61 protein-coding genes (2 of these 61 running past the window's edge) are annotated in these 57671 nt (G+C 41.5%); 47 read left to right on the forward strand and 14 right to left on the reverse strand.

Going from position 1 to position 57671, the window contains the following annotated elements; genetic code table 11:
- From pdhA to AC623_RS05385, 6 genes are all read left to right on the forward strand, one after another.
- Positions 1–492 carry the 3' end of a pyruvate dehydrogenase (acetyl-transferring) E1 component subunit alpha gene (gene pdhA, locus AC623_RS05360; RefSeq protein ID WP_049661290.1) on the forward strand. It extends 621 nt beyond the left edge of the window, so only the last 492 of its 1113 coding nucleotides appear in the window; the start codon falls outside the window, past its left edge; the stop codon is at positions 490–492.
- A 3-nt stretch (positions 493–495) separates the two neighbouring features.
- On the forward strand, positions 496–1473 hold the full coding sequence (locus AC623_RS05365; protein WP_049661292.1) for an alpha-ketoacid dehydrogenase subunit beta: 978 nt from the start codon (positions 496–498) through the stop codon (positions 1471–1473).
- Between the two features lie 115 nt (positions 1474–1588).
- The gene (locus AC623_RS05370) at positions 1589–2944 is read left to right on the forward strand and encodes a dihydrolipoamide acetyltransferase family protein (protein ID WP_049661294.1); all 1356 of its coding nucleotides are present in this window, start codon (positions 1589–1591) and stop codon (positions 2942–2944) included.
- Positions 2945–2948: 4 nt separating this feature from the next.
- Entirely contained in the window at positions 2949–4358 is a 1410-nt protein-coding gene (gene lpdA / locus AC623_RS05375; RefSeq protein WP_049661295.1) for a dihydrolipoyl dehydrogenase, read from the forward strand.
- A gap of 144 nt (positions 4359–4502) precedes the next feature.
- Positions 4503–4763, forward strand: a complete 261-nt coding sequence (locus AC623_RS05380) for a hypothetical protein (RefSeq protein WP_049661296.1) — start codon at positions 4503–4505, stop codon at positions 4761–4763.
- Between the two features lie 42 nt (positions 4764–4805).
- Positions 4806–5603 carry a polysaccharide deacetylase family protein gene (locus AC623_RS05385; RefSeq protein WP_049661299.1) on the forward strand — a complete coding sequence of 266 codons (798 nt, stop codon included), beginning with the start codon at positions 4806–4808 and terminating at the stop codon, positions 5601–5603.
- 76 nt (positions 5604–5679) lie between these two features.
- On the opposite strand, the gene AC623_RS05390 is transcribed toward AC623_RS05385, so the two are convergent.
- Entirely contained in the window at positions 5680–6534 is an 855-nt protein-coding gene (locus AC623_RS05390; protein WP_049661300.1) for a protein-glutamine gamma-glutamyltransferase, read from the reverse strand.
- Positions 6535–6850: 316 nt separating this feature from the next.
- On the opposite strand from AC623_RS05390, the gene AC623_RS20920 reads away from it, so the two are divergent.
- Positions 6851–6976, forward strand: coding sequence for a GapA-binding peptide SR1P (locus tag AC623_RS20920; RefSeq protein WP_442853526.1), 126 nt, complete (start codon positions 6851–6853; stop codon positions 6974–6976).
- A gap of 63 nt (positions 6977–7039) precedes the next feature.
- On the opposite strand, the gene AC623_RS05395 is transcribed toward AC623_RS20920, so the two are convergent.
- A complete protein-coding gene (locus tag AC623_RS05395) occupies positions 7040–8509 on the reverse strand; it encodes an aminotransferase class I/II-fold pyridoxal phosphate-dependent enzyme (protein ID WP_049661301.1) in 1470 nt (489 codons plus the stop codon).
- A 138-nt stretch (positions 8510–8647) separates the two neighbouring features.
- Here AC623_RS05395 and AC623_RS05400 point away from each other — a divergent pair, with 138 nt between their 5' ends.
- Complete coding sequence (locus AC623_RS05400; RefSeq protein WP_049661304.1) at positions 8648–8920, forward strand: UPF0223 family protein; 273 nt, start codon at positions 8648–8650, stop codon at positions 8918–8920.
- Positions 8921–8992: 72 nt separating this feature from the next.
- On the opposite strand, the gene AC623_RS05405 is transcribed toward AC623_RS05400, so the two are convergent.
- A complete protein-coding gene (locus AC623_RS05405; protein ID WP_049661306.1) occupies positions 8993–9613 on the reverse strand; it encodes a YktB family protein in 621 nt (206 codons plus the stop codon).
- A 162-nt stretch (positions 9614–9775) separates the two neighbouring features.
- Between AC623_RS05405 and AC623_RS05410 the strand changes: the two genes are divergently transcribed.
- Together AC623_RS05410 and AC623_RS05415 are read left to right on the forward strand one after the other, a co-directional pair.
- Entirely contained in the window at positions 9776–9967 is a 192-nt protein-coding gene (locus AC623_RS05410; protein WP_049661308.1) for a hypothetical protein, read from the forward strand.
- 162 nt (positions 9968–10129) lie between these two features.
- On the forward strand, positions 10130–10924 hold the full coding sequence (locus AC623_RS05415) for an inositol monophosphatase family protein (protein WP_049661309.1): 795 nt from the start codon (positions 10130–10132) through the stop codon (positions 10922–10924).
- Positions 10925–11128: 204 nt separating this feature from the next.
- On the opposite strand, the gene AC623_RS05420 is transcribed toward AC623_RS05415, so the two are convergent.
- Entirely contained in the window at positions 11129–11314 is a 186-nt protein-coding gene (locus tag AC623_RS05420; RefSeq protein ID WP_049661311.1) for a YlaF family protein, read from the reverse strand.
- A 156-nt stretch (positions 11315–11470) separates the two neighbouring features.
- Here AC623_RS05420 and typA point away from each other — a divergent pair, with 156 nt between their 5' ends.
- Complete coding sequence (typA, locus tag AC623_RS05425) at positions 11471–13306, forward strand: translational GTPase TypA (RefSeq protein ID WP_049661312.1); 1836 nt, start codon at positions 11471–11473, stop codon at positions 13304–13306.
- Between the two features lie 21 nt (positions 13307–13327).
- Positions 13328–13639: a YlaH-like family protein gene (locus AC623_RS05430; protein ID WP_077247321.1), complete on the forward strand. Its 312-nt coding sequence runs from the start codon at positions 13328–13330 to the stop codon at positions 13637–13639.
- Positions 13640–13732: 93 nt separating this feature from the next.
- Here AC623_RS05430 and AC623_RS05435 read toward each other — a convergent pair whose 3' ends face one another.
- The gene (locus AC623_RS05435; RefSeq protein ID WP_049666286.1) at positions 13733–13933 is read right to left on the reverse strand and encodes a YlaI family protein; all 201 of its coding nucleotides are present in this window, start codon (positions 13931–13933) and stop codon (positions 13733–13735) included.
- Between the two features lie 136 nt (positions 13934–14069).
- Here AC623_RS05435 and AC623_RS05440 point away from each other — a divergent pair, with 136 nt between their 5' ends.
- Positions 14070–14528 (forward strand): pyridoxamine 5'-phosphate oxidase family protein, encoded by a 459-nt coding sequence (locus tag AC623_RS05440; RefSeq protein WP_049661315.1) that lies wholly within the window; start codon positions 14070–14072, stop codon positions 14526–14528.
- 71 nt (positions 14529–14599) lie between these two features.
- Here the strand turns inward: AC623_RS05440 and AC623_RS05445 are convergent, their stop codons facing one another.
- Positions 14600–15202: a YhcN/YlaJ family sporulation lipoprotein gene (locus AC623_RS05445; RefSeq protein WP_049661316.1), complete on the reverse strand. Its 603-nt coding sequence runs from the start codon at positions 15200–15202 to the stop codon at positions 14600–14602.
- Between the two features lie 169 nt (positions 15203–15371).
- Between AC623_RS05445 and AC623_RS05450 the strand changes: the two genes are divergently transcribed.
- Positions 15372–16700 carry a PhoH family protein gene (locus tag AC623_RS05450; RefSeq protein ID WP_049661318.1) on the forward strand — a complete coding sequence of 443 codons (1329 nt, stop codon included), beginning with the start codon at positions 15372–15374 and terminating at the stop codon, positions 16698–16700.
- Between the two features lie 81 nt (positions 16701–16781).
- Here the strand turns inward: AC623_RS05450 and AC623_RS05455 are convergent, their stop codons facing one another.
- A complete protein-coding gene (locus AC623_RS05455) occupies positions 16782–17282 on the reverse strand; it encodes a hypothetical protein (RefSeq protein WP_049661319.1) in 501 nt (166 codons plus the stop codon).
- Positions 17283–17443: 161 nt separating this feature from the next.
- Here AC623_RS05455 and AC623_RS05460 point away from each other — a divergent pair, with 161 nt between their 5' ends.
- The 3 genes from AC623_RS05460 to pyc all read left to right on the forward strand — a co-directional run bounded on the left by AC623_RS05460 (position 17444) and on the right by pyc (position 22497).
- Positions 17444–17725, forward strand: coding sequence for a YlaN family protein (locus AC623_RS05460; protein WP_049661321.1), 282 nt, complete (start codon positions 17444–17446; stop codon positions 17723–17725).
- A 102-nt stretch (positions 17726–17827) separates the two neighbouring features.
- Entirely contained in the window at positions 17828–18979 is a 1152-nt protein-coding gene (locus AC623_RS05465) for an FtsW/RodA/SpoVE family cell cycle protein (protein WP_049661322.1), read from the forward strand.
- Positions 18980–19059: 80 nt separating this feature from the next.
- Complete coding sequence (pyc, locus tag AC623_RS05470; RefSeq protein WP_197090944.1) at positions 19060–22497, forward strand: pyruvate carboxylase; 3438 nt, start codon at positions 19060–19062, stop codon at positions 22495–22497.
- A gap of 30 nt (positions 22498–22527) precedes the next feature.
- Here the strand turns inward: pyc and AC623_RS05475 are convergent, their stop codons facing one another.
- Positions 22528–23454: a COX15/CtaA family protein gene (locus tag AC623_RS05475; protein WP_049661325.1), complete on the reverse strand. Its 927-nt coding sequence runs from the start codon at positions 23452–23454 to the stop codon at positions 22528–22530.
- Between the two features lie 432 nt (positions 23455–23886).
- On the opposite strand from AC623_RS05475, the gene cyoE reads away from it, so the two are divergent.
- The 7 genes from cyoE (at position 23887) to AC623_RS05510 (ending at position 30543) form a co-directional block, all read left to right on the forward strand.
- The gene (gene cyoE / locus AC623_RS05480) at positions 23887–24774 is read left to right on the forward strand and encodes a heme o synthase (RefSeq protein ID WP_197091007.1); all 888 of its coding nucleotides are present in this window, start codon (positions 23887–23889) and stop codon (positions 24772–24774) included.
- Positions 24775–24862: 88 nt separating this feature from the next.
- On the forward strand, positions 24863–25948 hold the full coding sequence (coxB, locus tag AC623_RS05485; RefSeq protein ID WP_049661327.1) for a cytochrome c oxidase subunit II: 1086 nt from the start codon (positions 24863–24865) through the stop codon (positions 25946–25948).
- Positions 25949–25976: 28 nt separating this feature from the next.
- Positions 25977–27854: a cytochrome c oxidase subunit I gene (ctaD, locus tag AC623_RS05490; protein ID WP_049661329.1), complete on the forward strand. Its 1878-nt coding sequence runs from the start codon at positions 25977–25979 to the stop codon at positions 27852–27854.
- On the forward strand, positions 27854–28483 hold the full coding sequence (locus AC623_RS05495; RefSeq protein ID WP_049661331.1) for a cytochrome (ubi)quinol oxidase subunit III: 630 nt from the start codon (positions 27854–27856) through the stop codon (positions 28481–28483). Before ctaD ends, AC623_RS05495 begins: the two co-directional genes overlap by 1 nt.
- A 3-nt stretch (positions 28484–28486) precedes the next feature.
- Positions 28487–28819, forward strand: a complete 333-nt coding sequence (gene ctaF / locus AC623_RS05500; protein WP_049661332.1) for a cytochrome c oxidase subunit IVB — start codon at positions 28487–28489, stop codon at positions 28817–28819.
- Positions 28820–29016: 197 nt separating this feature from the next.
- A complete protein-coding gene (gene ctaG, locus AC623_RS05505; RefSeq protein WP_049661333.1) occupies positions 29017–29928 on the forward strand; it encodes a cytochrome c oxidase assembly factor CtaG in 912 nt (303 codons plus the stop codon).
- Positions 29929–30081: 153 nt separating this feature from the next.
- Entirely contained in the window at positions 30082–30543 is a 462-nt protein-coding gene (locus tag AC623_RS05510; RefSeq protein WP_049661335.1) for a DUF420 domain-containing protein, read from the forward strand.
- Between the two features lie 49 nt (positions 30544–30592).
- Here AC623_RS05510 and AC623_RS05515 read toward each other — a convergent pair whose 3' ends face one another.
- Positions 30593–30952 carry a YugN family protein gene (locus AC623_RS05515; RefSeq protein ID WP_049661337.1) on the reverse strand — a complete coding sequence of 120 codons (360 nt, stop codon included), beginning with the start codon at positions 30950–30952 and terminating at the stop codon, positions 30593–30595.
- Between the two features lie 297 nt (positions 30953–31249).
- On the opposite strand from AC623_RS05515, the gene AC623_RS05520 reads away from it, so the two are divergent.
- A complete protein-coding gene (locus AC623_RS05520) occupies positions 31250–32281 on the forward strand; it encodes a CAP domain-containing protein (protein ID WP_053104190.1) in 1032 nt (343 codons plus the stop codon).
- A 38-nt stretch (positions 32282–32319) separates the two neighbouring features.
- Here the strand turns inward: AC623_RS05520 and AC623_RS05525 are convergent, their stop codons facing one another.
- Positions 32320–32802, reverse strand: coding sequence for a PaaI family thioesterase (locus tag AC623_RS05525; protein ID WP_049661339.1), 483 nt, complete (start codon positions 32800–32802; stop codon positions 32320–32322).
- A gap of 244 nt (positions 32803–33046) precedes the next feature.
- Here AC623_RS05525 and ylbD point away from each other — a divergent pair, with 244 nt between their 5' ends.
- From ylbD to AC623_RS05550, 5 genes are all read left to right on the forward strand, one after another.
- A complete protein-coding gene (gene ylbD, locus AC623_RS05530; RefSeq protein ID WP_049661340.1) occupies positions 33047–33379 on the forward strand; it encodes a spore coat protein YlbD in 333 nt (110 codons plus the stop codon).
- A 33-nt stretch (positions 33380–33412) separates the two neighbouring features.
- Complete coding sequence (locus AC623_RS20925) at positions 33413–33778, forward strand: YlbE-like family protein (RefSeq protein WP_082174336.1); 366 nt, start codon at positions 33413–33415, stop codon at positions 33776–33778.
- A gap of 44 nt (positions 33779–33822) precedes the next feature.
- Positions 33823–34218, forward strand: a complete 396-nt coding sequence (locus AC623_RS05540) for a hypothetical protein (RefSeq protein WP_049661342.1) — start codon at positions 33823–33825, stop codon at positions 34216–34218.
- Positions 34219–34256: 38 nt separating this feature from the next.
- Complete coding sequence (locus AC623_RS05545; protein ID WP_049661343.1) at positions 34257–34721, forward strand: YlbF family regulator; 465 nt, start codon at positions 34257–34259, stop codon at positions 34719–34721.
- Between the two features lie 136 nt (positions 34722–34857).
- On the forward strand, positions 34858–35133 hold the full coding sequence (locus tag AC623_RS05550) for a YlbG family protein (RefSeq protein ID WP_049661345.1): 276 nt from the start codon (positions 34858–34860) through the stop codon (positions 35131–35133).
- Between the two features lie 126 nt (positions 35134–35259).
- On the opposite strand, the gene AC623_RS05555 is transcribed toward AC623_RS05550, so the two are convergent.
- Positions 35260–35652 (reverse strand): DUF7147 family protein, encoded by a 393-nt coding sequence (locus tag AC623_RS05555; protein ID WP_049661347.1) that lies wholly within the window; start codon positions 35650–35652, stop codon positions 35260–35262.
- Positions 35653–35839: 187 nt separating this feature from the next.
- On the opposite strand from AC623_RS05555, the gene AC623_RS05560 reads away from it, so the two are divergent.
- The 4 genes from AC623_RS05560 to AC623_RS05575 all read left to right on the forward strand — a co-directional run bounded on the left by AC623_RS05560 (position 35840) and on the right by AC623_RS05575 (position 39199).
- Complete coding sequence (locus AC623_RS05560; RefSeq protein ID WP_049661348.1) at positions 35840–37249, forward strand: stalk domain-containing protein; 1410 nt, start codon at positions 35840–35842, stop codon at positions 37247–37249.
- 284 nt (positions 37250–37533) lie between these two features.
- Positions 37534–38091, forward strand: coding sequence for a 16S rRNA (guanine(966)-N(2))-methyltransferase RsmD (rsmD, locus tag AC623_RS05565; RefSeq protein ID WP_049661351.1), 558 nt, complete (start codon positions 37534–37536; stop codon positions 38089–38091).
- A 13-nt stretch (positions 38092–38104) separates the two neighbouring features.
- Positions 38105–38587 carry a pantetheine-phosphate adenylyltransferase gene (gene coaD / locus AC623_RS05570; RefSeq protein WP_049661353.1) on the forward strand — a complete coding sequence of 161 codons (483 nt, stop codon included), beginning with the start codon at positions 38105–38107 and terminating at the stop codon, positions 38585–38587.
- A 117-nt stretch (positions 38588–38704) separates the two neighbouring features.
- Entirely contained in the window at positions 38705–39199 is a 495-nt protein-coding gene (locus AC623_RS05575; protein WP_049661355.1) for a DUF4825 domain-containing protein, read from the forward strand.
- A gap of 151 nt (positions 39200–39350) precedes the next feature.
- On the opposite strand, the gene ylbJ is transcribed toward AC623_RS05575, so the two are convergent.
- Positions 39351–40553, reverse strand: coding sequence for a sporulation integral membrane protein YlbJ (ylbJ, locus tag AC623_RS05580; protein ID WP_156186998.1), 1203 nt, complete (start codon positions 40551–40553; stop codon positions 39351–39353).
- A gap of 200 nt (positions 40554–40753) precedes the next feature.
- On the opposite strand from ylbJ, the gene AC623_RS05585 reads away from it, so the two are divergent.
- The gene (locus AC623_RS05585; RefSeq protein WP_049661356.1) at positions 40754–41548 is read left to right on the forward strand and encodes a patatin-like phospholipase family protein; all 795 of its coding nucleotides are present in this window, start codon (positions 40754–40756) and stop codon (positions 41546–41548) included.
- Positions 41538–42575 (forward strand): SepM family pheromone-processing serine protease, encoded by a 1038-nt coding sequence (locus AC623_RS05590; RefSeq protein ID WP_049661357.1) that lies wholly within the window; start codon positions 41538–41540, stop codon positions 42573–42575. Before AC623_RS05585 ends, AC623_RS05590 begins: the two co-directional genes overlap by 11 nt.
- A gap of 101 nt (positions 42576–42676) precedes the next feature.
- Here AC623_RS05590 and AC623_RS05595 read toward each other — a convergent pair whose 3' ends face one another.
- Positions 42677–43888, reverse strand: a complete 1212-nt coding sequence (locus AC623_RS05595) for a nucleotidyltransferase (RefSeq protein WP_049661359.1) — start codon at positions 43886–43888, stop codon at positions 42677–42679.
- Positions 43889–44640: 752 nt separating this feature from the next.
- Between AC623_RS05595 and AC623_RS05600 the strand changes: the two genes are divergently transcribed.
- The 3 genes from AC623_RS05600 (at position 44641) to AC623_RS05610 (ending at position 46285) form a co-directional block, all read left to right on the forward strand.
- Positions 44641–45168 (forward strand): YceD family protein, encoded by a 528-nt coding sequence (locus AC623_RS05600; RefSeq protein WP_049661361.1) that lies wholly within the window; start codon positions 44641–44643, stop codon positions 45166–45168.
- Positions 45169–45227: 59 nt separating this feature from the next.
- On the forward strand, positions 45228–45401 hold the full coding sequence (gene rpmF / locus AC623_RS05605; RefSeq protein ID WP_041099796.1) for a 50S ribosomal protein L32: 174 nt from the start codon (positions 45228–45230) through the stop codon (positions 45399–45401).
- A gap of 119 nt (positions 45402–45520) precedes the next feature.
- The gene (locus AC623_RS05610) at positions 45521–46285 is read left to right on the forward strand and encodes an enoyl-CoA hydratase/isomerase family protein (RefSeq protein ID WP_049661363.1); all 765 of its coding nucleotides are present in this window, start codon (positions 45521–45523) and stop codon (positions 46283–46285) included.
- A 56-nt stretch (positions 46286–46341) separates the two neighbouring features.
- Here the strand turns inward: AC623_RS05610 and AC623_RS05615 are convergent, their stop codons facing one another.
- Positions 46342–46800 (reverse strand): GNAT family N-acetyltransferase, encoded by a 459-nt coding sequence (locus tag AC623_RS05615; RefSeq protein ID WP_049661364.1) that lies wholly within the window; start codon positions 46798–46800, stop codon positions 46342–46344.
- A gap of 171 nt (positions 46801–46971) precedes the next feature.
- Here AC623_RS05615 and AC623_RS05620 point away from each other — a divergent pair, with 171 nt between their 5' ends.
- The 8 genes from AC623_RS05620 to AC623_RS05655 form a co-directional block, all read left to right on the forward strand.
- Complete coding sequence (locus tag AC623_RS05620) at positions 46972–47868, forward strand: 2-dehydropantoate 2-reductase (RefSeq protein ID WP_049661366.1); 897 nt, start codon at positions 46972–46974, stop codon at positions 47866–47868.
- A 77-nt stretch (positions 47869–47945) separates the two neighbouring features.
- Positions 47946–49574 carry a bacillithiol biosynthesis cysteine-adding enzyme BshC gene (gene bshC / locus AC623_RS05625; RefSeq protein WP_049661367.1) on the forward strand — a complete coding sequence of 543 codons (1629 nt, stop codon included), beginning with the start codon at positions 47946–47948 and terminating at the stop codon, positions 49572–49574.
- 381 nt (positions 49575–49955) lie between these two features.
- Positions 49956–50387, forward strand: a complete 432-nt coding sequence (mraZ, locus tag AC623_RS05630; protein WP_049661369.1) for a division/cell wall cluster transcriptional repressor MraZ — start codon at positions 49956–49958, stop codon at positions 50385–50387.
- 22 nt (positions 50388–50409) lie between these two features.
- Complete coding sequence (rsmH, locus tag AC623_RS05635) at positions 50410–51348, forward strand: 16S rRNA (cytosine(1402)-N(4))-methyltransferase RsmH (RefSeq protein ID WP_049661370.1); 939 nt, start codon at positions 50410–50412, stop codon at positions 51346–51348.
- Positions 51349–51362: 14 nt separating this feature from the next.
- Positions 51363–51719 carry a cell division protein FtsL gene (ftsL, locus tag AC623_RS05640; RefSeq protein WP_049661373.1) on the forward strand — a complete coding sequence of 119 codons (357 nt, stop codon included), beginning with the start codon at positions 51363–51365 and terminating at the stop codon, positions 51717–51719.
- Entirely contained in the window at positions 51716–53965 is a 2250-nt protein-coding gene (locus tag AC623_RS05645; protein ID WP_049661375.1) for a penicillin-binding protein, read from the forward strand. The genes ftsL and AC623_RS05645 overlap by 4 nt, the downstream gene beginning before the upstream one ends.
- 602 nt (positions 53966–54567) lie before the next feature.
- Entirely contained in the window at positions 54568–56412 is a 1845-nt protein-coding gene (locus tag AC623_RS05650; protein ID WP_442853559.1) for a stage V sporulation protein D, read from the forward strand.
- A 262-nt stretch (positions 56413–56674) separates the two neighbouring features.
- Positions 56675–57671, forward strand: the 5' portion of a protein-coding gene (locus AC623_RS05655; RefSeq protein ID WP_049666295.1) for a UDP-N-acetylmuramoyl-L-alanyl-D-glutamate--2,6-diaminopimelate ligase. It continues 482 nt past the right edge of the window; 997 of the gene's 1479 nt are visible here — the first part of the coding sequence; the start codon lies at positions 56675–56677; the stop codon falls past the right edge of the window.

The following is a 57671-nucleotide window of genomic DNA, read 5'->3' on the forward strand; positions in this document are numbered from 1 at the left end:
ATTTCAACACCGCGTGAAAAACAAACAGCGGCCAAAACAATTGCTCAAAAAGGAGTAGCAGCTGGCCTGCCGAGTGTATTAGTAGACGGAATGGATCCGTTAGCTGTATATGCGGTTACTCATCAAGCTCGTGAGCGTGCTCTAAATGGAGAAGGTCCAACTCTAATTGAAACAATGTGTTACCGTTATGGTCCGCATACGATGGCAGGAGACGATCCAACGCGTTATCGTACAAGCGACATGGACAATGAATGGGAAAAGAAAGATCCGCTTGTTCGTTTCCGTAAGTACCTTGAGGGTAAAGGGTTATGGAATGAAGAGAAGGAAACAGCTGTCATTGAACGGGCAAAAGAAGAGATTAAACAGGCAATTAAAAAAGCAGACGAAACACCGAAGCAAAAGGTGACGGATTTAATGGCTCATATGTACGAAGAAATGCCTGCGAATTTAAAAGAGCAATATGAAATTTACAAAGAGAAGGAGTCGAAGTAAGCCATGGCGCAAATGACAATGATCCAAGCTATTACGGACGCTCTGCGCACAGAACTAAAGAACGATGAAAATGTATTGGTCTTTGGGGAAGACGTTGGAGTGAATGGGGGGGTTTTCCGGGCGACGGAAGGTCTCCAAAAAGAATTTGGTGAAGACCGTGTATTTGATACACCGCTTGCTGAATCCGGAATCGGCGGGCTTGCTGTGGGACTTGCTCTCGAAGGATTCCGTCCGGTTCCTGAAATTCAATTTTTTGGTTTCGTGTATGAAGTAATGGATTCTATCAGTGGTCAATTAGCCCGTCTCCGTTATCGTTCGGGCGGCAGCTATTCTGCACCGGTAACGATCCGCTCTCCGTTTGGCGGTGGTGTGTATACACCAGAACTGCATGCGGACAGCTTAGAAGGACTTGTTGCTCAGCAGCCAGGCTTGAAAGTCGTTATCCCATCTTCACCATATGATGCAAAAGGATTGTTAATCTCTGCAATTCGTGACAATGACCCAGTTATTTTCCTTGAGCATATGAAATTATATCGTTCTTTCCGTCAAGAAGTGCCGGAAGAAGAATATACGATCCCTCTTGGAAAAGCAGAAGTAAAACGTGAAGGAACAGACCTTTCTATCATTACTTATGGTGCAATGGTTCATGAGTCCATTAAGGCGGCAGAAGAGTTGGAGAAAGAAGGCCACTCCGTAGAAGTGATTGACCTTCGTACAATTCAACCATTAGATATAGACACGATTATTGCTTCCGTAGAAAAAACAGGACGTGCGATTGTTGTTCAGGAAGCTCAAAAGCAAGCGGGAATCGCGGCTAACGTGGTAGCAGAAATTAATGAGCGCGCTATTTTGAGCCTGGATGCCCCGGTATTGCGTGTAGCGGCTCCAGATACAGTGTACCCATTCTCGCAAGCAGAGCCTGTTTGGCTTCCAAACTTTAAGGACGTTATTGAAACAGCGAAAAAAGTACTCGAGTTTTAATAATAAGCAGAGTATAAGGCAGGCGGTCTCAGGCTTATGTTGAATAGGTCTGAGATCTCTCCTAATATACGGCTTGTTTAAGAAGATGAACTTTTACATTAGGAGGGTGAAGACTTTGGCATTTGAATTTAGATTACCGGATATCGGTGAAGGTATTCATGAAGGCGAAATCGTAAAATGGTTCGTAAAGCCAGGCGACAAAATTGAAGAGGATGATATCCTCTGTGAAGTGCAAAATGATAAAGCAGTTGTCGAAATTCCTTCTCCTGTTACAGGAACGGTAGAAGAGGTTTTAGTGAGCGAAGGAACAGTGGCTGTCGTAGGAGATGTGCTTGTTAGAATTGATGCTCCAGGCTATGAAGATCTACAGTTTAAAGGGCATGGAGACGGCGAAGAGAAAACTGAGGCGCAAGTACAATCAACAGCCGAAGCAGGCCAGGACGTCAAAAAAGAAGAGGCGCCTATGCAGAAGGCGGAAGGAGCAACAGGAGCAGGTGAACAGCCGGCGGTTCAAGAAACGAACGTTGATCCAAACCGCCGTATTATAGCTATGCCGTCTGTTCGTAAATATGCGCGTGATAATGGAGTGGATATTCGTCAAGTAGCTGGTTCAGGGAAGAATGGCCGCGTACTAAAAGAAGACGTTGACAGCTTTATGGCAGGAGGTCAGAAAGCAGAAGAGCCAGCGGCTAAACAGGAAGAAACAGCTGTGGAGCCAGCAGCACAGAAAGCAGAAAGTGCAGCCGCACCTGTTATTCCAGAAGGGGAATTCCCAGAAACTCGCGAAAAAATGAGCGGTATCCGCAAAGCCATCGCTAAGGCTATGGTAAATTCTAAGCATACAGCACCGCACGTTACGTTGATGGATGAAGTAGAGGTAACTAAACTTTGGGCACATCGTAAAAAATTCAAAGCTGTCGCTGAAGAAAAAGGTATTAAGTTAACTTTCCTTCCTTATGTGGTAAAAGCATTAACAAGTGCCCTTCGCGAATATCCAGCTTTAAACACATCACTTGACGATAATACGGACGAAATTATTCATAAGCATTACTACAATATTGGGATCGCTGCAGATACAGACAAGGGTCTTCTCGTTCCAGTTGTAAAAAATGCGGACCGCAAATCAATGTTTGCCATCTCAAATGAAATTAATGAATTGGCAAATAAAGCACGCGATGGCAAGCTTTCTCCAGCGGAAATGAAGGGCGCATCTTGCACGATTACAAACATCGGCTCTGCTGGCGGTCAATGGTTCACACCGGTTATTAACCATCCGGAAGTAGCTATTTTGGGCATTGGTCGAATTGCAGAAAAACCAATCGTAAAAAATGGTGAAATTATAGCCGCACCTGTGTTAGCATTATCATTGAGCTTTGACCATCGAATGATCGACGGTGCTACAGCTCAAAATGCGCTTAACCACATTAAGCGTTTATTAAATGATCCAGAACTTTTATTAATGGAGGCGTAATGCAATGGTAGTAGGAGATTTCGCAATCGAAACAGATACGATTGTCGTTGGAGCAGGACCAGGTGGATATGTAGCAGCAATCCGTGCTGCGCAGCTTGGACAAAAAGTAACCATCGTTGAAAAAGGAGAACTAGGCGGTGTCTGCTTAAACGTTGGTTGTATTCCTTCTAAGGCATTAATTACAGCTGCTCATCGTTATGAGCAAGCTAAACATTCAGATGATATCGGAATTGTAGCTGAAAACGTTACAGTTAACTTTGACAAAGTTCAAGAATGGAAAGCTAGTGTTGTGAACAAGCTTACTGGCGGAGTAGAAGGACTTTTAAAAGGAAACAAAGTGGAAATTGTTCGTGGTGAAGCTTACTTTGTTGATGCGAATACACTTCGTGTAATGGATGAAAATTCTGCACAAACATATAAATTTAAAAATGCAATTGTCGCAACAGGGTCTCATCCAATCGAAATTCCTAACTTTAAATTTTCTGAGCGGGTTATCAACTCAACAGGCGCTTTAGCACTGAAAGAAGTTCCAGCTAAAATGGTAGTAGTTGGCGGCGGATATATTGGCGCTGAGTTATCTACAGCTTATGCAAACTTCGGAACAGAAGTAACGATTCTTGAAGGTGCCAGCGAAATCTTAAATGGTTTTGAAAAGCAAATGTCTGCTCTTGTTAAACGTAACTTGAAGAAAAAAGGCGTGAAAATTGTTACGAAGGCAATGGCAAAAGCTGCTGAGGAAACAGAAAACGGCGTAACGGTTACTTATGAAGTAGACGGCAAAGAAGAAAAAGTCGAAGCGGATTATGTACTTGTTACGGTTGGCCGTAAGCCAAATACACAAGAATTAGGCCTTGAGCAGGCTGGCGTGAAAATCACAGACCGCGGCTTAATTGAAATTGATAAACAGTGCCGTACAAGCGTATCTAACATTTATGCTATTGGAGATATTGTACAAGGTCCTCCATTGGCTCATAAAGCTTCTTATGAAGGAAAAGTAGCAGCAGAAGCTATAGCAGGCGAGCGTTCTGAAATTGATTACATGGCCATCCCAGCTGTGTGCTTCACTGAGCCTGAATTAGCAGTTGTCGGCTACACAGAGGCAGAAGCGAAAGAAGAGGGAATCGAAGTAATCGCAGCGAAATTCCCGTTTGCAGCTAACGGCCGTGCATTAGCACTTAACAGCACAGACGGCTTTGTTAAGCTTGTTACACGCAAGGAAGACGGATTGCTTGTTGGTGCGCAAATTGCTGGATCTGGCGCATCTGACATGATTGCTGAACTTGGACTTGCTATTGAAGCAGGCATGACAGCAGAGGATATTGCGATGACCATCCATGCCCATCCAACATTAGGTGAAATTGCTATGGAAGCTGCTGAAGTAGCTCTTGGCACACCTATCCATATTGTAAAATAATAACTAAAATAGAACTGCCCAAAGAGGGCAGTTCTATTTTTTTGAGAGTGTAGATAAAGTCTATTTTTTAGCTGGATTTGGTTAAGAATCATCCTCCGCAGCCATAAACTAAAGTAGCAAACAAAAAGAATGGGCGGAGGAGCTATGAGTTATTATATTGTGTTTATCTTTCACTTAATGATTTGGAGCTTTTATACACTGGCAGCCTGGCTGTCAAATGGGGATTCAAAAACGTTTCGAGGACTTTTATTTATTGTTTTTTTCTACCTTTGCATGACAGCGGCTGAAAAAATACTGCATTCACAGCGAAAAGGTTTTTTTATGACAGTTTCTACTTTGATCTTTTATTGGACAGGCAAGCTGGCTGTTGATCAGCTGTTTCATATCTTTTCTACTTCCTTTTGAGCTTTGTTACACTGGAAGAAACAAGTGGAAAGAAGGGAAAGGATGAGAAAACTAACCATTTTATGTACGCTCTTGCTTTTGATCGGATGCAGTAATCAAGGCGTTCAGGAACAAAAAGAAGAGACAGCTCCTCCAGAGGAAAAGAAAGCATTAAATCAACAGACGGATAAGGGGGAAGGCGACAGGCTGGCTGATAAAGAAAGAAAGGCTCCTCTTTATCGAGTGAACCAGAAGAATTGGTCGATGGAACCCATTGGAAAAGCCAACCCTGCAGCAGTGTTGCTCACGATTGATGATGCGCCTGAAAGGTATGCGTTAGAAATGGCCAAAATACTTAAAAAAGAAAAAGCTTCCGCTATTTTCTTCGTCAATGGAAAGTTTTTAGAGGAAGATAACAACAAAAGAATGTTAGAGGAAATAGCTCAAATGGGGTTTGAGATCGGCAATCACACTTATTCTCACAAAGATTTAAAGAGCTTGCCAGAGGCGGAGCAGAAGGAAGAAATTTTAAAGGTAAATAAAATAGTGGAAAAAATCACAGGGAAGCGTCCTGTCTTTTTCCGCGCTCCGTTTGGACATTACACAGATTTTTCTAAACAGGTTATTTTAGAAGAAAAAATGATCCCTATGAATTGGACATACGGGTACGATTGGGAGAAGGAATATCAGAAGAAGGAAAGCTTATCCGATGTAATGGTGAATACACCCTTCCTCATCAACGGCGCCAATTTATTAATGCACGACAGACAATGGACAAAAGAAGCTTTAAGTGATATCGTGAGCGGAATTCGTGGGAAAGGGTATGAAATTATTGACCCGAAGACGATTCAAACAAAATGAAGGGAAGCGCAGTCGGCCTTGACGGTGACACTCTATCTCCAAATAACTAAACCCATTCTCCATACGGAGAATGGGTTTAACTGTGCATTTGAGTGTAAACCTTATATAAATAAAAAACATACTGCTTAAATGAAATGGAACTCTTATTATGGCGTATGACAAAGTGGCGCGGCTTATAAGTCAAGTAACTTCTTGTTAAGACCGAGAGTTTTGCCAAATGTTTAAAATCTAGTCGTGCAGCTGAATTTTTTAGATAGGCTGATTGATAACCTCCGGGCTTTCTTCTTCTATTTAAATGTACAATGATTTGTTGGGCGGTCTCTATTCCTATTCCGTGTCCGAAATAGGTCCCGTCTTCAAGAACAACCGCATTTTCTCCTCTCCACCAGGAGGTGGCAGGATCAAAGTCAGGATTATCAAAATAAACAACATCTCCGGGCAAGAAATAATTTGTCTCAACCGTGTGAATGCCGAGATCAGGATCAAAATGCCAGCTGTATAAATAGAGGTTTTGGAATAAGCGATTAAACACATATTTACCGAGACTATTTAGAACGGCATGATAGTAGATAATCATTTTTGCAGTTGCACATTCAAATGCGTACATAGAGCTATTCTCAAAAATATCTTCGATCGCCTCGGACGGGGGGACATTAGGTTTCAGCCGGAAGCCGCCGATTCTCGTTAATTGCCAGTATTGCGGGTTGCAACGGGACTTTTCAAACGTTTCAAATCGCGCATTTCCTTCGTTCATCATTCGTGCACTGGCTATAATATTTTTTCGTAACGTAACCTCAAAGATTAACTCCTCAATAGAGTCGTAGGAATACACAACGGGAGTTTTATTCATACGTTGAACAATGATGTCTTCGACTCTGCCGATTGGCCACATACTGCTTTGTTGAAAAGGGACTCCTGCTAGCTGTATCATACTCTCCCTCATTTCGGATATAAGTAATTTTATATACTCTTAACTAATGTATTTTCATTCTGTTTGAATATGTATTTGGACAAAACAACTAAAGTGTATTCTCATTTATTCGGAGTTAAGAAATGATAGTAAGCCTTACATTTTATCCTAGTGATATTCCTCGAAATTTTACAATGGTTGTTTTCTTCTTTAAGAAAGATAACTCAAATTTTTATAAAAAGGGTAAATGTGTCATACAATAAGAGCTTGAAAATCTAATTATGTTATATTATTATATTATTAAATAATAAAAACGTTTACAAATCATTGGAAAGGGATGTGTAATGTGGGCACAATTATTTGTAAATCATGTATGAACACAATCGAGTATTTTGAGGACGAAAAAGTTTCTGTTGCTTATTCATATTGCGGCTGTGAAGAAGAAACTGAGTTGGACGACTGATTAAATAAACATATGACAGATACAAGAAACCCGGAAGCGGCTGCTTCCGGGTTTCTTGTTAGATTATATAATCGCTTTTCGTTCTTTGATCACTCTTAATGTCTTCAATTCAAAGTCTTCTGGGCCTTGGACCGGCAATCCGGCTTCTTGATTTTTCTGAATGTATAGGAGGTTCTCTTCGGTAACAATTTCTCCAGGAATAAAAATTGGAATGCCTGGCGGATATACCATGACGAATTCAGCAATAATTCGGCCTGTTGATTCTTCGAATGGCACAATTTCTGTATCAGCGTAAAAAGCATCTCGCGGTGATAACGCCAATAGTGGAATATCCGGGAGGAGCACTTCGTTATGAAGTTTTGCTTCCGTTCCTTCGAACACATCTGCCATGTGGGCAAGAGCGCGGATTAAAAGGTCAGCCTCTCTTTCGGTATCTCCTGGTGTCACAATACAGAGAATGTTATATAAGTCTGAAAGCTCTACTTCAATATTATAATTTTCTCTTAGCCAATTTTCTGCTTCATGCCCTGTCATGCCTAATTGTTTTACAGAAATAATTAGTTTAGTCGGATCGTAGTCATACGTCGCTTTCGAACCGAGTATTTCTGAGCCTACACAGCAGAGGTTCGGAATTTCATTAATTTGTTCACGCATAGAACGGGCAAGTGAAATAGCTTCCCCGATTAATTTCTCTCCCTCGATGGCAAGACGTCTTCTTGCTGCGTCAAGAGAAGCAAGTAATAGGTAAGAGGTAGAAGTTGTTGTTAACATACTTAAAATAGTTTGCACGCGCTTTGGTGAAATTAGTCCCTCTTTCATATTTAAAACGGAACTTTGAGTTAAAGAGCCGCCAAGCTTATGCACACTCGTTGCTGCCATGTCTGCTCCTGCTTGCATTGCAGACATTGGCAGTTCATCGTGAAAGTGAATATGAACACCATGTGCTTCATCAACAAGAACAGGTACATTAAATGAATGAGCGATTTCAACAATTTGTTTTAAATCGCCGGAAATACCAAAATAGGTTGGATTAATAACGAGCAATCCTTTAGCATCTGGATGTTCGTTTAATGCCCGGCTAACGGCATCCGTCGTAATGCCATGGGAAATCCCAAGTTCTGGGTCGATTTCAGGGTGGATAAAAATTGGTACTGCACCAGAAAAGACAATGGCTGTCATGACAGACTTGTGGACGTTTCGGGGCACAATAATTTTATCTCCAGGTCCGCAGACCGTCATAACCATCGCCATGATGGCTCCACTTGTGCCTTGAACAGAGAAAAATGTATGATCTGCTCCAAATGCCTCTGCCGCCAAATCTTGAGCCTGCTGGATCATACCTTGAGGATGATGGAGGTCATCGAGCGGCAATATATTAATTAAATCGATAGAAAGAGCATTTTCTCCAATGAATTGGCGAAACTCAGGGTCCATTCCGCTGCCTTTTTTGTGGCCTGGAATATGAAATTGTACCGGATTTTTTGCTGCATGGGCCTTTAAGCCGGTGAACAATGGTGTATCAAATTGTGACAATTTACATTTCACCTCATTTATTATAACGTATCTATTTGTGCAAGAGCTTTAGAAACACAAGAAATTATAGCATGTTCATAAAGCTTTGCCTAGCATACGAAGTAATATGCAATCAGAATGAAAAGAGGAGGACAACGGATGGAATACTCATACCCTTTTTCGCCAGACTGGTCAACAGAAGAAGTTATTGATGTCATTAAATTTTTTGAAGCGATTGAGCGAGCATATGAAGCTGGAGTCAATAAGGAGGAATTAATGGCCATTTACCGGCGATTCAAAGAAATTGTGCCGAGCAAATCAGAGGAAAAGCGGCTATGCAATGAATTTGAAGAAGTAAGTGGATACTCTTCTTATCGTGCGATACAGCAGATGAAGTCTGCCGCTGTTGGTGAAAAAATAAAAATGAAATAAAACAGCAGGACAACAGAAAAGAGCCAAACAAAATAGCCCTTCCAAAAGTATATTTTGGAAGGGCTATTTTGTTTAAGACAATTTATATAGGGGTATTAATTTTACAAACGCATCATAAATAAACGCCACTAAATCGGGACCATTTAGCTGGATGGCTTTTTCTCTCGGTAAGTGGATACCACAAAGAATTTCCGACTTTTTTACGGATTGGAGGCGCTGGAACAAATGAAGTAATTGCTCATCAGACAAATCTTTCATCTTGGTCGCTTCCGGTTTTCTATGATCATCGGACCAAAGGAACTCGCTGGGAATGTTTTTTCGTAAATAAGGTATCTTTTCCTCGAAGAGAGAACCAATAGCCGCTTTATTCGGAGCTTCATCTATTACGGCATACCAAATAAACAAATGCGATTCCCATAATCCGATTTGAAAGTGAGAGTGTTTTTTGTACCCGCGTTTGTTATCAGCAAAGGCAACCCATGTATCATTTGGCGGATTCACTGTCCGGCGGGCATGCTTAGCTACATGTGGAAACATTTCATTTCCTGCTAAAACGCTTAGCTCCCCGGCGAAATGATCCCCTAAAAATTCTAATTTCGGCCGAATCAATGCTTTCAAAGCGGTCATCCTTTCATCTAAACCGTCGATTCGGAAAACATCGAAATCAGCTTGAGTAAAGCCATTAAAGTTCATAAAGTATCCTCCCAATTCTTACTTGAGGATAGTTTATCATAAAAAAATATGTAAATAGAAATACTATGCAGTAGAAACAAATAAAGCAAACTAGCCCCATTCAATGAGAGATTAAGGTTTCCCATAATTCCAAAATCAGAAAAATAAAAGGAGTGCTCACGAATGAAACAAGTAATGAATGGAATGTATACACAAACGCCATCAAAGGAGAAATTGGCTGTTATCCGTTTAGAATTGGATTATGAATTAGCGGTACTTTATGAAGCAATGAAGGAAAAGAATGATGACCAGATGAAGAGATCGAAAGAAAGGCTCAATATTCTGCGTGAACAAATGCTGAAAATGGAAGCGTAATGAAGAATGATAAGAAAGGGATAGACACGAACGATGAATAAAGAACGGGCTCGCTGTCGATATTGAGCGGGGCCGTTTTTATTTTGCAAAAAGAGATAGATATACTATAATTTGATGTAGATGGATGGACGTTACATAATTTTCCACGGTGGAGGAATAGTTATGGCAAATTGGACGGAAATAGATCAGCAAGTAAAGACGTGGATTATGGAAGCAGGAGCTTCTATTCGTGAATCTTTTAAACACTCCCTAAGCATTCACACAAAATCAAATCCCAATGATTTAGTAACGAATATTGATGAAGAAACAGAGCGGTTTTTTATTTCTAATATTCGAGCGGCATATCCTGGCCATAGTATATTAGGAGAAGAAGGGCAGGGAGATGACCTTACTTCACTTAAAGGAATTGTATGGATGATTGATCCTATCGATGGAACGATGAATTTTGTTCATCAGCAGCGCCATTTTGCTATTTCGATTGGCATTTATGAAAATGGAGTCGGGCGCCTAGGCTATGTTTATGACGTGACTCATGATGAATTATACTATGCTGAACGGGGGAAAGGGGCGTACATGAACGGGGTGAGGCTACCTTCCTTAACCGAGGTTAGGCTAGAAAAAGCACTCGTTGCGGTTAATGCTACATGGCTGGTAAAAAACAAATATTTTGATGAAAAGAAGCTAGTCGACTTAGCGATAAGAGCAAGAGGTACCCGTTCATACGGCTCGGCTGCAATCGAGCTTGCTTATGTGGCATCAGGCCGGTTAGATTGTTATTTATCCATGAGGCTGTCTCCGTGGGATTTCGCTGCTGGAAAGATTTTAGTAGAAGAAGTGGGAGGCATTATGACGAATTTAGCAGGAGAAGAATTGGATCTGCTGAAAACGAACAGCATTTTTGCTGGGGCTCCTGTCCTTCATGGCCAAATATTAAACGATTTTTTAGTAAGAAAGTGAAAATGAAAAAGGATGCGAACACATTCGCATCCTTTTTTGATTCAGGCTGTTGACAAGCACTCACTTTCTGGCTTGCTCGCCTGACCATGTTGCTTAGGGCTGTTGGTTCTTCTGCTCTTCGTTGGGTTTGGAGCCTAGATTTCAATCAGCCTAAGGGCATTGTAAACATATATGGAAAAACAATCGTCATATTGTGAGTTTGATCTATAGCTTTCCGGCTCTTCTCATTTTTGCTTTTGTAGAGAAACCGAATCCCATAACAGCAATAAGAGCTACAATACATAAAATAAGGCCTAATATACTTTGCTCTCCTATAGCAATTCCCATGCCAATCATGCAGGCTGCAGCAGCAACAGCAAAGAGTACAAAAATCCACTTAATTTCTTTCACAACAAGAGCCTCCTTTTTTTCTATTGTACAAGATTTTTAAAGACAGAGAAACCTTTAATATCAATTAGAATTTCAATCCAACTTATGATATAATAATCCAGTTACAAAAGCGACTTTTATGGATTTGAGGTTTTTTATTAGTCAGGAGGAACTAATTTGAATACAAGAAATGATTTAAGAAACATTGCGATCATCGCTCACGTTGACCACGGGAAAACGACTCTCGTTGATCAGCTGCTCAAACAATCAGGGAGCTTCAGAAGCAATGAGCATGTAGAGGAACGGGCGATGGATTCAGGTGATATCGAAAGAGAACGTGGTATTACCATCTTAGCCAAAAATACAGCCATTCAATATAAAGATACAAAAATCAACATTCTTGACACGCCAGGACATGCGGATTTTGGCGGTGAAGTAGAGCGTATTATGAAAATGGTTGACGGGGTTTTACTTGTTGTAGATGCTTACGAAGGATGTATGCCGCAAACAAGGTTCGTGTTGAAAAAAGCCCTTGAACAAAATCTGCGTCCAATCGTTGTGGTGAACAAGATTGACCGTGATTTCGCGCGTCCAGAAGAAGTAGTAGATGAGGTGCTTGAGCTTTTTATCGAGCTTGATGCGAATGATGAACAGCTTGAATTTCCGGTTATTTACGCTTCTGGTATTAACGGAACAGCCAGTGCAACTCCTGACAAGCAGGATGAGAATATGGAATCTTTGTTTGATGCTATCGTTGAGCATATTCCTGCACCAATTGATAATAGCAGCGAACCGCTTCAATTCCAAGTCGCCCTGCTTGATTATAATGACTACGTTGGCCGTATCGGGATCGGACGTGTATTCCGCGGCACGATCAAAGTCGGCGAACAAGTAGCGTTAATGAAAGTAGATGGAACAGTTAAACAATTTCGTGTAACGAAGCTATTTGGTTTCATGGGACTAAAGAGAATTGAGATTCAAGAAGCGAGCGCGGGGGACTTAATTGCCGTTTCTGGAATGGAGGACATTAACGTTGGTGAAACGGTATGTCCAGTTGATTATCAAGAGGCCCTTCCGATTCTCCATATTGACGAGCCGACTTTACAAATGACTTTCCTCGTGAATAATAGTCCGTTTGCCGGTCGTGAAGGAAAGTTTGTAACAGCGAGAAAAATCCAAGAGCGTCTTGAAGCTCAGTTAGAAACAGATGTAAGTCTTCGGGTAGAGGATACCGATTCGCCGGATGCCTGGATTGTTTCCGGACGCGGTGAATTGCATTTATCGATTTTGTTAGAAAATATGCGGCGTGAAGGTTTTGAAATTCAAGTTTCTAAACCACAGGTTATTGTGAAAGAAATCGATGGAGTACGTTGTGAACCAGTGGAACGTGTACAAATTGACGTGCCTGAAGAGTACACAGGAGCTATTATTGAATCATTAGGCTCGCGTAAAGGTGAAATGCTTGATATGATTAATAATGGAAACGGCCAAGTACGTTTGATCTTCATGGTTCCTGCCCGTGGATTAATTGGCTACACTACGGAATTCTTGACGATGACCCGTGGTTACGGAATTATTAATCATACATTTGACAGCTACCAACCAATGCAGCCAGGACGTGTAGGCGGCCGCCGTCAAGGTGTGCTTGTGTCTATAGAAACCGGAAAAGCTTCTCAGTACGGAATTATGCAAGTAGAAGACCGTGGAACGATTTTCGTCGAGCCTGGAACAGAAATTTATGGCGGCATGATTGTTGGGGAGCATACGCGTGAAAATGATTTGACAGTGAATATTACAAAAGTGAAACAAGCAACGAACGTGCGATCTGCCACAAAAGATCAAACGACAACGATGAAAAAACCGCGCATTATGTCGCTTGAAGAAGCACTTGAGTATTTAAATGATGATGAATACTGCGAGTTAACACCACAGTCTATTCGTTTACGCAAAAAAATTCTTGATAAAAATGAACGGGAGCGGGCAGCCAAAAAGAAGAAATATGAAGAAATTTAACTTGTAAGGGAGAGATAGGGAGTGGAAGGATTAGAACACGTCAGCCCGCTGCTAGGAGCCTTAATTAAGGGAGTTGGAGGAGCCTATTGGGCGGTAAGAATTTATTGGCTGGCCATTATACTGCTTTGTGTTCTTGTCTACAACCTCGGCTTTGCTAAGAAATTATCTTTAGGAAAAAACATTGTTGTCTATGTATCACTCATTGTCGGGTCGCTGCTTTTGCTTATCCTGTCTTATCAGCTGCCTGTTGTAGAGAGTTTGATTGTAGCCGCGCTTGTACTCGGTGTATATAAATTCAGGCTCAAGATGCATAAGGAAGAGAATCAAAATTAAAAGAACCGCCTAGATGAATGGCACCTCTATTTCATAATAGAGGTGCCGTTTACTTAAGCGGTTCTTTTTAGTTGTTTGTGTTAAAATCTGCAGCTATAAAATTTCCTGCTCCTTGCCTGAACGATAAATATGAAACTTGCCGGTAGCAATTCGCTCTTTTGTTTTTTCAGCGATTCTTTCATTGCAATCAGCGCACATATACGTATGAATTGGTCTGTTTCTTAACCGTTTGGCAATGGGGAGCTGATCATCAATTTTTTCGATTTTTTCGCATAAAATACATTTAGCTCTCACTTCAGCTACCTCCAGCTTTTTTGTCAATTATATCATGGATCATCGGATAGCGTCTCCTCATAGAGAAAAAGGAGAGTTACAAATTCGGCAGGTCTCGTTCGATTATGTATAATAAAGACAGAAGGAGGGGATGAATTTGGCTAACAGAGTAGAGACTTACTTAATACCGGCTTTGTTTGAAGCTTTGCAGGAGGATCGTCTTGTTACGATTGCGACGATTGATGGGGAATCCGGGAACCCTGCTATTCACGCCATTTCTTGGATACGGGCATTGGATGAGAAACTGCTGCGCATTGCCGTCCACAGCCGGTCGCGCATGGTAGAAAACTTGAAGCATAACCCTGCAGTAGCGATTCACTTATTGGCAAATGAATCTGCTTACTCGATATCTGGTATCGGAAGAATCCTCACTGAAAGAGCGGCTGATGTATCTGTACAAACAGCGATCATCGAAATTCATGTAACGGAGATTCGGGATGTGATGTTTTACGGGTCAAAAATTACTTCGGAACCAAAGCATGAAAAAACATATGATGAACAAGCAGCTAAAAATCTGGATCGTCAAGTGTTAGAAGCATTGAGAAAAGGAGGCTGATGTATAGGTAGCCTCCTTTTTAAAAATAGGTATATGGACTTGATCATCTGTTTTTATTTAGATGCTCCATTTTATTTTTGATGATTTGATTGTTCTTCCTGCTGTTTTTCTAAATTATGGGATTCAGATGGGGATAAGTTTTTCTTTGGCTGTTCTGTTGGTTTGGTGCGATCTGGTTCTATTAAATGGCCAGGGAATTCAGGCATGGCCCGGCCAGTAATATCGGCCAATTCGTTAGCAAGACCTTGCAGTGGCCGGCCATTTTCGATATCTTGGCCAACTTCTTTTAGACGAGCATATAAGTCAGGGTCTGCTACGACAATAGACTCTGCTCCGTATGGCTGGTGTTTGAGACCTTCAGCGACTGTATACTTGATTGAACCAACCTCTGAACGATCTAAATCGGCATCTACGTCAATCCCGACGATCGCGTATCGTCCCCAAGCTACAGCTGTTGCGTCGTTCACTCCCGGCATCGTACGTGCCGTAGCTGCAAGTCGGCGGGAAGCTTCTCTCATGGAAATACGTTCTCTGTTACTTGGTTCACTATTATTTACTTGTGCCTTATAAGGCGTTTCATCGTTCGTGTTTCTTGTTGTATTTACCCCTGCGCCTTCTTTTTGAGCGCAGCCAAAAAGAAGAAAGATCGCTAGGAAGGGGAGAATCCGTTTCATGCTTGTCACCTCTTTAATTGATGGATAAGACGGCTCTCTATATTTTGCGATTCTCTTCTAATCTTATTCATGCAGGCATATATTTTTAACAGCCTTTGCTCAATCGTTGAACGCAGCACCATTTATTCTCATATAATAAAAAAAGATGAACAAAGCAGGAGGCGTATCGTTGAGTAAAATTTATGTGCTGGATACCAATGTCTTGTTGCAGGATCCATACGCTATTTTTTCTTTCGAAGAAAATGAAGTTGTCATCCCAGCAGTAGTACTCGAAGAATTGGATTCAAAGAAACGATATATGGATGAAATCGGAAGAAACGCCAGGCTTGTGTCAAAGTTAATCGATAAGATGCGGGAAACCGGAAAGCTGCATGAGGGGGTTAAATTAGAGAACGGAGGAAGTTTAAGAATTGAACTGAATCACCGTTCTTTTCAAAAGCTTCAAGATATATTTGTTGAGAATACGAATGATAACCGTATCTTAGCGGTAGCCAAGAATTTATCTCTTGAGGAAGAAGCGAAAGCGGACGGCCATGCGGTCATTTTGGTAAGCAAGGATACACTTGTACGAGTAAAGGCTGATGCACTCGGATTACAGGCAGAGGACTTCTTAAGCGACCGTGTTATTGAAATGAGTGATATCTATAAAGGCTTTTTGAAAATATATGTATCCAAACAAGCGCTTGACTTGTTTTATCAAAAAGGGGAGCTTCCACTTTCAGAAATTGCCCATCATCCTTTTTATCCGAATCAATTCCTCGTATTAAAAGACGCGCTTGGCAGTTCCGCATCTGCGGTTGGTATAGTAGATACGCGTGGGAAATGCTTGAAAAAGCTTTTATATAATGAAGAGATCATTTGGGGAATTAAGCCAAGAAATGTCCAACAAATGATGGCTATTGAACTTTTAATGAGACCCGATATTCCGCTTGTAACCATGGCAGGAAAAGCAGGGACAGGGAAGACACTCATTGCACTTGCGGCGGGGCTTTTGCAAACAGAAGATTTGCAGCTCTTTAAAAAATTGCTTGTCGCCCGCCCGATTGTTCCGGTCGGAAAAGATCTTGGTTATTTGCCCGGCGAAAAGCAAGAAAAATTGCGTCCGTGGGTCCAGCCAATTTATGATAATTTAGAGTACTTATTTAATACGAAAAAGCCGGGGGAGATTGACCAAATTCTAGCGGGACTTCACTCGGTGGAAGTTGAAGCTCTTACTTATATACGAGGAAGAAGCATTCCTGAACAATATATTATCATTGATGAAGCACAAAATTTAACGAAGCATGAAGTAAAAACGATTCTCACGAGAGTGGGGGAACGGAGCAAGATTGTGTTAATGGGAGATACAGCCCAAATTGATCACCCGTATTTAGATGAATACAATAACGGATTAACATACGCTATTGAAAAATTTAAAGACCAGACTGTTGCGGGGCATATTAAATTGCTGAAAGGCGAGCGGTCAGGGCTTGCTCAGTTAGCGGCTGATATATTGTAATAAGACCTAATTCAAGAAAAAAGCCAGACACCTTGTTTGCGTTAAAGGTGTCTGGCTGTTCGGCTTATGAAAGGGATGAGCCTATTCAACTCGGAATGAGGCAACGTGTTTAATCGGGTTTTCCCGATTTGATCCATCTTTGAAAAGAACGTGGACGGGCCCATCTTCACGAAGAGGCTTACCTTTTTTGGAGAAAGCGAGGATGATTTCGCTAGCTTTCTCTAGGGGCAGTGTGATCTCTTCAGCCATTGTTTCAATCACGAGAGATTGAGCATCTGCGGCGGGCTCGGCATTTTTTAAAAATGGCTCAAAAGGGATGCCAAATGTACCGGTTAGTACTTTTTCCTTTTCATATTTTTTCTCAGATTTAATAGTCGGTGGGAATACAGCTCCCTCACGGATTTCTTTATCCCAAAACTTAGATACATTCTTTGTATATTCCTCGTCTGCATGTAAGCTGTTGTCTTCCTCGATATCAAAGTATGTATCCAAGTCAATGCGACGGTCATCAAAGATCCAAACTCCTGAATCTAAAGTGATGGGAAACTTAACGTTTCCTTTAATAGACATTGTTGTATTCATAGGGGTTCCCCCTTAGTTAATTTGATGTTCCAAATAGATTATAACGCTAGAACCTTCTCTTGTCAGGGGATAAATTCGAAATCCCTTGCAAATTAGTCAAATTAACGATAAAATTTTATAAGATACAGTCAATTTATTGCGCTGAACAGGGGGAGTTAGATATGGCATCTGAATTAAAAGTCAATCACAGGGAAAAAGCCTACTCTCTATTAGAAGCAGATGCGGGAAAGATCTTGCGGCTCATAAAAGTTCAAATGGACAACTTAACGATGCCCCAGTGTCCTCTGTATGAAGAGGTGCTGGACACCCAGATGTTTGGCTTATCCCGTGAAATAGATTTTGCGATTCGTTTAGGATTGGTCGATGAAAAAGATGGAAAGGAACTGATTGATTCGCTTGAACGGGAATTATCAGCTCTCCATGAAGCGTCTACTCGAAAATAAACGGCAAAAAACTCAAACACCTTATATCGATGTTTGAGTTTTTTTTACATAAAATGATCCAAATTTAGCTTGCACTGAGATGTAAGAGATAGGAAGATTAATATGTGGAAAAAAATAATTAGATCATACGACTACTCACTCATAGCAGCTTTCTTTCTGCTTTGCTTGTTTGGGTTGATGATGGTTTACAGTGCCAGCTCTGTAACAGCAGTACAACGCTATGAAGTAGCAAGCGATTACTTTTACAACAAGCAAAAGATTCATATTATGATAGCCTCTTTTTTCTTCATCGCAGCGGCTATCTTTCCGTATAAGGCTTATAAAAATAGTAAATTTTTATTTTTTATGGTAGCAGGTATTGTTGCTCTTTTAGGTATTCTATCTTTTTATGGAACGATTTCAAATAACGCAAGAAGCTGGATTCGTATTGGAGGTTTTTCACTTCAACCGTCAGAATTTGCTAAGCTTGTGATTATTATTTATATGTCAGCTATCTATGCTAAAAAGCAAAAATATATTAACTCATTCAATAAAGGGGTTACGCCGCCGGTTATCTTACTAGTTTTTTTATGTATGATCATCGCTAGTGAGCCGGACTTTGGTACAGCATTTATTATCTTTCTTATTGGCTGTACGATTATTATTTCTTCCGGTATGAAATTTAAAAGTATGTGGAAACTTGTCGTTCTTGGCATGATGGCTGCTTTAATTTTATCGCCGCTTATTCTTTATAAAAAAGACGACATTTTCACGGAAGGAAAGATGAGCCGCATCAATGGCTATCTGGATCCTTTTGAACATCAAGAAGGCGATGGATATCAACTCGTAAATTCCTACCTAGCCATTGGTTCAGGCGGTGTTTTAGGAAGAGGATTAGGACAAAGCGTGCAAAAGTTGGGGTATTTACCAGAGCCGCACACAGATTTTATCATCTCGGTTATTTCAGAAGAACTAGGTGTCTTTGGAGTCACGATTGTAGTAGGAGGCCTATGCTTTATTGTTTTAAGAGGCATTTACATTGCGATCAAGTGTCGAGATCCGTTTGGAACGATGATGGCTGTCGGGATTGCAAGCATGATTGCTATTCAATCAGCTATTAACCTTGGCGGGGTAACAGGGGTAATTCCAATCACGGGGGTTCCATTGCCGTTCATTAGCTATGGAGGATCGTCACTCATTTTGTTAGCTATTTCGCTTGGCATTCTTGTTAACATCTCTATGTTTGCCAAATATGAACAGCTGTACAAAAAGTAATGCTTACTTTAGTCATAAAAAGGTTCAGTTAACTGAACCTTTTTATATATATTTACTCGTACAACAGGGGAGAGATGAAAATGCGAAAAATCAGTAAAGTGCTGGTTGCTAACAGGGGAGAAATTGCCATTCGCGTATTTCGTGCCTGTACGGAGCTCCATATCCGGACAGTAGCGATTTACTCTAAGGAAGATTCAGGGTCCTATCACCGTTACAAAGCGGACGAAGCCTATCTTGTGGGGAAAGGCAAGAAGCCGATTGACGCTTATCTTGATATTGAAAACATTATCGAGATTGCTAAACAGGCAGAAGTTGATGCGATTCACCCAGGGTATGGTTTTTTATCAGAAAATATCGAATTTGCTAAACGCTGTGAGGAAGAAGGCATTATTTTTATCGGTCCTACTTCCCAGCATTTAGATATGTTTGGAGATAAAGTCAAAGCGAGAATCCAGGCGCAGCGGGCGGACATTCCGGTTATTCCAGGGACAGACGGCCCTGTTGACAGCTTAGAAGAAGTGGTAGCATTTGGCCGGGAGCACGGCTTTCCGCTCATGATCAAAGCAGCGCTCGGCGGCGGCGGCCGCGGCATGCGGATTGTCCATAATGTCGAAGAAGTAAAAGAAGCATACGAGCGGGCCAAGTCAGAAGCGAAAGCAGCGTTTGGCAATAGCGAAGTATATGTAGAAAAGTTTGTCCAGAATCCGAAACATATTGAAGTGCAGATTCTTGGTGACCACCAAGGGGATATTGTTCACTTATACGAACGGGACTGTTCTGTACAGCGCCGCCATCAAAAAGTCGTAGAAGTCGCACCATGCGTGTCGTTGCCTGAAGATTTGCGCAATGACATTTGTGAAGCAGCTGTCAAGCTCATGAAAAACGTGGACTACTTAAATGCAGGGACCGTCGAATTCCTTGTAGCGGGCGATCAATTCTATTTTATTGAAGTGAACCCGCGTGTCCAGGTAGAGCATACCATTACGGAAATGATCACGGGCATTGATATTGTCCAATCCCAAATTTTAATTGCAGAAGGCCACTCGTTACATAGCGAAACAGTCGGCATTCCCGCACAAAAAGACATTACGATTCATGGCTATGCGATCCAGTCCCGTGTGACAACGGAGGACCCGCTGAATGACTTCATGCCGGATACGGGCAAAATCATGGCATATCGCTCCGGCGGCGGTTTTGGGGTCCGCTTGGATGCAGGAAACGGCTTCCAAGGATCCATCATTACACCTTACTATGACTCGCTGCTTGTGAAAGTCTCCACACAAGCGCTCACCTTTGAACAGGCCGCTTCGAAGATGCTGCGGAATTTAAAGGAATTTCGGATTCGGGGCATTAAGACGAATATTCCGTTCCTTGAAAATGTCATGCGGCATGAAAACTTTATTACCGGAAATTATGATACTTCATTTATTGATACGACGCCGGAATTATTCGACTTTCCGAAAAGCAAAGACCGCGGAACGAAAATGCTGAATTATATTGGCAATGTCACGATCAATGGCTTCCCGGGCATTGAGAAAAAGAAAAAGCCGCTTTTTGATCCGCCTCCCGTTCCGAATGTGAACCGTTTAGAGGCAGCTGCCTCCGGCACGAAACAAATTTTAGACGAAAGAGGCGCGGATGGTTTGGTGGAGTGGGTGAAATCCCGGTCAGAGGTCCTCTTAACGGATACAACCTTCCGGGATGCCCATCAGTCGCTGCTCGCTACCCGTGTGCGGACTCACGATCTTCTTCAGATCGCCGAGCCGACGGCGAAGCTGCTGCCAGAAGCTTTCTCTTTAGAAATGTGGGGCGGTGCCACGTTTGATGTCTCGTACCGTTTCTTAAAAGAAGATCCGTGGGAGCGGTTAGCAGCCTTACGGGAAAAAGTGCCGAACGTTTTGTTCCAAATGCTCCTTCGAGCATCAAATGCTGTTGGCTATACCAACTATCCGGATAACGTGATCCGGGAGTTCGTAGATCAATCAGCCGCTTCGGGCATTGATGTGTTCCGGATTTTTGACAGCTTAAACTGGATTAAAGGGATGGAAACCGCGATTGATGCCGTTCGCCAAACGGGCAAGATTGCCGAGGCAACGATTTGTTACACCGGGGATATTGATGATCCAGCCCGTCCAAAATACAACATTCAGTATTATAAAGACATGGCGAAAGAACTCGAACAGCAGGGGGCCCACATTCTTGGCATTAAAGATATGGCCGGCTTGTTAAAGCCGCAGGCAGCGTACCGGTTAATTTCGGAATTAAAAGCGACGGTCGATCTGCCGATCCACTTGCATACTCACGATACGAGCGGAAATGGCGTTTACATGTATGCGAAAGCGATTGAAGCCGGGGTGGATATCGTCGATGTAGCGGTCAGCTCCATGGCGGGCTTGACGTCTCAGCCGAGTGCCAGCACCCTTTGTTATGCATTAAAAGGCACGGAGCGCGAGCCATCTGTCCGGGTAGAAGCGCTTGAACAGCTGTCCCGCTATTGGGAAGGCGTCCGTCATTATTATCAAGACTTTGAAAGCGGTATGAAGGCGCCGCATACAGAAATTTATGAGCATGAAATGCCGGGCGGCCAGTACAGCAACCTCCAGCAGCAGGCAAAAGCCGTCGGGCTTGGCGAACGCTGGGAAGAAGTGAAAGACATGTACAGCCGGGTGAACATGATGTTCGGGGATATCGTCAAAGTAACGCCGTCTTCCAAAGTCGTAGGCGACATGGCACTCTTTATGGTGCAAAATGACCTGACGGAAGAAGAAGTGCTGGAAAGAGGCGCTAAAATCGACTTCCCGGATTCCGTTATCGAGCTGTTTGAAGGCTATTTGGGCCAGCCGTACGGCGGGTTTCCGAAACAGCTGCAAAAGGTCATCCTAAAAGGAAAAGAACCGCTCACGGTTCGTCCAGGCGAGCTATTGAAAGAGGTTGATTTCAACGCGCTGCGGGAAGAGCTTCAGCAAGAGATGGAAGGAAAAGTAACGGATCATGATGTCATCGCGTATGCGTTGTATCCAAAAGTATTTATGGACTATGTGAAAACGATTGATCAATTTGGAGACGTTTCCGTGCTGGACACACCGACGTTCCTATACGGGATGAGACTCGGGGAAGAAATTGAAATCGAGATTGAAACCGGAAAAACGTTGATTGTGAAGCTGGTATCGATCGGACAGGCCCAGACAGACGGCACACGGGTGGTCTATTTTGAATTAAACGGCCAGCCTCGTGAAGTGGTCATTAAAGACGAAAGCATCAAGTCTTCCGTGGCCTCGAAAATCAAAGCCGATCCGAAAAATGAAAGCCATCTGGCGGCGACGATGCCAGGGACGGTCATTAAAGTGCTCGTTGAAAAAGGGGAAAAAGTCGTCCAGGGAGATCATTTAATGATCACCGAAGCGATGAAAATGGAAACGACGGTTCAGGCGCCTTTTTCCGGCACGGTGACAAATATCCACGTTCAAAATGGAGAAGCCATCTCTACAGGAGATCTGCTTGTTGAGTTGGAAAGATAAAAAAGAAGCAGGCTTTTGCCTGCTTCTTTTTTATGAGACTTTTGAGATCGAGTTAGCATTTGTTTTGCTTCTAGAAATAAGAAGAATAAAATAACACAGTAAGCCGAAGAGACAAGAAATAAATAGAGCGTGGGCTAACGCTATGTAAAGATTAAGTTTAGTAAAAATAATCGTAGCGCCTGATATAACTTGTAAAGAAACAAGCGAACAAGCTAAAATCCATCCCCAATAAATGACTCGCTGCTGTTTATAATGTTTGACCGCAAGGATAGTAGTATATAAAATCCACAAGAAGATAAGACCAGCGGCGAGACGATGGCCCATTTGAATCCACTGATAGGGGTTCAATGGAAGAAATGGATTGCTGTTCGAGCAAAAAGGCCAATCCACACAAGTTAAACTGGCATTCGTATGCCGTACAAGAGCCCCTGTATAGACGACTAAATAGCTGTAAAGTGTGATACCGATAGTATGCCATTTCATTCGCTTGTCAATAATTAACGAGGAAGCATCGAACTTTTGATCAACTTCGAAAATTAAAAGAGTCAAAAGCAATACTGCCGCAAACGAGATGAGCGAGATGCCAAAATGAAGAGCGAGAACAAAGTCACTTTGTCCCCATTTAACGGCAGCTGCTCCAATCAAAGCCTGTGCTATTAAAAAAAATATAGACATGACAGCTAAGAATTTCGTTTCCCGCTTATGCCCGATCAGCCGCCAGGATAGAATAGATAAGGCAGCTACAAGCAAGCCGGCAACGCCGGAGACAACCCGATGTGATAACTCGATAATCGTTTCTATCGTAATATCATCAGGAATTAACTGCCCGTGGCATAGCGGCCATTCATTTCCACATCCAAGTCCGGAGTCGGTTTTTGTCACTAAAGCACCGCCTAGCAAGACAAGAAGCATGACGAACGTTGTCAAAACCGCTAGCCATTTTAAAGAGCGTTGCATGTTTTTCACCTACTTATTTATAATGCAAAAGGGGATTACAGAAAGAGTTCATCTTCTCGATAATACAGAAAATGAGAAAAAAAGACAACTTGTAAAATTATTTGGAAATGTTATGCTTATACATAGAAGATATGGTTAAGTTGATTTCTTCCAAAGCCTGTCTGAACAAGCTTTTAAGGTTCTCATATTTTCATTATCCTATAAAACTAAATCTATAGGAATAGCACTTGTTCAGTGGACACAAATTCGACATAATTAGTTCATTATGTATTCACAAAAAAACAAGCCGATATGATTTAATATGGATGAACAGTGGTTTTTGAGCGTGAGTACGGCTTGGCAAAGGAGAATAGAACTCCACTATTTATTCAAAAAGACAGACCGCTTGTTTTTATGAGAGGGGGGAAAAAGGTGTCACGTGCCACAACAACGATGGGGAAAACTGAACTTCCAGAAACAACAGCTATGAAGGATTTTCTGGCATTAATCAAAATCGGAATCGTTAATTCCAACTTGATTACTATTTTCACAGGATTATGGCTGGCGATCGTTTTTAACGGCTTGCACTTTCTAACTCAGTTGGATACCATCTTTTACACGCTGATTGGATCGTCTCTAATCATTGCGGGGTCTGCCAGTTTAAATAACTTTATTGACCGGGATATTGACCCGCTTATGGAGAGAACGAAAGGGCGTCCTACAGTCACAGGGAAGATAAGCTATCCAAAAGTAATGACAATTGGTCTCGCTTTCATCATTATTGGAACAGCATTTTTGTTTCTAACAACATTTACAGCTGGTGTCATTGGTTTAATTGGAGTATTTAGCTACGTAGTAGTTTATTCCATGTGGTCTAAACGCCGGCATGTAAGCAATACGGTGGTAGGAAGTATTTCAGGTGCTGTGCCTCCGTTAATCGGCTGGGCTGCTATCGACCCTAGTCTAGACATTGTTGCTTGGATGTTATTTTTAATTATGTTTATTTGGCAGCCTCCACATTTTTATGCGCTGGCTATGAGACGCTGTGAAGAATATAGAACGGCTGGTATTCCAATGCTGCCGGTTGTGAAAGGGTTTGCTTCTACAAAACGTCATATGATTATTTGGGTATTGGCTCTCTTGCCGCTGCCATTTTTTATGACATCACTGGGCACTGCCTTTGTCGTGTTAGCGACAGTTTTAAATATAGGCTGGCTTGCTCTTGGATTATCTGGGTATAAATTGAAAGATGACCTTAAATGGGCAAAGCTAATGTTTATTTATTCATTACAGTATTTAACTGTCCTGTTCGTAGCGATGGTTATTTTTACTGTTATTTAATTCACAGGAATTCTTTCTTGCTAAAGAAATCCATATATAAGCTCATAACGCTGCAGAAATTCACAAGAAAGAGGGGTTTAATTAAGCTATGAAAGATAGGCTAACTAAATGGCGTCTTTTATCAGTCTTTGCTGTGTTGGCACTCGTGTTGTCGGGCTGTGGTGAACCATTCCTTTCCACACTCAAACCTGCCGGCGCAGTGGCTAAACAGCAATATGATCTGATGATTCTAAGCACAATCATCATGGTATTAGTTATTGCTGTAGTTACTGTTATTTTCGTTCTTGCCATTACTCGCTTCCGTCGTAAAAAAGGCGAGGAAAACAAAATTCCTAAGCAAGTGGAAGGAAGCCATTTGCTCGAAATTATTTGGACAGTTATTCCTATTATCCTTTTGCTGATCCTTGCTGTGCCGACTGTTGCGGCTACGTTTGAACAAGCTAATGTAAAGGAAATGGATAAAAAACCAAATAAGGATGGGGTGCGTGATGCACTTGTCGTAAATGTACGTGCCAACCTTTACTGGTGGGAGTTTGAATATCCTGACTATAAGGTCATCACGTCTCAGGAATTAGTCGTTCCAACAGATCAAAAGGTATATTTTAATTTAATTTCATCCGACGTAAAGCATTCATTCTGGATTCCTGCTGCAGGTGGGAAGATGGATACGAACACAGATAACGTAAACAAATTCTGGCTGGAATTTGACGGCGCCAAAGCACAAGAAGCTAACAATTTGTTTTATGGGAAATGTGCTGAGCTTTGCGGACCATCTCATGCTTTAATGGACTTTAAAGTAGAAACAAAATCACAAGATGACTTTAAAAAGTGGTTAAGCGCTATGCAGTCTGCTAAAGCAGCAACTCCAACCGATACAGCTGCTGCACAAGGACAAAAACTATTTGAGCAAAACTGCTTAAGCTGTCACGCAGTAAGTCCAGATGATGCACGTCCAGAACAAGCAAGACTTGCTCCAAACTTAGCAACATTTGGTGAGCGTTCACGCGTTGCTGGTATATTAGACCATAACGAAGAAGAGTTGAAAAACTGGATTCGTGATCCTGAAAAGTATAAACCAGGCAATAAGATGTCAGGTACTTATAAGCAATTGAATGAACAAGAACTTGATCAATTAGCAGCATACTTAATGAGCTTGAAAGTAGAAGAACAATAAGGATTAGAAAAAGAAGGAGGTAAAACCGTTGAGTACCATTGCACAAAAACGAGGTTTCGCAAGTACGATCTGGGACTATTTAACAACAGTCGACCATAAGAAAATTGCGATTCTCTATTTAATCGCGGGTGGAATCTTTTTCCTAATGGGCGGTATAGAAGCAATGATGATCCGGGCTCAGTTGGCTGTGCCAAACAATGACTTTGTCAGCGCGGGTTTATATAATGAATTGCTTACTATGCACGGTACAACAATGATTTTCTTGGCAGCAATGCCTTTGCTGCTTGGTTTTATGAATGCCGTTATGCCGTTGCAAATTGGAGCGCGTGACGTAGCGTTCCCATTTGTTAACGCACTTGGTTTTTGGTTGTTTTTCTTCGGAGGATTATTTTTAAACTTATCGTGGTTCCTAGGTGGTGCGCCTGATGCAGGCTGGACTTCTTATGCCTCGTTATCGCTCGCTTCGGAAGGCCATGGAATTGACTTTTATGCTTTAGGTCTACAGATTTCAGGTTTTGGTACGTTAATGGGAGGGATTAACTTCCTCGTTACAATCATTAACATGCGTGCGCCTGGTATGACGTATATGAGAATGCCTTTGTTCACATGGACAACTTTTGTAGCTTCAGCATTAATTTTATTCGCATTCCCTCCACTTACTGCTTCAATTTTTATGTTATCGTTTGACCGTATGTTCGGCGCTAACTTCTTTAATGTAGCAGCAGGTGGTAATACAATTATCTGGGAGCACTTCTTCTGGATCTTTGGACACCCAGAGGTATATATTTTGATTTTACCGGCTTTCGGTATTTTCTCGGAAATTTTCTCAACATTCTCGAGAAAACGTTTATTCGGGTATTCGTCCATGGTGTTTGCAACAGTATTAATTGGTTTTCTAGGATTCATGGTTTGGGCTCACCATATGTTTACTGTGGGACTTGGCCCAGTAGCGAATGCTATTTTCGCAGTTGCTACAATGGCAATTGCTGTACCTACAGGGATTAAAATCTTTAACTGGCTCCTTACAATCTGGGGAGGAAGCATTAAATTTACCGTACCAATGATTTATGCGGTTGCCTTTATTCCGTCTTTCGTAGCCGGTGGGGTAACTGGTATTATGCAGGCTGTAGCGCCAGCAGACTATCAATATCATGATACTTATTTCATTGTTGCCCATTTCCACTACGTTATCGTTGGCGGAGTAGTATTTGCTTTGTTAGCCGGTGTACATTTCTACTGGCCAAAAATGTTTGGAACAATGTTAAGTGAAAAAATTGGGAAATTTACTTTCATCTTTTTCTTTATTGGTTTCCATTTAACATTCTTTATACAGCATTTCCTTGGTTTAATGGGGATGCCTCGCCGTGTTTGGACTTTCCTTCCAGGTCAAGGACTTGATGCAGGTAACTTAATTAGTTCAATTGGGGCGGCTTTCATGGCGGTAGGAGTTATTCTGTTGCTATTGAACGTAGTTATTACATCTGTTAAGAATGAAAGAGTCGGCAACGATCCATGGGGAGATGGCCGTACACTAGAGTGGGCGATTCCTTCACCACCTCCATTCTACAACTTTAAGCAGCTGCCGCTTGTACGTGGACTCGATGCATACTGGTTAGAGAAGATGGAAGGAAAGACAACGTTGACTCCAGCTGAACCAATCGGTGACATCCACATGCCAAATGGTTCATTCACGCCATTTGTTATTTCTCTTGGTCTATTCATTGCTGCTTTTGGAGCTATGTATCATGTAGATGATAAGGCATGGGCGATTCCAGTCTTAATTGGCGGCTTAGCTATCACGTTTGGCTCCATGATCTATCGTTCACTTAAAGATGACCATGGGTTCCATATTCATAAAGAAGATTTAATGGATGATGATAATGAAGATAAGGGGGTTAAGGCATAATGCAAGCTGAAGAAAAATTCACACCCCAAACATGGCCTGAATCACCTGAAAAAGCAACACTTGAAGGTAAAAATAAATTTTTAGGTTTTTGGTTATTCTTAGGCGGAGAGACGGTATTGTTCGCCTCTCTCTTCGCTACTTACATTGCATTAAAAGATAAGGTGCCAAGCCCGGATCATATGCTGGCAAAAGACTTATTTGAACTTCCGCTAGTATTCGTAATGACAATGCTCTTATTAACAAGTTCGTTAACAAGCGTATTCGCCATGTACCATATGAAAAACTACAGCTTTAAGAAGATGCAGCTTTGGCTGTTAATTACTGTAATTCTTGGTCTTGGTTTCTTAGGCTGTGAACTTTATGAGTTTCATCATTACTACACTGAATACAACCATACGTTTACTAGCAGTGCATTTGGTTCCGCTTTTTACACATTAACGGGTTTCCACGGTGCTCACGTCGCTTTTGGGCTAGTCTGGATCACTTTGTTAATGATTCGAAATGCAGGCCGCGGATTAAACCTTTACAACGCGCCTAAATTCTATTTAGCGAGCCTTTACTGGCACTTTATCGACGTCGTATGGGTATTTATCTTTACGGTAGTATACTTAATGGGAATGGTGGGATAATTGATGGTAAATAATCAATCGAATTCAAACAACCCAAGACTCAATTATGATTACCGCCGCAAGAAAAACGCAGAAGGCATGAGAATTCAAGTAGCGACATTTACTTTAATGATCTTCTTTACGGTCGTTTCTTTTGTAGCAGTAGCCGCAGACTTCTCAAAATGGTTTGTTGTACCATTTATTTTATTGCTTGCAGTAGTACAAGTGGGATTCCAGCTTTATTACTTCATGCATATGAGTGATAAAGGTCATGAAGCACCTTCCTTGTTTTTATGGTCGGGAATTACAGTAGCTTTCGTAACTGTATTAGCTTTCATGACAATTATTTGGTGGTAATAGCCTGTTCATTTTAAATGTACACATTTTATCATTACGCAAAAAAGCCGGTTCTCTTCTAAGAACCGGCTTTTTTGTGTAATGAGAATGATACACTGTATGTTGTCATGAACTTGTCAATTCATATCATTGCTAGAGGAAAAGGGGAACGTTATAATGAAGGCAGGGCATTGAAAATAATATCGAGGTGAAAGAAAATGCCAATTAGCATTTTTGGATTTCAGGCACTATGGAGTCCTTATTTTCTGTCTCTGTTAATAGTGTTGACTGTTTTTTACTTTTTAGGAACGACGAAATGGAGAAGTAAATTTGAAGGCAGTGAACCATTAAAAAAACATCAGGCAGCTTTATTTGTGACAGCCATGGTGGTTTTATATGCAGTGAAAGGCTCGCCAATTGATTTGCTTGGCCACATTATGTTTACCTACCACATGATTCAAATGGCTGTTCTGTACTTAATTGTAGCACCCTTATTCTTAAGAGGGCTTCCTTGGTGGGTGTGGAAAAAAATCATCGATCATCGCACCGTTAAACCAGTGTTTAATTTCTTTACGAAGCCATTAATCGCTTTGGTTTTGTTTAATGGGCTGTTTTCGATTTATCATTTGCCGATCGTTTTTGACTATATTAAAATGAGCATGCTTCTTCACAGTCTTTATACGGTTGGATTGTTCGTTTTTGCCCTTTTTATGTGGTGGCCATTAGTGAATGATATGCCAGAAGGAAGAAAACTGAGCGGACTCAAAAAAGTAGGGTATATTTTTGCCGATGGGGTTTTATTAACACCTGCCTGCGGTTTGATTATATTCGCTTCTACACCAGTATATGCTACCTTCAGCGATGCAAGTACTTGGCTCCAGGCGATGGAATTGTGCGTGCCAACGTCTACGTTACAAGGATTAAATCTAAGCGGTCCCGAACTGTTTTCAAGTATGCCGGTTATGGAAGATCAGCAGCTTGGAGGGGTCATCATGAAAATCATCCAAGAGATCGTCTACGGTTGTATGCTTGCTTTTGTATTTTTTGAATGGGTTCGTAAAGACCAACAAGAGACTGAGGAAATGAGTGCCTCTGCAATGATGCAGCAACAAGCAGATTATACGAAGTAAGACGGAACTGGAAATGAACGTATTACTTTTTGTAGGCAAAGTCTGCTTTGTACACTATTGGGTTGAATGAAGATGTTTGTCAACAACCTGGCTATTCATTTCCTTTTCCTGCACAATATCTAGACGGATTATAAATGGGAGAGAGGAACAAAGATGTCACTACCTATTTTACCCACAATTAGTACATCATTTATTGTATTAAGCGCCATTACTGTTGCGATTGGTTGGGCGCAGATAAAACAAAGAAAAATCGAGCAGCACAAAAAAACGATGCTCCTCGCCGCTGTGTTCGCTGTTATTTTCTTTGTTATTTATGCTAGTCGAACGGTCTTTATTGGCAATACTGCCTTTGGCGGGCCAGAAGATATTAAAATTTATTATACCATCTTCTTAATTTTTCATATTACGCTAGCCACGGTTGGAGCAGTTTTAGGCATTATGACGATTATTTTAGGACTAAAGAATAATTTAGAAAAACATAGAAAATTAGGGCCAGTTACGAGTATTATTTGGTTCTTCACCGCTATTACTGGAGTAGCTGTTTATTTACTTCTTTACGTATTTTATAAAGGCGGAGAAACTACCTCTGTTATTAAAGCGATTCTTGGCTTTTAATGATAAGAACGAAAAAGCGCATGAGCTGCTCATGCGCTTTTTTCAATAATTAAAATGTAAATTGTTCTACTTCGTTTTTAAGGTCCGCTAAAAGCTTTTCGCATGTCTCCACTAACGAGGATGGGAAGTTCTCATCTTCTCCATATTCTACACCATGTGGGTAATAATATTTGCCTAATATAGGAGTCATCAATTGGATAGTAGCGTCTGAAGAGCCTACATCGCCTTCAACAGCATATCCGAAAACGCGTAAATAGTATGTACCTTCTTTTAGATCAAATTTGCGGTCAAATGTTACCCGCTCATAATCCCATTGTCCAGCAAGAACCAACTTGTGTGTCTTACAAATATAGTTCAGACGGCCAAAGTCAATTCGTAAATTTTCTAGACCCGTATTTTCAAATTTCATGAAAAATCCCTCCTGAATATCTTAGCGTAACTCTAATATCATTCCGCGCCTTTTGTCTATCACTCCATAATAATAATAGTCGAAAAAAGCATTTCTTGCAATGAGTTGAAGAGAAACAAACAAATCTTTTCCATTATAGTAACTTCTTGAATAACTATAAAAATGAGAGAATCTTTTTACGTGATGTGATACGAGGCAGGCATAGTGTTATAATGTGATTAATATAAGGCAACAGTGTCTGTATATGGGGGTAAAGGGGGGAGTTTTCTGCGATCAGTTATCAGAATCCTGGTGGTTATGTCCATCATTTTAATAGGGGGAATATATTTCAACCAGGCAAGAGAAGAAAATGATATTTTACACAATTCTGCTACATCCAATCCTGCAAAAGATGATATGAATGTAGAAAAAGACCTAGAGGATATGAATAAACCAGTTCCGACTGCCGAAAAGCCAAAAACCGGTGCTGGGCTTTATATTGGCAAGGAAGCAGGGTTGCTTAGAAAGGCGATGGGTGAGCCGATTCGAAAGGATCCATCTGCTTATGGATACGAGTGGTGGATTTACAAAGGTGATCAGCAGTATGTCCAATTTGGCGTGGAAAATAACCGAGTCGTCACGGCGTATGCAGCAGGTGAAACGGACGTTTCTCCATTTAAAATTGAACAGCCAGCTAAAGAGCTTTTTCAAACGTACGATCTTGGCATGGATATACTCGTTAAGAATGACTCCGGTACGTATCGGTTTGAATTATCGGAAGAAGATTTTAATATGAGACCGGTTGTCAGGGTCGGAGACGTATATGCGCAATTATATATTGATAAATTCTCTGGTACATTGTCCAGCGTTCGCTATTTAACGAAAGACTATTTAATTAAACAACGGCCATATGAGATGGTGTACCGTGGCGAACTGCCAGCTGATCCAGAGCTATCTGATTCTGTATGGCAGCAAATTGAAGAGGGAAGCGAGAAGCAAATAGTTGATCTCACAAACATTATAAGAGAAAAGCATAACGTAGGAACGCTAGCATGGGATTCAGAAACGGCACAAGTAGCAAAGCAGCATAGTAAAGAGATGTATGAGAAGCAATATTTTGCTCACGAATCCCCTTCCGCCGGCGACTTGGGAGACCGGCTGACAAAGGCTGGGATTACGTATCAGCTTGCCGGGGAAAATATAGCCGCTAATTATACAGATGGACCGGCTGCTGTCGAAGGCTGGCTAAATTCTGAAAGTCACCGTGAAGCCTTATTGGAAAAAGAGTTCACTTTCTTAGGTGTAGGCGTTTATCAAAAATATTACACACAAAATTTCATCGCCAAGTAAACTGAAAGCAGCCGTTTTGACAAACAGCTGCTTTTTAATTATTTTCTTTTTATGAGGAAAAAAGTGCCGGTAGCGTGGGCTACTTTCTTTCCATCCTCTCTTAACGCTTCTCCTTCAACGACGATCGTTTTTGAGCCTTTATGTATTACTCGGGCTTTTACCGTTAGTTGGTCACCTTTTCCAGGTGCAATATAATGAATATTTAGATTGGACGTAACGGTTGCATAGCCTTCAGGGGTAGCCGTGTATGCCGCTGAGCCCATGGCTGAGTCTAGTGCTGTAGCTGTTACGCCTCCGTGTACAATGTGGAGAGAATTGTTCGTTAAATCGGTAATAGGCATGTGAACTTCACATTCGTTTTCCCCAGTAATTCTATTTAGTTGTAATAACCGCCCAATGTAAGTCCCTTTTCCCTCGACTTTCTCCAAATAGCCTTCTAACATTTGCTCTAACACTTTTAGTTCTGTCTCATCTGCCTGTTGAATACTTTTTTCTATTAATGAATAGATTCTATCCTTCATGTAAAGATCCTTCCCTTCCTCTCCTCGCTAAGTCTTTCATCTAGGTTGTCTTGCTTTTTTGTTCAGGTATGAAGGCCAGCTGATCGGGCCAATCTTTAAAAACTTTTCCTCATGCTGAACAAGTAGTTTTCATTTTTCTTATCATACCATTTTTTAAGAGCGGAAACATTTTTTCACTTTTCGTCTGTTGTTCCATAATGTATTAGTAGTAATTAGTTGGGCGGAGATACGGGGTGAAAATAAGTTGTTACATCCAAAGGTAAAAGAATTTAAAGTATTTATGGATGGAAGGCCAGACTTGAAACGAGCAGTGCGAGAGCGGCGAACGACATTACAGGCTCTTTTTGAAAAATGGCATGAATCTGGGGATGTAGAGCTAGCGAAAGAGAATGAGAGCAGCAAAGAGCGGAAGACTGATTTTCAGACAGAGGATTGGTCAATGAAATTAACAAAGGTCTTGTCTCTATTTGAAGGGATGAAATGGGATAGCATTTTAGCAGATGTGCAAGGAATGTTAGAAATGGCCCAAATTTATTTAGCCGATTTAGCGGAGCAAAATCAAAAAAAGAACACATAGAGAATGGAATTACTTTTTAAGTGGAGGGATATGATGAGACAGGAAATCATGGAGATGATAAGGAAGAATAAAGAATGGCTTAATTATTTGCGGAAAGAACCATCCTGGTATCGCTTATTAAGCCGTGATCCTTATCAAATAGAAACATTTCAAAAGGCTAGTCTACAGTTTTATAAGAAGACCTTTCCTGATCGTTTGGGCCGCTTTAATGATAGTTTGCAAATGGCTTCTGCCTTAATGTATATGATGCAATCCCAATTTTCCCAACCGGCAACTGAAGCGGCACAGCAATCTGAATCAACAACAGAGACAGCTTCTGAATCAACAACAGAGGCGTCTTCTGAAGCAGCACCTGAGACAGAGGAACAGACAGGAGAAACGACTGAAAATGAGCAATAAAATATCTTGATTTTGCACACACTATCCGAAAAGGAGTGTGGGCAATGAAGTGGTTAATTGCGATATTGGCAGTATTCGCTGTAGCAGGATGTAGAACGAATGTCCCGGAGCCAGAGACATTTTCACCCTCTGCTTCCTCGAGTGAAGCAGAGGTGCAGGCGGCTGAAAAAGGTTGGACTGTCAAGCATTTATTGAGAGGAGAAAATGTATTTGTAGAATTAATCGTGCCAGGTGTTTCTTTTTCAAATAATGGGACAAATTCACATAAAAAGGGCCAGGTAGCTGTTTATGTGAATGGCAAGCATTACAACACCTACCACACAGCTGCTTTTATTGTAAAAGGGCTGGATCCAGGACGTCATCAAATAGATATTAAATTAGTTGATCGGCATAACCGCTCGCTCGGATATGAAAAAACGTTTTTTGTATCCATCCCGTAAATAGTTTTATTTGTGAAATAATATGTTAAAATAGGGGAATGGAGGTGGGCTATTTGCTTACAGCTACAATTGAAAAAATTAAAACAGTAGAACAGGCTGAAGGGCTTGCACGGAAGATTCTCGAATCAGATGTTGCCCAAAACTATCAGTCGTGCTACTTTCTTTTATATACAAACCCTGTCACGAAAGAAAAGATTCGTCGTTTTAGCCGACTGAAGGAGCAATATGAAGAAGTGCAGCGGTTCGGACGTTATCATCCAGACTACAGCAGGGTAATGAAGGAAGTAAGGGAAGCGAAAAGGGAAATGGATTTAGATGAAAATGTCGCCGCTTTTCGAGTAGCTGAAAACGAGCTGCAGAGGTTGCTTGATGAGATCAGCGTTATTATTGGCCGGGCAGTTTCAGAAGGAATTAAAGTGCCGACGGGCAATCCATTTTTTTCAACGGGGTCAAGCTGTGGCGGGGGCTGTGGATCGGGTTCGAGCTGCGGTTGCTCAGCTTAAAATATCAGCGTGGCTGAAGACTCTACTGATAAAGGGACGTGAGCTGTTTCAAAACGAGAGCTGGCGTCCTTCTATTTAAGATCATGCCGATCAAACCTTTTTGCGCTTTTATAACATTGATTCAGAGGGAGATATTATGTTTATTGATCGACAAGCTGTTATTGTCTGGCTCCATAACACAAAGCCAGCGAAATCGTTGCGAAAATATGGGAATGTTCACTATGTATCAAAACGCATGAAATATGCGGTTGTGTATTGTAATCAGAACGAGCTTGAAGAAGTCATGGGGAAACTGCAGTCACTATCGTTTGTTAAGAAAGTAGAGCCGTCTTTTAAGCCGTTTCTTAAAACAGAGTATGAAAACTCTAAACCTGATAAAGCGAAAGAATACGATTATAAAATTGGTGTATAAAAAGCAGGGAATTCTCCCCTGCTTTTTTGTTTGGTTCTTTCACTTGCTGAGAAGGCAAGCCAAGCCGTTACAGCAATGCTTTTTTAGATTAACGAGCCACAAAGTTTACGAAAACAGCCGTTTGTTTTACCTGCCTAAAGGTGCTAGAAGGTGATTGAGCCGGAGAATGCCGATTAAATATTGAAAATATAGCTCGGTTTCTGTAAAGGCAGAAGATGGCTTGACGTCCATTTCAATAATGGGACGGTTTAAAACTTCAGCTGTTTCTTTGAATAAGTCAAAACGCTTATTTGGTGTGCGGTGAGGATAGGGAATTCCTTCACGGCATATGTAAATAGGTTGAAACTCTCCTGGGTCTGTTGGTGAAAGTACAATCGCCAGTGAAGTCATAGAGCGATCACCTGCTGATGAGTGAAAAGCAATCATGTGAGTAAGGCGATGCGGATTGTTACGGGCAATTTCCACAAGTTCGTATATGTCTGAGTATCCCTCTCCAAGTTCGATGAACCGCTGAATCATAGTAAACCCTCCTTTTCTGTAAAAGAGTCTTATAAAAGCATTTTTATTGTATCGTTACTACGGAAGAAGCTCAAGCAAAGAACGATTATACGAGCAATATACATAAAAGTGTAAATTTTCGTCTATTTACAGGTCAAATGCTCTATCTTATAATTGGGTTGAATTGACTAGAGAAGGCGAGAATTCTATGCTTAAAAAATCAGTTTTTTTTATTTTCTTTTTAATAGTGGTGTGCGGTGCTATATTGCTTATTCAATGGATAGGTTATGAAAAAGCGTCTAAAGCTTCTCGAGAGATAAAGGTGGACCAGGAAGTCCATATAGAACATAGTGAAGCAGGTCTTTTTGTCAAGCATACCTTTACAGGCTTGGAAGCTGAAGAGCCTTTATCTGTCATTATGCCAGCGGCAGCTTTACAGGCGTCCTGCGACAAGAATGAAGGCACATGTTCTTTTAGAGGGCAAAGTGTTTCTATCGTTCCATCGGGCGAAACCATGTCTATTATGTACTCCATAAAAATGCCTTCTTTTCAAACAGCTTTTGTTTTATCCGATTGGGCGATTAAAATAAAAGAAGCAACGGTAGAACATACGATCATTCATTTTACAGAGAAAAAAATTAGAAAAGGCATGTGGTTCTCAAGTTTAGGTCCGCCAAAGGTAAAAAAATTAGATTTAATTGATTATTATCTATTTCAAGGAAAAGGGCAGCCGGGTTCGTTATACTGGCAATTAAAACCTTTAACACAGCTGGAATCAAAAGAAAAACTGGATGTGTATGGAGAATCGAAAAATGTTATAAACGATCAGCAACTGGAACTTCTTCGGGAAGCGTTGACTGATCGGACTGCGATTATTTTTACAGCTGAATATCCTGCTTTCGTGTCAGATCGGTTAGTAGTAGTAAAAAACAACGAACAGCTTTCCCGGTTGACGGAGCGTTTTGTTACAGAAGTAGTGCTAGATGGCTATCGCTTTCAAGAAGGAGAAGAGTGGCTCGGGCAGCTAATTGTTTCTTATAAGCTCGGACGTCCAACGGGTTCTGAAAAGATAAAGATGATGTACAATCGGTTAAATGAGCAATTGAACGAGAGAGAAAGAACTGAATGGAAGCAGCTTCTTGTGGGATTAATAAAAGAATCGATTACAGCAGAACAGTTAGACCGCAAGCTTTCTGCAGTGAAGGGGCTGGATACGAATTTTTTTGTAAGCAATAAAAACGAAAATGATCCATTTCAGCCATTGGTTTTTTATGAATCGCGCCAAGTCATAATAAACGGAAAAAAAACAGAGATACGGCCGGTTAGCCAAAACGGTCAATTGTTCTTTCCTTTTAATGAGACATTACAGGCACTTGGCTACGAAGTAAAGAAAGTCACAGACGGAAACTCATTGCTCGTTCGCCGGGAATATAATACGTATTACTTTTACCCTCTACAAAATCGTTTTATTCTAAATGACGAAAGATATGGCCTGTATGAAAAAGCTTTGCAAACCTATAACGGCCAACTTTATATGAATCAAAAATGGCTGCAAAAAATCTTTTTAGTAGCAGTACAAAGTGAAAAGACGATAAATGTATTAGATCTTGACCTATAAAAAAATGCCCTGCTGAATAGTTCAGCAGGGCCCTTCTATGTCTATATCAGACAGAAGGCAAAGGGAGAGGAGAAACTGGAGAAAGAACTCATGGGGAATATAAGTCTTCTCCGTGATCGACAACATCCCGAGTGATGTTGTTATTAGTAGTATGAACCATTTCAAGAAGTTTTAAACGTTATTTAGTAAGAAATTATCCAGCATAATATAAAAGAAACCCGTTGGATTCCTCTAATAAGTTGTGGTAACATGAGAAAGAAAATCTTAGTAAATGGTGAATATACATGAGAGTAATATCAGGAACGCAAAAAGGCATTCCATTAAAGGCTGTTCCAGGAAACAGCACCCGGCCTACAACTGATAAAGTGAAAGAAGCAATCTTTAATATGATCGGTCCTTACTTTTCAGATGGACTTGGTCTTGATCTTTATGCCGGAAGCGGCGGGCTTGGGATAGAAGCATTGAGCAGAGGCTTCTCAAAAATGATTTTCGTGGACAAAGATATGAAAGCGATTCAGACGATAAAGTCTAATTTAGCGGCTTGCCGTTTTTCAGAGCAAAGTGAAGTATACAGGAATGATGCGGAGCGGGCGTTAAAGGCAGTTGCAAAGCGCGGTCTTGTTTTTGATGCCATCTTTTTGGACCCTCCGTATAAAAAACAGCAGTTGGAACGATTATTAAAGCGGATTGTTGAACAGAAGCTGCTTGCACAAAGTGGATTTATCGTATGTGAACATGGCTCCACTGATACTCTATCGGAAGAGATAGACGGGCTCCAGCAAGTAAGGATGGAAACATACGGCATTATCCGCGTGTCAATTTTTAAATGGGGGAAAGAATAAAGGGGGAGTACCGATGGCAAGCATTGCCGTTTGTCCGGGGAGCTTTGATCCGATTACAAATGGACATTTAGACATTATTCAAAGAGGCGCTAAAATTTTTGATAAAGTCTACGTGGTTGTATTAAGCAATTCATCTAAAAAGCCGTTGTTCTCGGTTGAGGAACGAAAAGAACTAATTAGGGAAGTAACAAAACATCTGCCAAATGTCGAAGTAGACAGCTATCATGGACTGCTTGTGGATTATGCAAAAGAAAAAGAGGCGAAAGCGATTTTGCGGGGCTTGCGGGCTGTTTCTGACTTTGAATATGAGATGCAGATTACTTCTATGAACAGAGTGCTGAATGATCAGTTAGAAACGTTTTTCATGATGACAAATAGTCAGTATTCCTTTCTTAGCTCCAGCATCGTAAAGGAAGTAGCAAAGTACAACGCCGATATTTCCGATCTCGTGCCGCCGGCTGTTGAAAAAGCGTTAAAAGAGAAAAGAATGAAATAAAGAAAAGGTTTTATCTTATAATAGGTTGGCCATCTATAGATATAGACAGCAGTTTAGAGTGCAGACAAACGGGACACAATCGGGTTTGTCTGCACTCTTTTATGTAAGGAGATAAAAATGGGGAAAGTGATAAAGGGTATCTTCTTTTTGATTGCGATATTCCTTTTTTTAAATGGATGCCATTCAAGTGTCGAAAAAGAAGACATGTTTCAATTCAAAAACTCCTACGTAGGAGATAACGGCGCAGTTGGCCATATTACTAGACAGCTGCCAAGCCCACAAGGCGAACATATAAGTGGATTGGAGCTTAAAACGACAGAAGAGCCTTACGGAATCATCGTGAATTATCAAAATAAAGAAACAAACGAGGAAATAGAAAAAAACGATGAAGAAACAGCGTTATATAATGCGACATTTATCTTAGCATTAGTTAAAAATGCAGATTGGGTAAAATTTAATTTCATTGAACAAGAATATAAAATAACAAGAGCAGAATTGCAAAACTGGTATGGAAAAGACGTAAGAGAATTTACTAATGAGGAAGAGTTAAGTGCATTCATACAAGAGCATCTGAAAGATAAAAATGGAGTGAACCAGTTCTTTAATGAATAGCGTATTCGTTTCGCAAAAAGGATAAAGGTCGTGATAGGTGGTTTTCTCCTAATGGTGATACAATTATCAATAGAACGGCGAAATAAAAGAGAAATAAGAGGGGAGTATCCTAAAAGCCAAGGAAACCGGCTTTTAGGATACTCCCTTTTGGTTATTTTTTAGCAGTTACATAGAAGAATAGATAGGCGATTAACATGGAAATGGTGAAGATCGGTCCAATTTGCTGTAAATAAAACAACCAGTTTTCCCAAACCGTTTTCTCGTAAAGAAATACTGGGACAGCGGGTTGGGCATTGCTAGGGATGAAGGATTGTTCGTAGACTGGCTTCCATAATAGAAACGCCAGAATAGCTGCATATAAGCCATGTAGAAAGCGGGCGAACAAAAATTGACGAAAGCGAATATCTGTATCAGCGAGAATACTAGCTACTTGCGCATGTATGCTGAGACCGCTAAATGCGAGAATAAAGCTCACGACAATCACTTGCTCCATAAGGTCAGAAGGCTGAACCTGGCTGATCATTTGACTGCCGAGTGTAATTTCAAACAAGCCTGCAATAAATGGAATACTAAGTTCAGATGGCAAGTGCAACAGTGAAAATACTTTAGCTGCTCCAGCTGCAAGCAGAGAGGTGATATTCAGGTGAAAGAGAATTTTATTAAGCACGGAAAAAAGTATAATGAACCCGCCGATCATGAGCAAAGTATGAATAGAAGAAAGAACGGCATCGCCCATTAGTTTGCCGATGGGCCGCAGATCTTGGCTGCGTGCTTTGTGCATAGCAGAAAAAGCTGAACGAAGCGAAAAGGAGGCCGCGGATTCCGTTTTCTTTTCGTTTTTTGATCCATAAAACCTCATCGTTAAACCAACAAAGAAATTCCCGCCATAGTGGGCCGCCGCCAGCAGCAGACCAAGATGAGAATTGTAGAAAAATCCAACTGAAACGGCTCCAAAAATAAAGAGAGGATTAGATGAGTTCGTAAAGCAAATAAGACGTTCAGCTTCTAGCTGCGACAACTCCCCGTTTTGACGAAGCCGAGCGGCCAGTTTGGCGCCGGAAGGAAAGCCAGAGGCCATAGCCATCGCCCAGACGAAGCCGCCGGCTCCGGGTACTCGAAATAGTGGACGCATGAGTGGTTCGAGCAGGACACCGATGAAATTGACGACTCCAAGTCCAATCATAATTTCAGAAACAATAAAAAAAGGAAGTAACGAAGGAAAGACAATTTCCCACCACATATTTACTCCCCGAATGGATGCTTCAAATGAAATCTCGGGAAAGATAATTAATGAAATAGCAAAAGCGGTCACACTCATGGCTAAAAGGATGGTTTTTACCTGAGTAGAAGTCAACTATTCATACCTCCTGTTCTTCGAAAGCCAGGCTCTGTTCTAGGATTCATTTTTTATTTCAGGTAAAATAGCATTAATAGACAGATAAAGGCGAGTCTGGAACTGATCAAGAAACTTGTCCTGTTTTTAATCAATATACTCATACAAATCGGAAATAGACCATAGCTTAAAAGAGAAATCTGCATACGGGGGGGAACACATTGACTCGTCCGAAAATAGGTGTTGCTTTAGGAGCAGGAGGGGCGAGAGGCTTTGCTCATATCGGGGTCATAAAAGCATTGAAAAAAGCGGATATTCCGATTGATATGATCGCTGGCAGCAGCATGGGGTCTTTTGTTGCGAGTTTGTATGGGGCTGGGCACGATATGGAGCAAATTCATAAGCTTTCACCGGCATTTCATAGGAAATATTTTTTAGATTTTACGATTCCTAAGATGGGGTTCATTGCTGGCAAGAAGATCAAAAGTTTTATTCGATTGTTTACTCATAGTAAAAATATTGAAGATTTAAAAGTCCCTATCGCTATCGTGGCAACAGATATTAAAAATGCTGAAAAAGTGGTGTTTAAAAAAGGGCCGGTTGCCGATGCTGTCCGGGCGAGTATTGCTATTCCCGGTATTTTTGTTCCGGAGAAAGTGAACGGCCGTCTGCTTGTAGACGGGGGCGTCATTGACAGGGTCCCTGTATCGGTTGTAAAAGAGATGGGAGCAGATATTATTATTGGAGTGGACGTATCATCCGTTAAAAAAAGTGCGGAAATCCAAACGATTTTTGACGTTATTATGCAAAGTATTGATATTTTGCAATTAGAAATTATCGCGAATCGCCAGACTGCTTCCCACGTAATGATCCGTCCGCCTGTGGATATGTATAATTCTAAAGCTTTTACTCATATTGACGAAATCATTACTGCGGGTGAAGAAGAAACACAGCGGCGAATACCGGAAATACTAGCTGAGATGGAACATTGGAAGGAGCAGTCTCATGAGAAATAAATGGATGCCGTTCATTTATATTTTTGTAATTCTATTAATTGGAGCCGCTTTTATTGATCTCCCCTATTATGTGATGAAGCCGGGCGACGCCCATGAGCTGAAACCTATTGTAGAGGTGGCGGGAGGCGATAAAGATGCTGGTACATTGATGCTGACCACTATTAAAATGGGGGAAGCCAATTACCTTTCTTATGCTCTTGCAAAAGTACGTGATTATGAAGAAATTATACCGGTAGAAGAAGTTCGCAGTCCCCATGAAAACAATGAGGAATATAACATTCGACAGCAATACCTCATGCAAAACTCGCAGCAAAATGCCATCATTGTTGCATTTGATGCAGCGAAGAAGCCATATTCTTTTCGTTATGAGGGAGTGTATGTATTAAATGTGTTTCCAGGAATGCCGGCAGAAGGCGCCTTAAAAGCCGGAGATCGTATCGTTGCTATAGACGGCAAGGAATTCAAATCCTCTCAAATGTTTACTGACTATATCCAGACAAAAAAACCTGGTGAAAAAGTGACTATTACCTTTATGAGAAACCAAGAAAAAATGGAGAAGAGGATAGCACTTAAACAATTTAAAGGCAACCAGGAGAAAACGGGAATCGGCATTGGGCTAGCCGATCAGAAAAAACTTATTAGTAAACCCAAAGTAACATTAAAAGCAGAAGATATTGGCGGACCTTCCGCCGGCTTAATGTTCAGTTTGGAAATATACAATCAGCTCGTTAAAGAGGATGTGGCAAAGGGGCGTAAAATTGCCGGAACCGGAACGATTGCGCCCGATGGAACGGTAGGGAGAATCGGAGGAATTGCTCAAAAAGTAGTCGCGGCGGATAGAGCAGGTGCTGAAATCTTTTTAGCGCCAGACGATAAAATTTCCCCCGAGTTAAAAAAACAAGTGCCGGGAATTGTATCTAATTATGAAGAGGCCGTCCGCACAGCAAAGGATATTGGGACAAAGATGAAAATCGTACCGGTTCATACATTTGATGAAGCGCTGAATTACTTACTGACAGGAAAATAGATGATGGATAAGCTGGAAAAGCATTTGAAAAATAAGTGTTCATCAATGCTTTGATATAAAAAATTCCTTAAAGAGTTTTCTTTAAGGAATTTTTTATATATTTAAGTTAAAATCACAGGATGCTCGTTAAATTCGCTTTGAAGAAGGGAATGGGAAGAGTAGGAGGGCAATCCTAATGCGTAAATTTCGGCTGCTTTTATATCAAAGGCGAGCAATTCTTTGAAAGCGGCGGTTTTTGTAATGAGCGGAACCTCCATATTTTTTTTAATTCGATTGAGATAGTCGCGTCCTTGTTTGTTCATACCGAGCAGACGGGCATAGCGCACCGACTCTGTCGCGGCTGTCATCTCTTCCTTGGAAACATGCAGCAGAATATGGACGAGTGCCCGCTGGATTCGCGTCCAAGTGTATCGTTTGGTTTTTACCATTTGCATAAACTCAGTAAACCCTGTTGACTGCCGGGCGGCTTCTTTCAAACGATATTCCATTCCTTCTGAAACATCATAGATTGCTGCAAGTTCTTCCGCAGAGCTGGACAATAGGCGATATTGAAGAAGTGGCCAATACATGTCCCAATCGTGAAAGTGGCCATAGGTCTGTAAGTAATGCTGTAATTCAGCAAATGTAGCTGCAGGAACATACGGTTTAATCATTTGCAGCTGTCCCTTTTGCTCAGCAATCGCTTTACGAATGCCGGTTGCACTGGCAATTGGATGACTGCCTAACGTGGCCTCATGGAAGTCGGCTTGCTGGCGTTTGATTGTGAGGGGTTCCATCGGATGCGCAATCTGTTGATTGGCTTGGATATAATGGAATCCCAAAATGTTGTTCGGCTTGGAAAGATCCAACGAAAGCTGCTGTCCGAAAAGCGATTCCCTGGCTAGTGTCTGTGCTCTAGGGAAGCTAACGCCCTCACCCATATATTTACGAATGAGTGGGTCTAGTAAGGCAGAAGACCCTTCCATTTGATGAAGTGTCTCCAAAAATGGTGCAAGCTGTCCATTCTCACTGCCGAAGCAAAAGGAATCGCAAAATAATTCATGTAAGATGGAGATAGCTCCTTTAGCAAAATACCCAGCTTTTTGAACCGAAAAAACATACGGCAGCTCGACCACGATGTCGACGCCATTTTGCAGAGCCATTCGTGTGCGGGCCCACTTATTAACGAGAGCCGGTTCACCGCGCTGTAAGAAATGGCCGCTCATGACAGCGATCACTACCTCTGCTTGGGCTGATTCACGTGCTTTTTGAGCATGATATAAATGTCCGTTATGAAAAGGGTTATATTCAACAACGATGCCAACTGTTTTCATTAGAAAGTTCCTTTGTTATAGTTATTGTTAGTATTATTTTTAGTTAGTTGTAAGGCGAATGTCAACAAATATTGTAAGTAAGTGGTTCTTGCGCTGGAGCGGGCGGGACCGTATAGAGCTATCCATAAAAGCTGGAGAACGATTTCTTGAGAATTTTTTAACCTTTTGATCAGAGCGCCTTCTGCTTCGACGCATGCGATGTTGCGCCTTTAGCCGTCGTTCCTTTCTTTTCTTTTGTCCAGCCCATACGCCGCTGAACAAGCGCCTTCCGCTTTTCTTATTGTCTAGCTGCAGCGGCTAGGCTCTCGGACATAAGCCGTCACGCCTGTGTGGCAGAAAGCGCCACTTCAGCGGTCCGTCTTATATCTGCCGATTCTGAACACCCGCTTCCGCTTTTCTTTTTGTCCAGCTCCAGCGGCCAACGGCTAGTGGGCTTCCGTCTCCGCCTTGCGATAAGTCACCATCGAATCGCTGACGCTCTTCGTGTTTCCTTTATCTCACGCGGATCTGTCCAGCCCATACGCCGCTGAACGGCCGCTTCCGCTTTTCTTTTGTCTAGCTGCAGGCGCTAGCGTGTACGCTGATTTCGCTCTCTCTGTCGGAGTTTGAAAAAGCAACTCCTTGTCGAAAGCTCCAATCCGCCATCACGCAAAACGAGCGCCTTCCGCTTTTCTTTTATGTCAAGAAAATATATTGACAAACGTTTTTGTGAAAGCTATAATTACTTTTGTTGCCTTGAGGTGATAACGATGATGAAATGGTCAATTATTCAATTACAAAAATCTCGTGATAAAGGCTTGTTGATTGATGAAATGGTGGATATGAGCCATTTAGAAGGCCGTAACACAGAGATTAGACAATTACCCCCGGTTCACGTGACGGGAAGAGCCGATGTCGGATCAGATAAAGTGACTTTTCACTTAGATGTGAAAGGTAAGATGATTTTACCGTGCTCACGTACACTTGTTGATGTGGAGTATCCATTTGAATTCTCTTTACTGGAAACATTTATTTTCAAAGCTTCTTCGTTTAGTGAATACGAAGAAAATGAAGATGTTCATTTAGTTGAGGGCGATGTTGTTGACTTGAACCCGGTTCTTGAAGAAGAAATTCTTCTTGAGGTGCCGATGCAGGTTATTAGCGAGGAAGCAGATGAACATACGATTTCTGGCGGAAAAGGATGGGAATTCCAAGACGAAGAGCAGATTTCGGAGAAAGAATCAAAAGTGGACCCGCGCTTAGCAGGACTGGCAGACTTTTTTAAGACGGATAACAATTGAGAAGTACCAGCTAATTCTGGCTTCACATACTTACATTCTCTTTTAAGGAGGTGGAAATAATGGCAGTACCTTTTAGAAGAACATCTACAACGAAAAAAAATAAACGCCGTACACACTTTAAATTGCAAGTACCTGGTATGACAGCATGCCCGAATTGCGGTGAAATGAAACTTGCTCACCGTGTATGTAAAAATTGCGGCACATATAAAGGAAAAGAAGTAGTAAGCAAATAATTCATTTGCCTGTGTGGCAATTTTATTTGTGAAAAACGCGAAGAGACCATGGCTCTTCGCGTTTTTTGTATTGAAGGCAAGATAAGGGAAAAGCTACAATAAAGAAAAGGAGGGGTATTATGGATTACCATATTGAGCGACTGCCCAGCGGATTGTTATTATTTAAAATTACACGTGCTGAGAAAAGAAATGCGGTGAACTTTGAAGTGATGGAAGGCCTGCAAAAGGCAATTGATCGAGCTCAATCAGCGGATGTTCGAGCTCTCGTTGTGACAGGAGAAGGAGAACAGGCTTTTTGCTCGGGCGGTGATTTGTCTGTATTTCATGCTTTGCGTACAGAGGAAGAAGCCTATAGTATGCTGTCTAAAATGGGAGAAATTTTATATAATCTTGCGGTGCTGCCGAAGCCGACTATTGCCCTTATCAATGGGACAGCCGTAGGCGGAGGGTGTGAAATCGCTACAGCATGTGATTTCCGAATAGCCAAAATAGGGGCAAAATTAGGATTTATCCAAGGCAGCCTGGCCATTACGACGGGATGGGGAGGAGGCACTCTTCTTTTTGAGCGCATACGAGCACCTCATGCCTTAAAATTGTTATCTGAGGCCTCTATTTACCGTGCTGAACAGCTTGATCAGATTGAATTTATTAACCAGGTAGTAGATGAAGCGAATGAGGCCGAAGCCGAGCAGTTCTTAGAAAAAGAGCTGTCTATCCAAAGCGAAGTGCTCTCGGCGTATAAGCAAATTCAAATTCGAAAGTGGGAAGTGAGCCGCTTGCACGAGCGGATGATGCAGGAAGTGAGGGAATGTGCGGTACTTTGGGCAAAGGATGAGCATCATCAGGCAGTGGATATCTTTCTAAATGGAAAAAACAATCATTAAAAAACTGCCGCATTCCCAATAAAGCTGAAAATGCGGCAGAAGTATATGGTAAGCGATTAACTAATTTTTTGAGTTGTTGCAGCGGATGGATTCCAGATGAGACGGGAGCTGCTTTCTGAAAGGGGAGAAAAGCCCATCTTTTCCCAGAAGGAATGTGATTTTACCTTTGGCTTTGTTAAAATAGGCAGATTGAACGACTTCGCAAACTCTACAAGCTTTAGTCCGAGTCCTTTATGCTGGTATTGCGGTAACACTTCAAGTTTCCAAATTTCCAAGTACTGATCTGGCCCATTTTCTAGCAATGCGGCACCGTCTTTCTTTACGTAAAGGCACATCCGGGCAGCGAGCTTATCACCGTAATAAATACCATAAAACGGAGAAGTTGCGTGATCTTCAACCATATAGATTTGGAACTCTTCAAGCATGGAAAGTTCCTCTAAACCATATTCTTTGAAGCGTTTGAATTCGTCCATTGTTTTAAAGTTTAGTTTAAGATTCTCGACTGTTACTGCCATTGTGTGACTCCTCCTCAATCTTGTATAAAAAATAAACAAATTTATTAAGCTTATATATATATTCATTATATAATAGAAACAGATAGAAATGAATACCCCTTGTGGGAACGCTTTCAATTTGGCGGATTTACTCAAAAAATGATTCATTTCTTGTGAAAGGGGCAAAAAGATGTGAAGGTTGGGATAATTGGCGGCGGGGCTATTGGCCTCTTTTTTGCCGCAAGCTTAGCAGCATGGTTTCCTGTTACACTTTTCACAAGAACGAAAGAACAGGCGGATGTCATTAATGAGAGTGGCATCACAATAGAGGAAAAAGGAGTAACAACGGTTCACTTTGTTAAAGCAATGCCGATAGTTGAACTGCCCGCCTATACACCGGAATGTTTATTTATCGCTGTAAAGCAATATAAGCTGCCAGCTATTCTTTCTCTATTAGAAAAAATCACTTCGCACCCTGCACTCGTATTCTTGCAAAATGGAATGAGCCATATTGCTGCTTTAGGAAAACTTCCACATCCCGATATATATGTAGCTGCCGTTGAACACGGGGTTCTCAAGTATGGGTCTAATCATATTGGCGTTCGTGGCCGGGGAAAAACAAATATAGCCGTATATCGTGGCAGTCAGCAAGCGGTCGAGACAGTTACAGAACGAACAAAAGAGAATTTTCGATTTGAGTGGCGCTTAGACTACGAAACGATGCTGCTCGGAAAAATCGCGGCAAACGTAGTCATTAACCCATTAACAGCGATTCTACGGGTGCCAAATGGTGAACTTGTAAACAATCCATACTATTTAAAAATGGCTGAGACAATTTATAGAGAGTTTCTTTCTGTATTTGAAAATAAGATGAAGGCAGAGTCCTGGGGTGAAATTGTAAATATATGCCAGACAACTGCCATGAATCGTTCGTCTATGTTGAAAGATGTTGAGGCCAAACGCCCTACTGAAGTTGACGCGATTCTTGGCTATGTTCTCTCAGCGGGTGCTGAAAAAGGACTTCATCTACCTGTGTTGGAGACTTTGTACAACATGGTTAAGGGGCTTGAAGATGGATGGGCAGAGTAAAGCGCAACATTGTTTCTTTTTTAGGAGAAATGATATACTCAAAAAAGTAAAAATGCGCGAAGAAAGGAAGTACATACATGGAATTGGCAGCACTTTCCGTTCCTGCAATTAACCGGTTTGCTTCTCTCTATCTAAAGCAGGAAGCACCTGTAACGGACTTTTTTCATTACAACTTGTCAGATCAAGGCGTTTATGAAAAAAGAGTCGCAGATTTGCAGGCACGTACTTATATGCGGGCGTCCCTTGCTGCATGCATTGAGGCGTATATGAAGCCCTTTACTTCTTCTGCAGAGGTAATGGCTTCTCTAGAAAAATTAAAAGATGAACGTTCTGCTGTTGTGATCGGTGGACAGCAAGCTGGTCTTTTAACAGGCCCGCTTTATACGATTCATAAAGTGATTTCTATTATTAAATTAGCGCGGGAAAAAGAACAAGAATTAAGTATTCCAGTTGTACCCGTGTTTTGGATTGCAGGGGAAGACCATGATTTTCCTGAGGTTAACCATGTGTATGTAGAAAGTGAATCGATGATGGAAAAGATGACTTATCCGGAGCGGATAATTGGAAAGAAAATAGTATCCGACATTCAATACGATAAGCAGCAAATGATAAGCTGGATTAAGAAGATCTTTTCTAAATTTGGAGAAACAAACTATACGAATGAGCTATTGAATCATATTTGTGAAGAGGCGGAAAAAGCAAATACGATCACTGACTTCTTTAGCCGGTTAATTCATGCTTTATTTAATCGCTATGGATTATTGTTAATTGATTCTGCTTATAAGCCGTTGCGCGAATTAGAAAAACCTTTTTTCAAACAATTGATTGAACAGGCTGAGGAGATTACAGAGGCAGTCGAGCAGAGCCAAAAGATTATGTCCGATTTGGAATTCAATCAGATGATCGAGTTATCTTCTTCTGCTGCTAATTTGTTTCTCTATGAAAATGAAGAGCGAGTCTTGTTAGAATATAACCCGCAGACCGAAGTCTTCTCAAGTAAAAATAGAGATATCCAGCATGAAAAAGCCGAGCTTCTAGCCCTTCTTGAAAAAGAACCGGAAAAGTTTAGCAATAATGTCGTTACCCGTCCGCTTATGCAGGAATGGTTGTTTCCGACGCTTGCTTTTATTGCTGGTCCAGGGGAAATTGCTTACTGGGCAGAGCTTAAAGGCGCGTTTGAATGGCTCGATATGAAAATGCCGCCGATTGAAGCTCGTTTAAATATGACGATTGTGGAAAGAGCTATTGCCAGGGATTTGGAGGAGCTTCATATTTCGCTTTCTTCAGCCGTTCAACAGGGGGTAGCGGAGCAGAAAGAGGAGTTTTGGCATTCTGTTAGAGATGATCATTTTCATGAAATGATTGCTGGTGTTCAACAATCTTTAATGGAGCAATACGATGAACTAGAAAAGCGTGCCCAAGATTTGCATAAAGAAACCGTTCCGATTATCTTGAAAAATCGCGACTTCCATTTAAATCAGCTTGCTTTTTTAACCCGTAAAACAGATGAGATGATTCAAAGACGGCACGCTATCGTATTGCATAAGTATGATAAGCTGCAAAATGCGCTTAGGCCTATTCAGTCTCCCCAGGAGCGTATTAGAAATGTATATGAGTATTTAAATAAATATGGCCCAGACTTTATTCATGAATTAATGGAGCTTGAGTTTACTTTTACTGGCGATCATTATTTAGTAAAAATATAAGCGAATAGCCGTTATGATAAACGGTTATTAGAAAGTATCCATAACACTTATTTTTAATGCTTTCAGGTGAGCGATAAAGAAAGCGATCAACAGTCAACAGCTGTCTCTTAAGGCAGCTGTTTTTTTTATTGCCCGGGAAAATCCTTCATTTTTCATAAAAAAGGTGTCGTTTTTAGAAGCAAATGTTTAGAGATGCGGAAATTTATCCTTCGTCATCCCTAGTCTTAAACAACTGTGTAGAAATAAAGCTTTTCAAAGCAGAAAGCATCGAACGAAAAACTAGGAGGGAAGAAGGGATTTATTCACTTCTGGAGAAATGAAAAATAGTGGAGATAAGTGGGGGGATGTGGTACAGTTAGGAATGGAAGTGGAGGGAAAGGTATGTTCATGGGTGAATACCATCATAATATTGATGCGAAAGGCCGGTTGATCATACCTGTGAAATGGCGTGAGCGTTTAGGAGAACACTTTGTGCTTACGCGAGGGCTTGACCAATGTTTGTTTGGTTATCCATTAGAGGAATGGCAAGTGCTTGAAGAGAAGTTGAAAGCTCTGCCGTTAACAAAGAAGGATGCACGTGCCTTTATGCGATTTTTCTTCTCAGGGGCAAATGATTGTGAACTCGACAAACAAGGCAGGGTCAATATTCCATCGACACTTTCTAACTATGCCCGTCTTGAAAAAGAATGCGTGATTCTGGGAGTATCCAACCGCATTGAGATTTGGAGTAAGCCAATATGGGAAGACTACTTTATAAAATCGGAAGAGTCATTCTCTGAAATAGCAGAAAACATGATTGACTTTGATATTTAGACTTTGAATGGAATGGTGACAGATGAATTTCGAACATACAACAGTACTGTTGAAAGAGACAGTGGACGGGCTCAATGTACAGCCGGATGGAATCTATGTCGATTGCACGCTAGGTGGAGCAGGACATAGCGAGTACTTGTTGTCGCTGCTGGGAGAGAAAGGAAAGCTCTATGCCTTTGACCAAGATGAGACAGCAATTCGTCACGCAGCAGAAAGACTAGAGCGGTTTGGAGACAGGGTTACATTTGTCAAAAGTAATTTTAAGTATATAAAAGAGGAACTTGCACGATTACAAGTTGATAAAGTGGATGGCATCCTATATGATCTTGGAGTTTCTTCCCCTCAGCTTGATACCCCGGAAAGAGGATTCAGTTATCATCACGATGCACCGCTCGATATGAGAATGGATTTAACTGGCGGTCTAAGCGCTTACGATATAGTTAACCATTGGGATTATGCAGATTTGGTGAGAATTTTCTTTCAATACGGAGAAGAAAAGTTCTCTAAGCAGATTGCCCGTAAAATCGAAGCAGCTAGAGAAGTAAAGTCTATTGAAACAACGGGAGAACTTGTCGAATTAATTAAGGAAGGAATCCCAGCTCCCGCCCGCAGAAAGGGAGGCCATCCAGCCAAGCGTATTTTTCAGGCGATCCGCATTGCTGTAAATGATGAATTACGCGTATTTGAGGAGTCTTTAAAGACCTCCATTGAGTTATTGAACCCAAAAGGAAGAATAAGTGTCATTACCTTTCATTCTCTTGAGGATCGGATTTGCAAAACTATTTTTAAAGAAGCAAGTCAGGGACCGGAGTTACCGCCTGGATTGCCGATGATTCCAAAAGAATATGAACCCGAGTTAAAACTAATTACACGCAAGCCCATCTTGCCGTCGGAAGAAGAACTTGAATACAATAATCGAGCTCGCTCTGCTAAGCTGCGTATCGCGGAAAAAATAAAATAAACAGGGGTGAAAAGATGAGTAACCTAGCAAGGAAACAGCAAGTTAATCATGAGGAAAGAAAGTTATTTAAACGAAAAAAACAGCAGGTAACGAAGCGTCTGTTTACACCAGGAGAGAAAGTGCTGTTCTTATTATTTGCCGTTATGATTTGTTTTTTAGGAGCAAAGGTAGTATCCACTCAGGCTGCTCTTTATGAAGTGAATAAGGATATCCAGGATGTTGAACAGCAGATTAAAGACCAGAAGAAAGTTAATCACGACCTTAAAGCGCAAGTCAGCGAAGAAAGTACATACGAAAGAATCTGGAAGCGTGCCAAGGAACTAGGTCTGAATCTAAGCGAACAAAATATTAAGGTTGTGCAGCCGCAATGAATGAAAACCGAATGAACATGAAAAGAGGAGCAGCGATATTATTTGTAATATTCGCCCTGCTCTTTTTTGTCTTATTTACCCGTTTTCTCTTTATCCAAGTATCGGGTAAAGCGGACGGTCACTCTCTGAAAAATGAAGCGTTACAAAAATACTTACGAACCGATGTATTAGAATCCAAAAGGGGAACGATCTATGATCAGCATGGCTCTGTTATTGCTGAGGATACTACTTCTTTTACATTAGCGGCGATCCTAGACCCCTCTATGACAACGAATCCCAAAAAGCCGAAGCATGTAACAGATCCAGAAAAGACAGCAAAGGTGCTGGCTAAGTTTATTGATATGGATAGAAGCGAAATTGAAAAGCGCCTAAAGAAAAAAGGCGCCTTTCAAGTAGAGTTCGGAAAACAGGGGCGAGACTTGTCAAATAGTGTAAAAAAGAAGATCGAGGCGGAAAAGTTGCCAGGGATTATCTTTTTAAGAGATTCAAAGCGTTTTTATCCGAACGGTAAATTTGCTTCACACTTGATTGGTTTTACACAAAAGTTAGAACAGAAAAAAGGCAGTCAAATCCTTCATCATACGGTTGGGCAAATGGGTATCGAAAAAACGTATGAAGATTATTTAAGGGGAAAAGACGGAAAAATCCAATATACAAGCGACTTGTGGGGATATCTGCTTCAAGATAAGAAGCAGATGATTCAAGAACCAGATGACGGCGACGATATTTATCTTACCATTGATACAAAGATACAGACGTTTTTAGAAGATGCGTTAAATGAAGTAGAAAAAGAGTACCGCCCAGGAAAAGCTTTTGCTATCGTGGCGGATGCTAAAACAGGAAAGATTCTTGCGATGGGACAGCGACCGACCTTTCACCCGGATACGCGAGAAGGTCTTGGTCGGAACTGGAGCAATGATCTTGTAGAATATTCATTTGAACCAGGTTCTACCATGAAAATTTTCACGCTGGCCGCTGCGATTGAAGAAGGCGTTTTTCATCCGAATGAACTTTATAAATCAGGAAGATACAAAGTAGGGCGTGAAGCCGTTCGTGATCATAATGGAGGGCAAGGCTGGGGAACGATTACTTACCTCGAAGGCGTACAGCGGTCTTCTAACGTGGCGATGGCTAATTTGCTAGAAAAAATGGGGCCAGAGGTGTTTAGACAGTATTTAGATGACTTTCATTTTGGGCAGAAAACAGGTATTAGGCTGCCGAATGAAGCAAAAGGACAGATCCTCTATAATTACCCTCTTGAACAAGTCACTACGGCGTTCGGACAGGGAACAACAGTGACAGCTATGCAATTAATCCAGGCGGCGACGGCCGTTGCGAATGATGGAAAAATGATGCGCCCTTACGTGATTGATAAAATAGTAGATGATAAAACAAATAAAGCCATTGTAAAGCACGGACCTGAGAAAGTAGGCGAACCGATTTCTAAGGAGACAGCTGAAAAGACGAGAGAAGTATTAAAGAGCGTAACAACAGCTGAGCATGGTACAGGGCAAATCTATCAAATTCAGGGCTATGAAGTAGCTGGGAAGACTGGAACTGCGCAAATGCCCAATCCTAAAGGCGGCTATTTGCATGGGGTAAATAATTATATTTTCTCCTTTTTAGGCATGGCACCTGCTAAAAATCCTCAGCTAGTTGTTTATGCAGCGGTTGCCCAGCCCAAGCTGAACGGAGAAGCAGGCTCTGTTCCTGTATCTAAAATATTTAATCCGGTTATGCGCAACAGCTTACAATATTTAAATATTGAGCCTAAGCAAACACCGGCGGCCAAAGCGATCCAATTGAAGGACTTTACAGATGAGAATCTAGGTGAAGTGGTTGGAGGACTAAAGGCTGATAAGATTGAGCCAATTGTGATGGGAACAGGAAAAACAGTGGTTAGCCAATCTCCAGAAGCAGACTCGACGATTTTACAAGGTGAAAAGGTGATCTTACAAACAGATGGTACCGTGACGATGCCGAATATGGAAAACTGGTCATTGCGTGACGTCATGAAAGCTGCCAGCCTTGTTGGCTTAAAAGTGAGCTACACAGGAGAAGGATACGTCGCAAGCCAGAATATTAAGCCGGGTGCCCCTATTAAAAAAGGACAAAAATTAATCTTAAAGTTAATGAAGCAGGAAGAGAAATTACTGTTTGATCAACAAGAAAAAGAACGAAAGCAAGAGGAAGAAGAGATCCAAAAACAGGAAACAGAGGAGAAGCAAGAAGCTCCAACAGAGTAGAGTAAAGAGTTGCCGGCGGGCAGCTCTTTCTTTGTCTAAAGGAAACAAAGCCTGGAACGTACGCGCATTTTACTCTTTATTGGAGTTTGGAAACTCCAATCCTTGTTGAGCGCTCCGGTTTATTATTGTGCAAAGCGAGTGCCTGCCGCTTGTCGGAGCAGGGTAGTCGGCTTCGCTTTTCTTTTGTCCAGCTTATACGCCGCTAAACAGCCGTTTCCGCTTTTCTAATGTCTAGCTCCGCCTCCCTGCCCCTCGAGGTCATAAGCCAAAATGGCTGTGTGGCTGAAAAACGCCACTTCGCCATTTTGGCTTATGCTTGTCGGTGCAGTACAGTCGGCTCCGCTTTTCTTGTCCAGCTGCAGCGGCCAGCCCGTACGGCGGTTTCGGTCTCTCTGTCGAAGTCTGAAGAGCGACTCCTTGTCGAGCCCTCCAACCTCCTATCGGGCTAATCCGGCCGCTTCCGCTTTTCTTGTAATCATAATCCTTGGCTTTTTACATATATTGAAGGAGAGTGAGAGGAGGGGACATGCTTGAGAAGGGTTTCCGCTGTTACGATTAGGAAGCGGCTTGTTTTTGCATTGCTCGCTGGCATAACCATTTTTATGGTGATCGGGCTGAGGCTTGGCTACGTCCAGTTTGCTTTGGGAGACGATTTAACGGACAAGGCACAGGATTTATGGAGTCGAAACATTCCGTTTGAACCGGAAAGGGGCAAGATCGTTGATCGAAACGGAGTCGCCTTAGCAGAGAATAAAAGTGCGCCTACTGTTTATGTTGTTCCACGCCAAATAGAAGATCCGGAGGAAGCGGCAAAAAAGCTGGCATCCGTCTTAAATATTACAGAGAAAAAAGCCTATCTTCATTTAACGAAAAAGTCATCGATTGAAAGAATTCATCCTGAGGGAAGAAAAATTTCTTTTGAAAAAGCTGAGGAAGTACGCCGGCTTGGCATTAAGGGAGTGTATATTGCGGAAGATTCAAAAAGGCATTATCCTTTCGGCAAAAGTTTAGCTCACGTTCTCGGTTTTGCGGGAATTGATAATCAGGGGCTTATGGGGCTTGAAGCCTTTTATGATAAAGAATTAAGCGGAGCAAAAGGATCAATGAGATTTTTTTCCGATGCAAAAGGGAAGCGGATGCCACAAATGCCGGATGGATATGCTGCTCCGGTAGATGGACTAGATTTAAAGCTGACGATTGATTCCAATATTCAAACGATCGTTGAGAGAGAGCTTGATATTGCGGAAGCAAAGTATGAACCGGACGGAGCAATTACCATTGCGATGAATCCAAACAATGGAGAAATTTTGGCGATGGCGAGCCGGCCTTCCTTTAATCCGGAACAATTCCAAAAGGTCTCTCCTGAAATTTATAACCGTAATTTACCGATTTGGAGCACGTATGAACCTGGTTCTACTTTCAAAATTATTACGTTAGCCGCTGCTCTGGAAGAAAAGAAAGTAGATTTATATAAAGATCATTTTCATGATTCGGGCGCCGTAGAAGTTGGAGGAGCAAGATTGCGGTGCTGGAAAAAAGGCGGCCACGGTCATCAATCCTTCTTAGAAGTTGTTGAAAATTCTTGCAACCCGGGCTTCGTAGAGCTTGGAGAGCGTCTTGGAAAGAAAAAATTGTTCGAGTATATCCGTGATTTCGGCTTCGGACAAAAGACAGGCATTGACTTGCAAGGAGAGGGGAAAGGAATTCTCTTCAACATGGATAGGGTCGGCCCGGTAGAGCAGGCTACGACTGCTTTTGGACAAGGTGTAGCTGTGACACCTATTCAGCAGGCTGCCGCTGTTTCTGCGGCTGTCAATGGCGGGATTCTCTATCAACCATACGTGGCAAAGGAGCTCATTGATCCAACGACAGGCGAAGTCGTGAAAAGAAAGGCGCCTGTTGCTAAAAGACGCGTCATTTCAGCAGAAACCTCAGAAAAAATTCGTTTTGCTCTTGAAAGTGTAGTAGCGAGAGGAACTGGTAGAAATGCCTTTATTGAGGGTTATCGGGTAGGCGGAAAAACAGGAACGGCTCAAAAAGCAAAAGATGGCCGTTACCTTGAAAATAATCATATCGTGTCTTTTATTGGAGTAGCCCCAGCAGATAACCCGCAAATTGTCGTATATACAGCGATTGATAATCCAAAGGGAACTATCCAATTTGGCGGAACCGTAGCTGCTCCGATTGTTGGGAAGATTATGGAAGATAGTTTGCAGGTGCTTGATGTAAAGCCGCGCAAAAAACAAATTGAGAAAGAAACATTTTGGAATGATCCACAAATTGTAGAAGTGCCGAATTTTAAAGGGATGGATAAAAAAGATCTTTCGTTACAGCTCTATAACTTTAAGCTTGAAGTGGAAGGAAGCGGCCAAGAAGTTATCCAGCAATCTCCAGAGGCAGGTACAAAGGTGGAAGCTGGATCTACTATCAGGCTATTTATGAATTAACATTTAGAACTAAGCTATTGGAAGGGCTCACTAGATAAATTCTTGATTTCCCGCCGTTTTTATCGGCGGGTATTTCATTTATTAAGATAAAATCATAAATTCATGACTAAAAAATCATGCAAAAAACAGAATTTGTGGTAACATGGTCGTTGTGATTTTTTCTGAAAAGAAGTCGCATCCTGCTCTTTTTTTAGTTAAAATAGAAAAAGGCTTGCTTAAACAAGAATACATATTAGAAGCTGTACGGAAAGGATTGAAAAAAGTGAATCTATCAGACTTATTAAAGTCTCTCCCTTTTTATACATTATCTTATTCATCAAACCCCGAAATTTTATCTTTAGAGAACGACCATCGTCAAGTGAGAGAAGGGGCTTTATTTATTTGTATTAAAGGTTATACGTTTGACGGCCATACGGTTGCTCAGGAAGCGGTGAATAAAGGGGCAAGAGCGATACTGGCAGAGCAGGCTGTTGAAGTAGAAGGAGCACCGGTTATTACGGTAGCCGATACGAAAAAAGCAATGGCCATTCTCGCTGATTTTTATTATGGGTCTCCGACCACTGGAATGCAGCTTGTCGGCATCACGGGCACCAATGGAAAAACAACAACGAGCCATCTCTTAACTGAGATTTATAAGGAAGCGGGCGAAAAGACCGGCCTAATCGGAACCATGTATATGAAGATTGGGGAAGAAGTGATTGACACGAAGAACACGACACCGGAAAGCCTGACACTGCAAAAGACATTTAAAAAAATGAGAGATAAAGGTGTTTCGGCGGCTGTAATGGAAGTGTCTTCTCACTCGTTAGTGGAAGGCCGGGTATGGGGGTGTGATTATGATATTGCTGTTTTTACAAATTTAACGCAAGATCACCTCGACTACCATCATACAATGGAAGAGTATCGACGGGCGAAGGGACTGTTATTTGCGCAATTAGGCAATACCTATTCAGCGGACAAACCAAAATTTGCTGTGCTGAATGAAGATGAAGAAGCATCTGCTATTTACAAGAGAGAAACGGCTGCCCATATTGTCACTTACGGAATTGACAATCGTGCTATGTTTCAGGCTACAGATATAGTATTAACATCTGCAGGTACAGAGTTCCTATTACATTATCCGGACGGTCATAGAAAGGTCAAAACAAAACTTGCCGGGAAATTCAATGTTTATAATGTTTTGGCTGCTTTAGCTGCTGCGTGTACAGCAGGTATAGATCTTAACACAGCGATTCGTGCCATTGAGCGGATGGAAGGAG

It is taken from the genome of Bacillus sp. FJAT-27231 (genome assembly GCF_001183975.1).
GTDB classification, from domain to species: Bacteria; Bacillota; Bacilli; order Bacillales; family Domibacillaceae; genus Pseudobacillus; species Pseudobacillus wudalianchiensis.

What these genes read in the sequence shown, in the direction of transcription:
- AC623_RS05380 (WP_049661296.1), top strand. Translation starts at nt 4,503, where the DNA reads ATGAGTTATTATATTGTGTTTATCTTTCACTTAATGATTTGGAGCTTT.
- AC623_RS05495 (WP_049661331.1), top strand. Translation starts at nt 27,854, where the DNA reads ATGCAAGCTGAAGAAAAATTCACACCCCAAACATGGCCTGAATCACCT.
- AC623_RS20925 (WP_082174336.1), top strand. Translation starts at nt 33,413, where the DNA reads ATGAGACAGGAAATCATGGAGATGATAAGGAAGAATAAAGAATGGCTT.
- AC623_RS05595 (WP_049661359.1), bottom strand. Translation starts at nt 43,888, where the DNA reads ATGAAAACAGTTGGCATCGTTGTTGAATATAACCCTTTTCATAACGGA.
- AC623_RS05615 (WP_049661364.1), bottom strand. Translation starts at nt 46,800, where the DNA reads ATGGCAGTAACAGTCGAGAATCTTAAACTAAACTTTAAAACAATGGAC.
- AC623_RS05560 (WP_049661348.1), top strand. Translation starts at nt 35,840, where the DNA reads ATGCTTAAAAAATCAGTTTTTTTTATTTTCTTTTTAATAGTGGTGTGC.
- cyoE (WP_197091007.1), top strand. Translation starts at nt 23,887, where the DNA reads ATGGGGAAAACTGAACTTCCAGAAACAACAGCTATGAAGGATTTTCTG.
- ctaG (WP_049661333.1), top strand. Translation starts at nt 29,017, where the DNA reads ATGCCAATTAGCATTTTTGGATTTCAGGCACTATGGAGTCCTTATTTT.
- AC623_RS05455 (WP_049661319.1), bottom strand. Translation starts at nt 17,282, where the DNA reads ATGAATACAACAATGTCTATTAAAGGAAACGTTAAGTTTCCCATCACT.
- rsmH (WP_049661370.1), top strand. Translation starts at nt 50,410, where the DNA reads ATGAATTTCGAACATACAACAGTACTGTTGAAAGAGACAGTGGACGGG.
- AC623_RS20920 (WP_442853526.1), top strand. Translation starts at nt 6,851, where the DNA reads ATGTGTAATGTGGGCACAATTATTTGTAAATCATGTATGAACACAATC.
- AC623_RS05475 (WP_049661325.1), bottom strand. Translation starts at nt 23,454, where the DNA reads ATGCAACGCTCTTTAAAATGGCTAGCGGTTTTGACAACGTTCGTCATG.
- AC623_RS05545 (WP_049661343.1), top strand. Translation starts at nt 34,257, where the DNA reads ATGGAGGTGGGCTATTTGCTTACAGCTACAATTGAAAAAATTAAAACA.
- AC623_RS05540 (WP_049661342.1), top strand. Translation starts at nt 33,823, where the DNA reads ATGAAGTGGTTAATTGCGATATTGGCAGTATTCGCTGTAGCAGGATGT.
- AC623_RS05645 (WP_049661375.1), top strand. Translation starts at nt 51,716, where the DNA reads ATGAATGAAAACCGAATGAACATGAAAAGAGGAGCAGCGATATTATTT.
- AC623_RS05365 (WP_049661292.1), top strand. Translation starts at nt 496, where the DNA reads ATGGCGCAAATGACAATGATCCAAGCTATTACGGACGCTCTGCGCACA.
- rsmD (WP_049661351.1), top strand. Translation starts at nt 37,534, where the DNA reads ATGAGAGTAATATCAGGAACGCAAAAAGGCATTCCATTAAAGGCTGTT.
- AC623_RS05550 (WP_049661345.1), top strand. Translation starts at nt 34,858, where the DNA reads ATGTTTATTGATCGACAAGCTGTTATTGTCTGGCTCCATAACACAAAG.
- AC623_RS05600 (WP_049661361.1), top strand. Translation starts at nt 44,641, where the DNA reads ATGAAATGGTCAATTATTCAATTACAAAAATCTCGTGATAAAGGCTTG.
- AC623_RS05555 (WP_049661347.1), bottom strand. Translation starts at nt 35,652, where the DNA reads ATGATTCAGCGGTTCATCGAACTTGGAGAGGGATACTCAGACATATAC.
- AC623_RS05445 (WP_049661316.1), bottom strand. Translation starts at nt 15,202, where the DNA reads ATGAAACGGATTCTCCCCTTCCTAGCGATCTTTCTTCTTTTTGGCTGC.
- AC623_RS05400 (WP_049661304.1), top strand. Translation starts at nt 8,648, where the DNA reads ATGGAATACTCATACCCTTTTTCGCCAGACTGGTCAACAGAAGAAGTT.
- coxB (WP_049661327.1), top strand. Translation starts at nt 24,863, where the DNA reads ATGAAAGATAGGCTAACTAAATGGCGTCTTTTATCAGTCTTTGCTGTG.
- AC623_RS05610 (WP_049661363.1), top strand. Translation starts at nt 45,521, where the DNA reads ATGGATTACCATATTGAGCGACTGCCCAGCGGATTGTTATTATTTAAA.
- coaD (WP_049661353.1), top strand. Translation starts at nt 38,105, where the DNA reads ATGGCAAGCATTGCCGTTTGTCCGGGGAGCTTTGATCCGATTACAAAT.
- AC623_RS05410 (WP_049661308.1), top strand. Translation starts at nt 9,776, where the DNA reads ATGAAACAAGTAATGAATGGAATGTATACACAAACGCCATCAAAGGAG.
- bshC (WP_049661367.1), top strand. Translation starts at nt 47,946, where the DNA reads ATGGAATTGGCAGCACTTTCCGTTCCTGCAATTAACCGGTTTGCTTCT.
- rpmF (WP_041099796.1), top strand. Translation starts at nt 45,228, where the DNA reads ATGGCAGTACCTTTTAGAAGAACATCTACAACGAAAAAAAATAAACGC.
- AC623_RS05465 (WP_049661322.1), top strand. Translation starts at nt 17,828, where the DNA reads ATGTGGAAAAAAATAATTAGATCATACGACTACTCACTCATAGCAGCT.
- AC623_RS05525 (WP_049661339.1), bottom strand. Translation starts at nt 32,802, where the DNA reads ATGAAGGATAGAATCTATTCATTAATAGAAAAAAGTATTCAACAGGCA.
- AC623_RS05520 (WP_053104190.1), top strand. Translation starts at nt 31,250, where the DNA reads ATGTCCATCATTTTAATAGGGGGAATATATTTCAACCAGGCAAGAGAA.
- AC623_RS05510 (WP_049661335.1), top strand. Translation starts at nt 30,082, where the DNA reads ATGTCACTACCTATTTTACCCACAATTAGTACATCATTTATTGTATTA.
- AC623_RS05575 (WP_049661355.1), top strand. Translation starts at nt 38,705, where the DNA reads ATGGGGAAAGTGATAAAGGGTATCTTCTTTTTGATTGCGATATTCCTT.
- AC623_RS05590 (WP_049661357.1), top strand. Translation starts at nt 41,538, where the DNA reads ATGAGAAATAAATGGATGCCGTTCATTTATATTTTTGTAATTCTATTA.
- ftsL (WP_049661373.1), top strand. Translation starts at nt 51,363, where the DNA reads ATGAGTAACCTAGCAAGGAAACAGCAAGTTAATCATGAGGAAAGAAAG.
- AC623_RS05385 (WP_049661299.1), top strand. Translation starts at nt 4,806, where the DNA reads ATGAGAAAACTAACCATTTTATGTACGCTCTTGCTTTTGATCGGATGC.
- AC623_RS05460 (WP_049661321.1), top strand. Translation starts at nt 17,444, where the DNA reads ATGGCATCTGAATTAAAAGTCAATCACAGGGAAAAAGCCTACTCTCTA.
- AC623_RS05390 (WP_049661300.1), bottom strand. Translation starts at nt 6,534, where the DNA reads ATGATACAGCTAGCAGGAGTCCCTTTTCAACAAAGCAGTATGTGGCCA.
- AC623_RS05650 (WP_442853559.1), top strand. Translation starts at nt 54,568, where the DNA reads ATGGTGATCGGGCTGAGGCTTGGCTACGTCCAGTTTGCTTTGGGAGAC.
- lpdA (WP_049661295.1), top strand. Translation starts at nt 2,949, where the DNA reads ATGGTAGTAGGAGATTTCGCAATCGAAACAGATACGATTGTCGTTGGA.
- ctaF (WP_049661332.1), top strand. Translation starts at nt 28,487, where the DNA reads ATGGTAAATAATCAATCGAATTCAAACAACCCAAGACTCAATTATGAT.
- AC623_RS05405 (WP_049661306.1), bottom strand. Translation starts at nt 9,613, where the DNA reads ATGAACTTTAATGGCTTTACTCAAGCTGATTTCGATGTTTTCCGAATC.
- AC623_RS05415 (WP_049661309.1), top strand. Translation starts at nt 10,130, where the DNA reads ATGGCAAATTGGACGGAAATAGATCAGCAAGTAAAGACGTGGATTATG.
- AC623_RS05515 (WP_049661337.1), bottom strand. Translation starts at nt 30,952, where the DNA reads ATGAAATTTGAAAATACGGGTCTAGAAAATTTACGAATTGACTTTGGC.
- pyc (WP_197090944.1), top strand. Translation starts at nt 19,060, where the DNA reads ATGCGAAAAATCAGTAAAGTGCTGGTTGCTAACAGGGGAGAAATTGCC.
- mraZ (WP_049661369.1), top strand. Translation starts at nt 49,956, where the DNA reads ATGTTCATGGGTGAATACCATCATAATATTGATGCGAAAGGCCGGTTG.